The sequence below is a fragment of the Trichocoleus sp. Lan genome (genome assembly GCF_039961855.1).
Taxonomy (GTDB): domain Bacteria; phylum Cyanobacteriota; class Cyanobacteriia; order Cyanobacteriales; family FACHB-T130; genus FACHB-T130.
Map to the genome: position 1 here is coordinate 57,672 of NZ_JAMPKA010000010.1, position 57,671 is coordinate 115,342.

Annotated in this window: 50 protein-coding genes and 2 pseudogenes (2 of these 52 cut by a window edge); 27 read left to right on the forward strand and 25 right to left on the reverse strand. The window is 47.3% G+C overall.

What is annotated here, in order from left to right:
• Positions 1–1,043 carry the end of a CBS domain-containing protein gene (locus NDA03_RS10960; RefSeq protein ID WP_190531556.1) on the forward strand. Its footprint begins 1,246 nt before the window's first position, so 1,043 of the gene's 2,289 nt are visible here — the last part of the coding sequence; its start codon lies beyond the left edge, outside the window; it ends in the stop codon at positions 1,041–1,043.
• A gap of 56 nt (positions 1,044–1,099) precedes the next feature.
• Here NDA03_RS10960 and NDA03_RS10965 read toward each other — a convergent pair whose 3' ends face one another.
• Complete coding sequence (locus NDA03_RS10965; RefSeq protein WP_348238027.1) at positions 1,100–3,721, reverse strand: CHAT domain-containing tetratricopeptide repeat protein; 2,622 nt, start codon at positions 3,719–3,721, stop codon at positions 1,100–1,102.
• Positions 3,722–3,879: 158 nt separating this feature from the next.
• A complete protein-coding gene (locus tag NDA03_RS10970) occupies positions 3,880–5,478 on the reverse strand; it encodes a HAMP domain-containing sensor histidine kinase (protein ID WP_348238028.1) in 1,599 nt (532 codons plus the stop codon).
• Positions 5,479–5,538: 60 nt separating this feature from the next.
• On the opposite strand from NDA03_RS10970, the gene NDA03_RS10975 reads away from it, so the two are divergent.
• The 3 genes from NDA03_RS10975 (at position 5,539) to NDA03_RS10985 (ending at position 7,505) form a co-directional block, all read left to right on the forward strand.
• On the forward strand, positions 5,539–5,682 hold the full coding sequence (locus NDA03_RS10975) for a hypothetical protein (RefSeq protein ID WP_190410387.1): 144 nt from the start codon (positions 5,539–5,541) through the stop codon (positions 5,680–5,682).
• Positions 5,683–5,859: 177 nt separating this feature from the next.
• The gene (locus NDA03_RS10980; RefSeq protein ID WP_190426155.1) at positions 5,860–6,024 is read left to right on the forward strand and encodes a hypothetical protein; all 165 of its coding nucleotides are present in this window, start codon (positions 5,860–5,862) and stop codon (positions 6,022–6,024) included.
• A gap of 62 nt (positions 6,025–6,086) precedes the next feature.
• Entirely contained in the window at positions 6,087–7,505 is a 1,419-nt protein-coding gene (locus NDA03_RS10985; protein ID WP_348238029.1) for a general stress protein, read from the forward strand.
• Between the two features lie 78 nt (positions 7,506–7,583).
• On the opposite strand, the gene bioF is transcribed toward NDA03_RS10985, so the two are convergent.
• The 7 genes from bioF to NDA03_RS11020 form a co-directional block, all read right to left on the reverse strand.
• Positions 7,584–8,750 (reverse strand): 8-amino-7-oxononanoate synthase, encoded by a 1,167-nt coding sequence (gene bioF / locus NDA03_RS10990; protein WP_348238030.1) that lies wholly within the window; start codon positions 8,748–8,750, stop codon positions 7,584–7,586.
• 300 nt (positions 8,751–9,050) lie between these two features.
• Positions 9,051–9,734: a DUF2834 domain-containing protein gene (locus tag NDA03_RS10995; RefSeq protein WP_348238031.1), complete on the reverse strand. Its 684-nt coding sequence runs from the start codon at positions 9,732–9,734 to the stop codon at positions 9,051–9,053.
• 180 nt (positions 9,735–9,914) lie between these two features.
• Positions 9,915–10,598: a hypothetical protein gene (locus tag NDA03_RS11000; protein WP_190531521.1), complete on the reverse strand. Its 684-nt coding sequence runs from the start codon at positions 10,596–10,598 to the stop codon at positions 9,915–9,917.
• A 14-nt stretch (positions 10,599–10,612) separates the two neighbouring features.
• A complete protein-coding gene (locus NDA03_RS11005) occupies positions 10,613–11,299 on the reverse strand; it encodes a DUF2834 domain-containing protein (RefSeq protein ID WP_190525348.1) in 687 nt (228 codons plus the stop codon).
• Positions 11,300–11,418: 119 nt separating this feature from the next.
• Positions 11,419–12,531, reverse strand: a complete 1,113-nt coding sequence (gene hrcA / locus NDA03_RS11010; RefSeq protein WP_348238032.1) for a heat-inducible transcriptional repressor HrcA — start codon at positions 12,529–12,531, stop codon at positions 11,419–11,421.
• A gap of 124 nt (positions 12,532–12,655) precedes the next feature.
• Positions 12,656–12,847 (reverse strand): hypothetical protein, encoded by a 192-nt coding sequence (locus NDA03_RS11015; protein ID WP_190531523.1) that lies wholly within the window; start codon positions 12,845–12,847, stop codon positions 12,656–12,658.
• A gap of 197 nt (positions 12,848–13,044) precedes the next feature.
• Positions 13,045–13,404 (reverse strand): rhodanese-like domain-containing protein, encoded by a 360-nt coding sequence (locus NDA03_RS11020; protein WP_348238033.1) that lies wholly within the window; start codon positions 13,402–13,404, stop codon positions 13,045–13,047.
• Between the two features lie 130 nt (positions 13,405–13,534).
• Between NDA03_RS11020 and NDA03_RS11025 the strand changes: the two genes are divergently transcribed.
• From NDA03_RS11025 to NDA03_RS11040, 4 genes are all read left to right on the forward strand, one after another.
• Positions 13,535–15,322, forward strand: coding sequence for a DUF3352 domain-containing protein (locus NDA03_RS11025; protein ID WP_348238034.1), 1,788 nt, complete (start codon positions 13,535–13,537; stop codon positions 15,320–15,322).
• A 720-nt stretch (positions 15,323–16,042) separates the two neighbouring features.
• The gene (locus tag NDA03_RS11030; protein ID WP_348238035.1) at positions 16,043–17,614 is read left to right on the forward strand and encodes an ATP-binding protein; all 1,572 of its coding nucleotides are present in this window, start codon (positions 16,043–16,045) and stop codon (positions 17,612–17,614) included.
• A gap of 118 nt (positions 17,615–17,732) precedes the next feature.
• The gene (locus NDA03_RS11035) at positions 17,733–18,098 is read left to right on the forward strand and encodes a DUF1823 family protein (RefSeq protein ID WP_190684782.1); all 366 of its coding nucleotides are present in this window, start codon (positions 17,733–17,735) and stop codon (positions 18,096–18,098) included.
• Between the two features lie 132 nt (positions 18,099–18,230).
• Positions 18,231–18,893, forward strand: coding sequence for a GIY-YIG nuclease family protein (locus NDA03_RS11040; protein WP_348238076.1), 663 nt, complete (start codon positions 18,231–18,233; stop codon positions 18,891–18,893).
• Between the two features lie 83 nt (positions 18,894–18,976).
• Here the strand turns inward: NDA03_RS11040 and NDA03_RS11045 are convergent, their stop codons facing one another.
• From NDA03_RS11045 to NDA03_RS11080, 8 genes are all read right to left on the reverse strand, one after another.
• Positions 18,977–19,414, reverse strand: coding sequence for a hypothetical protein (locus NDA03_RS11045; protein WP_190526082.1), 438 nt, complete (start codon positions 19,412–19,414; stop codon positions 18,977–18,979).
• Between the two features lie 160 nt (positions 19,415–19,574).
• Complete coding sequence (locus NDA03_RS11050) at positions 19,575–20,054, reverse strand: hypothetical protein (RefSeq protein WP_190677285.1); 480 nt, start codon at positions 20,052–20,054, stop codon at positions 19,575–19,577.
• Positions 20,055–20,217: 163 nt separating this feature from the next.
• Positions 20,218–20,406 carry a CPXCG motif-containing cysteine-rich protein gene (locus NDA03_RS11055; RefSeq protein ID WP_190410373.1) on the reverse strand — a complete coding sequence of 63 codons (189 nt, stop codon included), beginning with the start codon at positions 20,404–20,406 and terminating at the stop codon, positions 20,218–20,220.
• 23 nt (positions 20,407–20,429) lie between these two features.
• On the reverse strand, positions 20,430–20,885 hold the full coding sequence (locus NDA03_RS11060) for a hypothetical protein (RefSeq protein ID WP_348238036.1): 456 nt from the start codon (positions 20,883–20,885) through the stop codon (positions 20,430–20,432).
• A 94-nt stretch (positions 20,886–20,979) separates the two neighbouring features.
• Entirely contained in the window at positions 20,980–21,447 is a 468-nt protein-coding gene (locus NDA03_RS11065; protein WP_190410371.1) for a hypothetical protein, read from the reverse strand.
• A 140-nt stretch (positions 21,448–21,587) separates the two neighbouring features.
• Positions 21,588–23,222, reverse strand: a complete 1,635-nt coding sequence (locus NDA03_RS11070) for a radical SAM protein (protein ID WP_348238037.1) — start codon at positions 23,220–23,222, stop codon at positions 21,588–21,590.
• Between the two features lie 27 nt (positions 23,223–23,249).
• A complete protein-coding gene (locus NDA03_RS11075) occupies positions 23,250–23,504 on the reverse strand; it encodes a SemiSWEET transporter (protein ID WP_190410369.1) in 255 nt (84 codons plus the stop codon).
• Positions 23,505–23,862: 358 nt separating this feature from the next.
• Entirely contained in the window at positions 23,863–24,552 is a 690-nt protein-coding gene (locus NDA03_RS11080) for a site-2 protease family protein (RefSeq protein ID WP_348238038.1), read from the reverse strand.
• 861 nt (positions 24,553–25,413) lie between these two features.
• On the opposite strand from NDA03_RS11080, the gene NDA03_RS11085 reads away from it, so the two are divergent.
• Both NDA03_RS11085 and NDA03_RS11090 read left to right on the forward strand, forming a co-directional pair.
• The gene (locus tag NDA03_RS11085; protein ID WP_348238077.1) at positions 25,414–27,804 is read left to right on the forward strand and encodes a penicillin-binding protein 1A; all 2,391 of its coding nucleotides are present in this window, start codon (positions 25,414–25,416) and stop codon (positions 27,802–27,804) included.
• Positions 27,805–27,932: 128 nt separating this feature from the next.
• Positions 27,933–28,148 (forward strand): hypothetical protein, encoded by a 216-nt coding sequence (locus NDA03_RS11090; RefSeq protein WP_190410367.1) that lies wholly within the window; start codon positions 27,933–27,935, stop codon positions 28,146–28,148.
• A gap of 205 nt (positions 28,149–28,353) precedes the next feature.
• On the opposite strand, the gene NDA03_RS11095 is transcribed toward NDA03_RS11090, so the two are convergent.
• The 3 genes from NDA03_RS11095 to NDA03_RS11105 all read right to left on the reverse strand — a co-directional run bounded on the left by NDA03_RS11095 (position 28,354) and on the right by NDA03_RS11105 (position 32,571).
• A complete protein-coding gene (locus NDA03_RS11095) occupies positions 28,354–29,013 on the reverse strand; it encodes a hypothetical protein (protein ID WP_348238039.1) in 660 nt (219 codons plus the stop codon).
• A 248-nt stretch (positions 29,014–29,261) separates the two neighbouring features.
• A complete protein-coding gene (locus NDA03_RS11100; protein ID WP_348238040.1) occupies positions 29,262–29,933 on the reverse strand; it encodes a hypothetical protein in 672 nt (223 codons plus the stop codon).
• Between the two features lie 346 nt (positions 29,934–30,279).
• Complete coding sequence (locus NDA03_RS11105) at positions 30,280–32,571, reverse strand: NACHT domain-containing NTPase (RefSeq protein ID WP_348238041.1); 2,292 nt, start codon at positions 32,569–32,571, stop codon at positions 30,280–30,282.
• Between the two features lie 132 nt (positions 32,572–32,703).
• Here NDA03_RS11105 and NDA03_RS11110 point away from each other — a divergent pair, with 132 nt between their 5' ends.
• The 5 genes from NDA03_RS11110 (at position 32,704) to NDA03_RS11130 (ending at position 37,918) form a co-directional block, all read left to right on the forward strand.
• A complete protein-coding gene (locus NDA03_RS11110) occupies positions 32,704–32,994 on the forward strand; it encodes a hypothetical protein (protein WP_348238042.1) in 291 nt (96 codons plus the stop codon).
• 74 nt (positions 32,995–33,068) lie between these two features.
• Positions 33,069–33,353 (forward strand): hypothetical protein, encoded by a 285-nt coding sequence (locus NDA03_RS11115; RefSeq protein ID WP_348238043.1) that lies wholly within the window; start codon positions 33,069–33,071, stop codon positions 33,351–33,353.
• On the forward strand, positions 33,346–33,687 hold the full coding sequence (locus NDA03_RS11120) for a type II toxin-antitoxin system PemK/MazF family toxin (RefSeq protein WP_348238044.1): 342 nt from the start codon (positions 33,346–33,348) through the stop codon (positions 33,685–33,687). Before NDA03_RS11115 ends, NDA03_RS11120 begins: the two co-directional genes overlap by 8 nt.
• A gap of 198 nt (positions 33,688–33,885) precedes the next feature.
• The gene (gene sbcC / locus NDA03_RS11125) at positions 33,886–36,912 is read left to right on the forward strand and encodes an exonuclease subunit SbcC (protein ID WP_348238045.1); all 3,027 of its coding nucleotides are present in this window, start codon (positions 33,886–33,888) and stop codon (positions 36,910–36,912) included.
• Positions 36,913–37,195: 283 nt separating this feature from the next.
• On the forward strand, positions 37,196–37,918 hold the full coding sequence (locus NDA03_RS11130) for an alternative oxidase (RefSeq protein WP_190429305.1): 723 nt from the start codon (positions 37,196–37,198) through the stop codon (positions 37,916–37,918).
• Positions 37,919–38,092: 174 nt separating this feature from the next.
• Here the strand turns inward: NDA03_RS11130 and NDA03_RS11135 are convergent, their stop codons facing one another.
• Positions 38,093–38,254: a hypothetical protein gene (locus NDA03_RS11135; RefSeq protein WP_190429304.1), complete on the reverse strand. Its 162-nt coding sequence runs from the start codon at positions 38,252–38,254 to the stop codon at positions 38,093–38,095.
• A gap of 192 nt (positions 38,255–38,446) precedes the next feature.
• Between NDA03_RS11135 and NDA03_RS11140 the strand changes: the two genes are divergently transcribed.
• The gene (locus NDA03_RS11140; RefSeq protein ID WP_190429303.1) at positions 38,447–38,908 is read left to right on the forward strand and encodes a hypothetical protein; all 462 of its coding nucleotides are present in this window, start codon (positions 38,447–38,449) and stop codon (positions 38,906–38,908) included.
• Between the two features lie 162 nt (positions 38,909–39,070).
• The gene (gene cysE, locus NDA03_RS11145) at positions 39,071–39,832 is read left to right on the forward strand and encodes a serine O-acetyltransferase (RefSeq protein WP_348238046.1); all 762 of its coding nucleotides are present in this window, start codon (positions 39,071–39,073) and stop codon (positions 39,830–39,832) included.
• A gap of 62 nt (positions 39,833–39,894) precedes the next feature.
• On the opposite strand, the gene NDA03_RS11150 is transcribed toward cysE, so the two are convergent.
• Positions 39,895–40,476 (reverse strand): Npun_F5749 family FMN-dependent PPOX-type flavoprotein, encoded by a 582-nt coding sequence (locus tag NDA03_RS11150; protein ID WP_190429301.1) that lies wholly within the window; start codon positions 40,474–40,476, stop codon positions 39,895–39,897.
• Between the two features lie 528 nt (positions 40,477–41,004).
• Between NDA03_RS11150 and nrdJ (NDA03_RS11155) the strand changes: the two are divergent.
• The 4 genes and pseudogenes from nrdJ (NDA03_RS11155) to NDA03_RS11170 all read left to right on the forward strand — a co-directional run.
• Positions 41,005–42,234 (forward strand): annotated as a pseudogene (gene nrdJ, locus NDA03_RS11155) (ribonucleoside-triphosphate reductase, adenosylcobalamin-dependent); the annotation flags it as partial.
• 244 nt (positions 42,235–42,478) lie between these two features.
• Positions 42,479–43,549, forward strand: a pseudogene (gene nrdJ, locus NDA03_RS11160) (ribonucleoside-triphosphate reductase, adenosylcobalamin-dependent); the annotation flags it as partial.
• Positions 43,550–43,671: 122 nt separating this feature from the next.
• Complete coding sequence (locus NDA03_RS11165) at positions 43,672–43,893, forward strand: hypothetical protein (protein WP_190410355.1); 222 nt, start codon at positions 43,672–43,674, stop codon at positions 43,891–43,893.
• 403 nt (positions 43,894–44,296) lie between these two features.
• The gene (locus NDA03_RS11170; RefSeq protein ID WP_190410354.1) at positions 44,297–44,575 is read left to right on the forward strand and encodes an RNA-binding protein; all 279 of its coding nucleotides are present in this window, start codon (positions 44,297–44,299) and stop codon (positions 44,573–44,575) included.
• 274 nt (positions 44,576–44,849) lie between these two features.
• Here NDA03_RS11170 and NDA03_RS11175 read toward each other — a convergent pair whose 3' ends face one another.
• On the reverse strand, positions 44,850–45,932 hold the full coding sequence (locus tag NDA03_RS11175) for an ATP-dependent 6-phosphofructokinase (protein WP_348238047.1): 1,083 nt from the start codon (positions 45,930–45,932) through the stop codon (positions 44,850–44,852).
• Positions 45,933–46,165: 233 nt separating this feature from the next.
• On the opposite strand from NDA03_RS11175, the gene fbp reads away from it, so the two are divergent.
• The 6 genes from fbp to NDA03_RS11205 all read left to right on the forward strand — a co-directional run bounded on the left by fbp (position 46,166) and on the right by NDA03_RS11205 (position 54,892).
• Complete coding sequence (gene fbp, locus NDA03_RS11180) at positions 46,166–47,245, forward strand: class 1 fructose-bisphosphatase (protein WP_190410352.1); 1,080 nt, start codon at positions 46,166–46,168, stop codon at positions 47,243–47,245.
• A 109-nt stretch (positions 47,246–47,354) separates the two neighbouring features.
• A complete protein-coding gene (tal, locus tag NDA03_RS11185) occupies positions 47,355–48,500 on the forward strand; it encodes a transaldolase (protein WP_190410432.1) in 1,146 nt (381 codons plus the stop codon).
• Positions 48,501–48,645: 145 nt separating this feature from the next.
• Complete coding sequence (gene zwf / locus NDA03_RS11190) at positions 48,646–50,175, forward strand: glucose-6-phosphate dehydrogenase (protein WP_190526116.1); 1,530 nt, start codon at positions 48,646–48,648, stop codon at positions 50,173–50,175.
• Positions 50,176–50,364: 189 nt separating this feature from the next.
• Positions 50,365–51,741, forward strand: a complete 1,377-nt coding sequence (opcA, locus tag NDA03_RS11195; protein WP_190536033.1) for a glucose-6-phosphate dehydrogenase assembly protein OpcA — start codon at positions 50,365–50,367, stop codon at positions 51,739–51,741.
• Positions 51,742–51,817: 76 nt separating this feature from the next.
• On the forward strand, positions 51,818–53,263 hold the full coding sequence (locus NDA03_RS11200) for a cobyrinate a,c-diamide synthase (protein ID WP_190536034.1): 1,446 nt from the start codon (positions 51,818–51,820) through the stop codon (positions 53,261–53,263).
• Between the two features lie 213 nt (positions 53,264–53,476).
• Entirely contained in the window at positions 53,477–54,892 is a 1,416-nt protein-coding gene (locus NDA03_RS11205; protein WP_348238048.1) for a dynamin family protein, read from the forward strand.
• 68 nt (positions 54,893–54,960) lie between these two features.
• On the opposite strand, the gene NDA03_RS11210 is transcribed toward NDA03_RS11205, so the two are convergent.
• Both NDA03_RS11210 and NDA03_RS11215 read right to left on the reverse strand, forming a co-directional pair.
• Complete coding sequence (locus NDA03_RS11210) at positions 54,961–55,440, reverse strand: Crp/Fnr family transcriptional regulator (RefSeq protein WP_348238049.1); 480 nt, start codon at positions 55,438–55,440, stop codon at positions 54,961–54,963.
• Positions 55,441–55,568: 128 nt separating this feature from the next.
• Positions 55,569–57,671 carry the 3' portion of a HEAT repeat domain-containing protein gene (locus tag NDA03_RS11215; RefSeq protein ID WP_348238050.1) on the reverse strand. 870 nt of this gene lie beyond the right edge of the window, so only the last 2,103 of its 2,973 coding nucleotides appear in the window; its start codon lies beyond the right edge, outside the window; the stop codon is at positions 55,569–55,571.

A 57,671-nucleotide genomic window follows, 5' to 3' on the forward strand; every position in this document is an offset into this window, starting at 1 on the left:
CAGTAGAGGCGGCTTTGCGGAAATCAGAGGCGCAAAAGACAGGATTAATCGCGTCTCTACAACAACAAGCCGAACATCTGGAACAAACTTTACACCAACTGCAAAAAACCCAAGCCCAGCTGATTCAAACAGAAAAAATGTCCAGTTTGGGGCAACTGGTAGCTGGTATTGCCCACGAAATTAACAATCCGATTAATTTTATTTACGGCAATCTCAGCTATGCCGGTCAATATGTTCAGGATTTGCTGAATCTGCTGCAACTTTATATTAAACATCATCCTCAACCAGAAGCGGAAATTCAAACAGAAATTGAGGCAATTGACCTGGATTTTTTGAAGACAGACCTCCCGAAACTTTTAGGCTCGATGAAGGTGGGAGCCAACCGTATCCGGGACTTGGTACTGTCCCTACGAAATTTCTCCCGATTGGATGAAGCGCAACAGAAATTTGTGAATATCCACGATGGGATAAATAGTACTCTTCTGATATTACAAAATCAACTAGAAGCAAAAGCGGGACGCTCTGGGATTAAAGTTATTAAAGAATATGGCAATCTCCCTGCTGTGGAGTGTTTGGGGGGGCAGATTAACCAGGTATTTATGAATATTCTCAGTAATGCCATTGATGCCCTCGAAGAGGTCTTTGCTAAGGAATCATGGGGGATGGCTCATGGGGAGGACAGTATCGATTCTCAACCCCCGACAATTTGGATACGCACCGAATTAGTCGGTAAAAATCAGGTAGCTATCAGGATTGAAGATAACGGAATAGGGATGACGGAAGCGGTACGGCGGCAAATGTTTGACCCTTTCTTCACAACGAAACCTGTGGGTAAAGGTACCGGCTTAGGATTATCAATTTGCTATCAGATTGTGGAAAAACACGGCGGTCAGCTGAAGTGTATTTCCGCACCCGGTGAGGGAACTGAGTTTGTAATTCAGATTCCAATCCGACAGACAACTCATGCCGATTCTATGTATACATCCCGTCGTCTAAAGCCTGCCATTGAGCGAAATGAAGAGCAACAGCTACACGGAGCTTAGCGAATGGGAGAAGGAATTAAAAACCGAAGAATTTCTATCTTTCTGTTTTAATTTAATTATTGTGCTTCTCCAATAAGAGTAAAAGCCGCCCAGTCTTTCGGATCGGGGTGTTGCTTCATTGTTGTCAGCATCGCCTGACGCATCGCTTGCGCTTTGTCGGGATTCTTTTGAAGGTTTTGATAAAATTCGGTCATTAAGGATGCTGTAGGGGCGTCTGGAACCGACCAGAGGGACACAATTACACTGGGTATACCCGCAGTAATTAAGCTGCGAGATAGTCCGATAACGCCATCGCCGGTAATTTTGCCTCTGCCAGTGTCGCAAGCACTCAGCACGACTAGCTCAGCATTCAGTTTCATGTCTAGAATTTCGCTAGCGGTGAGTAAGCCAGTATCCTGCTCAGATGGAGCGAGAGCGATCGCACCCGGTACACCCAAACCTTGAAAATCATCCAGCAATCCATGTGTCGCCAGATGAATAATCTTTGCTTTGGGCATCTGTTGCGCGATCGCTATTTTGGTCGCTTGCTTGCCAATGAGCGGTTTGGTTTTGAGGAGAAAAGCGATCGCTTTTGCTTCCTGTTCCGCACCCGGTAGCTGAGATAACGGCTCCGATTTCTCCCCAATTTTAGGAGCAACGTTAGGCATTATAGGATTGCCTACCACTAGCACTTCCTTGCCCGATACACGTTGCCGTTGCTTGCGGGTTAGCTCCAGAACCTGAATTGCGGGTGCTGTCACAATAGTGTGTTGTTCGATGAGGTATTTGCCACTGGCATCTTGGAGTGCTGGGAAGGGAACTAGGAACAGTTCACGTTGAGGGATGAAAATAATTCGGTCGTTGGGGTCTTTTGGCAATCGGTCAGCAATCGGTTGAATCAGCAGTTGATGCAGTTGCTGTAATCGTTTATTAGTGCTGGTTTTATCCACGTTAGAGGCAACGGCAAGGCCACGACCTCTAACGCCGATGGAATCACGGCTGCTAGTAACAAGTTCTTCTAGAGAAATATTTTGTTTTTGCCACAGAGGTTTCAGGTCAGCTGTGCGAAACGTTACTTCACCTGTAGGCTTGATGACCCAAATATAGAGTTCTGATTCTTGAGCTTGTTGTTTACCTTGAACTTTGAATGTGTCGTAAATAATCGAATATTGAACAAGAGTGGAGGCTTGCGCTTTAGCAATTTGTTTAATTTGCTCAATGGTAGGAGGTTGAAGGTTAGAAGGTGGAGCTGAACCTTCAACCTGTAACCTGTCATCCTGCAACCTAGCAGCGAGTAATTCCACAAAGGCTCGTGCCCTTCCCCGCTCCGCAATTTCCAGTGCTGGCTCAGTTTTACTCTGGGCAATGAGGACTTTTTGTAATGTCTGGTACGTACCAACTTGCCTTTCAAAGATTGACACTTTATTCGCATCGTTACTGCCTAAGCCCGCTCGAATAGATTCCAGAACCTTAATTCCATCCATTAAAATTGGCTCTGCGGTTACGAAATTGCCTTGTTTATAGAGAGTAAAACCTATATTTTGCAGCGCTATGCCTTCGCTTTCACGGTTTTGAATTTCTTGTGCGATCGCTAACTGTTGCTGAGAGTATTCAAGCGCTTTAGCATAGTCTCCAAGGCGACGGTAAGCCACTCCCAGATTACCTAGTAAAGCTCCTTCATTGCGTCGATCTTTGATTTCTCGTGCGCTCGCCAAACTCTGCTGAGTATAATCAATCGCCTTGGTATAGTCATCTAAATAAAGATAAGCTGTTGCCAGATTGGCTAGTGCCAACCCCTCACTTCGTCGATTTTTAACTTCCTGTGCCATCGCTAACTGCTGCTGAGAGGATTCAATCGCTTTAGCATAGTCTCCAAGGTTACTGTAAGCCACTCCCAGATTGCCCAGTGTCGCCCCTTCGCTTCGTTGGTCTCCTATTTCCCGTGCGTTGGCTAACTGCTGCTGAAGGTAGTCAATCGCCTTGGCATAGTCTCCCAGGGAAACGTAAGCTGCTCCTATATTGGCTACTGCCTTTCCCTCAGCTTGTGGATCTGGAAATCCATCTGCTGCAACGAGCGCCAATACCTGCTGAGAATACTCAATCCCCTTAGGGTAGTTTCCCAGGTTAAGGTAAATCCCTCCCAGATTGGCCAATGCCGCCCTCTCATTAAGTGGGTCTTCTATTTCTCTTGCGATCCCCAACTGCTGCTGAGTGTAATCAATCGCTTTGGCATAGTCACCTAGAGAGTCATGAACCAGTCCTATCCCTCCTAGCGCCAATGCCTCGCCTTTTCGGTTTTTGATGTTCCGGTAGATTAAGAGTGACTGTTCCAAAGACTGTAATGCCGCTGCCCATTGACTGGTAAAATACTGCCCAGCTCCTTGTTTACGTAGGCGATCTGCTTGAGTCTCATAAACCATGTCGATCTTTTCTAGGACCAACTCCTCGCCTCGGCGGTCTTTGAGTTCCTGGTAGATCAAGAGTGCCTGTTGCCAAGACTCTAATGCCGCTTCCTGTTGATTGGCAAGATACTGGTCAAATGCTTGCCCATCCAGTCGCTCTGCTTCCGCTTTCCTTGCATTTGGGGTTTGAGCCAACGCTTGGGGTGCTGTTAAGGGTGCTGGAAGATTGGCAACTGGCGTCACGCCATTGGCAACAAGCATGGCGAATAGCATCAGTCCGATTTTTGGGCATCGCATGGCTGGCTCAACAGGTGTAGATGTGCGGCAGTAGCTACACTGTCATAGCCCAGACACAAAGATACTGTCCAGCGATCGCGGCTGTAACGAAGAGCGGATGCTAGATGTTAAGACTCGCATTGGTGGCGGGATAGCGATCGCTATCCCGCGATTACCAATTAAGCATTCCAAATGCCGGAACCATCCACATCTAACGGTAGGAAAACCGTCATGACCTCACCTTGCTGGGGTCGTTGCCGTACAATCAGTTTTCCTCCTAACGCTTGGAAGAGATTTTTGGTGACGTTGAGATTGAGGCTCAAACATCCGGTTTCTGGCTGAAACATCAATAGCTGACCAATTGACTTGCACGTTGGTGGGTTGTTGTCTGCGGCTAGCGAGTTGCCGCTTTCGTCAGGTTGGTTTTGAGACTGGAGTTGCAATTTTAGCTGGTCTCCGGCGGGTGTCACCTCCACCTGAATATGACCGCCTGCGGGGATGCTGCGAGTGAAGTTTTCAATTAACCCAGTTAGTACCTGATCCAGCATGGCGGGATTACTGACAACAGCGGGGAGCTTTTGCGGTAATACCACCTCTAGGGTTAAGTTGCGACGATTTGCTTGTTTTTGCCAGCGAGGAATGCTGTTTTGGAAGACCTGCGCTACCGACATCGCAGTCAGGTGAACGGGCGAGCGCTTAACGGTTTCTGTTTCTAATTCCACCGCCCGGAAAAACAACTCCATGCGGTCAATTTGCTCGGTACACTCGCGATCGATCGCTTCCAAACGCCTGGTGATGTCCGGTGCTAATTCGTTGCGGCGCTTCAGCAACAGCCGCGTTAAGGTGCGTATGGTACTCAAGGGCGTCCGTACTTCGTGGGCAAACGCTTGAAGTAATTCCACATCATTAGAATTTTGAATTTTAAATTTTGAATTTTCAATTAATTTAGGATTCAAAATTGGCAGTTCGGAATTATCTTCTAGCTCTTTACCTTTTGCTTCTTGCCCACACCCAAGACGGGATAAATCGGCGTCTTTCCGATCGCCTCTGATTTCTTCGGGCAGATGTTTCAATAGCAAGCGGCTAAACTGCATAACGGTTCGATAATCGGGCGCTTGGGGTGCAAAGCGTTCGACTAAAGTTTCTAAATGACTCACTTGATGAAGACTGGTCAGCAACAAGCGCGATCGCAAAGTTTGCCACGCTTGCTCTACCACTTGCGGATCAAAAGAATATTGGAAAGCTGGGGCACCTGTAATATCTTCTCCAACAACCATCACCAAACTAAACCGTGGTGTGAAAATTACGCAAAACTGTTCGCTTGTTAAGGGATCGGCAGGGATTAACGGGAAGTTGGAAGTGGATTGAGGTTCGTTTTCCTTTTGCTGAGTTGTTGCGGGAGGCAGCAGAAATGGCATTAATGCCAGAGGATTAAATCGCTCTGCTGTAAAAATTCCGGTATGTACGCGAGTCATTACCGCTGGGTGGCTCAGAACCGGCACAGGACCCGCTAAAACTAAGCCCAAGGTTTGTGGCGCATCAGGTTTAGCAGGTTCTAGAACTTGCAGCAACAATTGTTCCAAGGCAGCGATCGCTCCACACCACTCCCGCGAGGCACGGGCGTACTCTCGTGCCGTCCGGCTGGCAGGGCGCAATCCATGCGCTTTTTCTGCTGTCTGCTCTACAGAAGGCATAACAGAATTTGCCCCAGTTTGTTCGCTGTGTTCGCTCTGGGCTAATATTTCACTGATGGTTGGTAGTAACCACTTCTTTTGCACAAAGATCCACCCCTTTAACGGCAATCAACTGGCGGTGCGTCTTTTAAACTACTTCTGATTATGAGCGTACCGATAGTTGCCCTCTATCGGTGGTGGTATAACCGAACGAATCAGTGGCAATTCCCGCGCTCTGTTCGGAAAAATTTCTCAGGGTCATCGGGGCACAATCTCCCCATTCATGCTCTAGGAGCCGGTTCTCCCTGATAAATGTCCGTTAATCTCTTGGCAACTCCTCTCCTTATAAAAGTAAGTTCATAAAAGATAAGTTCTTTCCCCTTCCCCGAAACAGAAGCAGCTTCGGGGTTAAGTTTACTGTATAAGACAAAGTATAAGTGTCTTTCCACTCATGCTAAGGGGCAAGGAATAAAGGCATACAAAAAAATGAGCAAAAACCAAAAAGAGTTTTTCGTCAAAAAAACTGATGCAAAAAATGCATTAGGAGCTGATAGAAGAATATCTTTTACCCATCTGTTGATAGAGAAAATTTTACATCTCCAGGCTGATGAAAAGTGTAGAAAAAAACAGAAAGATAAGCAAAGTGCATAAATAAAAAATTGATTCTGTATTTGTGCTGACGGAAGTTATTGAATACTTCTAGGAGGAAAAAAATGACCCTCGACCAAAACAAGCGAGCTGTCGGCGTATTTTCTACACCTGAACAGGCGGAATATGCGCTCAACGAGCTTAGGGACTCTGGTTTTGCCATGAACACAGTTTCTGTGGTGGCACGGGATAGCACTCGGCAAGATGAGGTAGCTGGTGTTGAAGTCAACCCTTACGGAGGTGGCAATGAAGCCGGTGGGGGTGCAGCGGCGGGTGCCTTAGCAGGCGGTGCGGTCGGCGGTTTAGTTGGCGTGCTAGGAGCCTTAAGTGCGTTGGCAGTTCCGGGATTTGGTCCGGTTATCGCAGGAGGTGCGATCGCTTCTATTCTGGGAGATGCTTTAATCGGGGGTGCGGTTGGCGCTGCAACAGGTGGCATTGTCGGCACACTGATAGGTTTAGGAATTCCTGAAGAGCAAGCCAAAGTTTACAACCACCGAGTCTCCCAAGGAGATTATTTAGTAATTGTTGAGGGTACGCAAGACGAAATTAATCGTGCTGAATCGATTTTGAACCGGCAAGGTATTCAGCATTGGGGTGTCTACGATGTGACGGGGGTTTCGGCGGTTCCTGACAATTATGGCGCTTCTTCCTCAACCCCCTTCGATCCGATCAGCAGCACGTATCCTTCCCCATTGGGACTCGATCCCCTGGCGACGGGTTATTCCTCTTCGTTAGGAATGAATCCGCTGGGTGCCGCCTCTCCCGTTGCCTATGTTCCTACAGAAGATAATGTCAATGACAGCGATTTCAGCCGACACAAGCGTGCTGTTGGTGCCTTTGTCAGCCGTCGGGATACGGAAGATGCGCTTCACGAGCTGAGTAATTCTGGCTTTCCGATGAGTAAAGTTTCCGTCGTTGCCAGAGATGCAGACCCCCAGGATCAAATCGCTGGCGTTGAAATGAGCGATCGCGTTGATGACAATAACGTTGATGAAAGCGCAACCACAGGGGCGATTGCAGGGGGTGCTTTAGGCGGTCTGACTGGCTTATTACTCGGTTTGGGTGTATTGGCGATTCCCGGAGTTGGCCCGATTTTGTTGGCTGGTGCTACCGCAACTGCGATCGCAACCACCCTGGCGGGGAGTGGAATCGGCGCAGCCGCAGGTGGCTTGATTGGCGCACTGCTGGGTTTAGGAATTCCTGAAGATCGAGCGCAAGTTTATAACAATCTTGTGGCTCGCGGTGATTATCTGGTTATGGTAGATGGCACCGAAGACGATATCGAACGTGCCGAATCAGTTCTGAGCAATCGCGGCATTCAAGAGTGGGCTATCTACGATGTACCGCCTTCTACAGCTTCGAGAACCAATTCTACCAACCGCATCGTCGAACCTCAGGAGAATCTGACGACTGTGAATGAGATTAAGTCTCAGGATAAAGTAACCCAAGTAAGCGATCGCGTCACGATTGTTGACAATCGGTAGTAACTTTCCCACAATTTCGCGCAAAGGCGCAAAGGCGTTAAGAAAAACTTTGCGTCTTTGCGTCTTGGCACGAAATAATCAAAAGCACTTCTCAATTAAAGTCTCTACCAATCGTTGAAGATGGTCAGTTTCATGCGTTGCCATTACCGAGATCCGAATTCGACTCGTAGGCACCGTGGGAGGACGAATCGCTGGGGCGAAAATGCCGGATGTTTTTAGTTGATGTCCCATTTTTAGCGCTGCTTCTGCACTGTCCAGGGGAAAGCAGAGAATAGGAGATTCAGAAGGCAGCAATTGTAAGGTTAATTGCTGGGCAATCTGCTGTTTGAGAAAATTGACATTATTCCACAAACTAGCGCGGCGTTCCGGTTCTTTTCGGATGATGCGAAGGGCTTCCAATGCCGCAGCGGTATCAGCGGGTGAAAGAGCCGTGGTATAAATCCAACTAGGTGCCCGATTCCGCAAAAAGTCAATCACAGCCGAGTTGCCTGCGACATATCCACCCAAACTGCCTAAAGCTTTGCTGAGAGTGCCGATTTGAATCAACGGGACATTGCTACAGCCAAAATGTTCTACACACCCAGCACCCGTTGCTCCGAGTACCCCTGTGGCATGAGCTTCATCAACGAGCAGCATACAGCTAAATTCCTCCGCCAGCTCTAACAGTCCCGGTAAGGGGCACAAATCGCCATCCATACTGAAGACGCTATCTGTGAGAATCAGGCATCGACGGTATTTTTCCCGGTGTAAATTCAGTTGGGTTTTTAACTCCTCAACATTGCAGTGAGGGTATTCAATAACCATTGCACCGCTAAGAATCGCCCCATTTTTCAGACTGGAGTGATTGTACCCATCAGACACAATCAGATCGCGTTTTCCGACTAAAGCAGCGATCGCACCTAAGTTTGCCAGATATCCAGAACTAAAAACTAAGGCATCTTCAGTTTGTTTGAGGGATGCGATCGCTTTTTCCAATTCCCGATGCAGTTCCCGATGTCCGCTGAGTAACCGAGAACCCGTGCTACCCGTGCCAAATGTCTGAGTAGCTGCTACTGCGGCTTGGATGAGGCGTTCATCCCCCGCGAGTCCCAAGTAGTCATTACTGGCAAAATTGATGACTTCACGCCCCTCCAGCAACACCGTCGCACCCGGACGACTAGCGATCGCTTGCACCGACCGATACCAATCTGCGCGGTGAATGGTGGCGAGGGATTGCTCTACCCAAGCGTAAGGATTCGTTGGCATTTCGATCGGTTATCGCACCTTTAACTTGCCTGTATAGCAGTTCTCACATTGTTGCAACACACTCCTAACCTCACCCCCAACCCCTTCTCTCCACTTTTCGGTGAGGGGACAGTATTGAACCTCTTCCTGCTTGAGGGGAGGGGCAGGGGTGGGGTTAAACCATACTGCGTCCAAACGAGAATTGCTATAAAAGAAAATACAGGAAAAGTGGCAATCATGCTTTCCACCTCCCAGAGACGCTACAGCACCCCTCTATATTTTCATTTTCTCCTTTCACATTCTCCTGGCACAACTCGCAAGCTAAGCTGTCAAATTAGACGCTTGAAAGCTGACGTCAGCACTTGATTCTGGCAAAGGTGGACGCAGGCAAAGATAAGCAAGTGGTCCAAATAAAGGTACTAGCGCCACAGCCCAGAAAATTCGAGCATCCTTTATGCCCCGACGAGCCATATCATCGCCAAACAGTGACGTTAATGGAAACACCAGGCACATGAGACAAAAATCCAAACTGATGAGGTGAACGAATTCCCTGGTTTTAAACTGTTGAATATAATCTCCCCAATCTCCAGCAAATATTGCGTAGGCAAGTAAGCCAATCGTTGTTAACAGTAGGAAAATTCCTGTCCAACGGGAATCTAGAATTTTTAGTAATTTATCCTTCGGTCCAGAAAATTCTTGATTTGATTTTCGGAAAATTAAATAGGGGATCAAACAAATCACACCCGTTCCATTTGCCCCAATGAAATAAGGCCATGAGCGAAACGGTTGCGTTGTGCCATCCGCAAACATCAGACAAGCATAAATCATAGGCCAAACGCCCATGAGCCAGAAGATAGCCACAAGAATTGCATTCACATCTGCCAACTGGAATGTTAACAACTTCCAAACCAGCGAAAACGTCTCTGGTTGAGCAAGTGGATCTAACCATACGGTATAGACAAGAAATGTAATCCATATCAAGAACAAGGCAATTTTTCTGCCCATAATCTTGACCCATAACTTTATACATCAATTATTTAACTTTAAAAGTCCGATAACAGCACTTACCTCCGTCTTAAGTCACACCAACTTGCATTCAAAAGAAAGCCACAGCCTCTCCTTTCTTTCCTCCGCGTCCTCTGCGACCTCCGCGGTTTGTTCTCTCCTAAAAACCTCGAAAATTGTTCACACTCGTGTAGTGTTCGCAACAGACTCTGGTGCTGAACCAGCACCAGAGTCTGGTAAAGGTGGACGAATACAGAGATAGGCAAGGGGTCCCAGTAGAGGAACCAGCGATACTGCCCAAAAAACTGGGGGAATATTGAACCCTCGACGCGCCATATCATCGCCGAGAACGCTCGGAAACAACAGACAGAACAGGCAAAAAGCCAAACTCATGCCATTGACAAAGCGATCGCTTTGGAATTGTTGAATAAACCCTGCCCAATCACCCGCAAGCAAGCCAAATGCTAGCAAGAAAAGCGTGCTGAAATTGAGGATAATACCCGTCCAGCGAGAATCAAAAACTTTCAGCAAGGTATCCTTTTGCCCGGAAAACTCTTGATTCGGTTCCCTCAATGCTAAATAAGGTATTAGGCTAATCACTCCCGTTCCCGCTGAACCCAAAGCAAAAGGCCAGAAACGAATCTTTTGCATCCTCCCATCGACGAACAAAAGACAGCTATAGATGAGTATCCAGATGCCAATCAGGGAAAATATAGAAAGGATAATTGGGTTGACCTGGGTCCACTGACCCGTCAATATATTTTTAATGAGCCTCAGTGTGTCTGGCGTAATTGGCGGTGCCAGCAGCAAAACATAGGAGATAAATCCAGCCCATAATAACCAAAGTGCTGTTTTTCTAGCCATATTTCCATCAAATTTTAATTTCTAGATTGTGCGGGTTGCCGTTCCGTGGAGAAAGCTTCGGCATTAGTTTCTGGTAAGGGAGGACGCAGGCAAAGATAAGCTAAAGCGCCAAACAAAGGAATCAGCACTACTATCCAAAAAAGTGTAGAATTCTTGATTCCCCGACGCGCCATATCATCTCCCAGAAGTGCGGGAAATATTAACCACAGCAGGCAGAAATCCAAACTCATGACATGAACGAAGCGATTTGTCTGGAACTGCTGAATATAATCTGCCCAATTCCCGCCCAATAAGCCATATACAACCAAACTCCCAGCGCCGAATGTTAGTAAAAAACCAAGCCACCGGGAATCGAGTATTTTCAGAAATAAATTCTTTTCTCCGTGAAATTCCTGGTTGGGTTCTCGCAGTGCTAAATAAGGCAACAAAGCAAATGCTCCGACTCCAAAAGAGAACGCCGAAAAAGGCCAAGCTGCTACCTTTTGCTGTTTGCCATCAATGAGCATCAGACAGGCGTAAATCATCGGTACGATGCCCAGAAGATTGAATAGCGTGACGACTAGGGGGTTAATCCCTGTCCATTGACCTGTGGAGAGATTTTTGATAAGTTCAAATGTGCCTGGTTGTTCAGGAGGTGCTAACAGAAAGGCATAGGTAATAAATGCTGCCCAAAGCAACCAAAAGCCAATTTTTCTAGCCATATCAGTGAAGAATGAAAAGCAAAAATTAGAGCTAATCGCAATTAGCCATGTTTATCGTTCGTGGTTCGTGGTGGGCTACCCAATCGCTAATCGCTAATCGCGATTAGCGATTTTCTAAATTAAGCAGGTTGCGTAAGAGCATCCGAGAGATAATCGGCGGCGGCTTCAACGAGTGCGATCGCATTTTCGTACACCATCCGCGTTGGCCCCAAAACACCCACACTTCCCACGGGTACTGAACCCTGCTGGTAAGTTGCAGAAATCAGCGTACAGGTACGCATCGGTTCTAAAGGATTTTCCGAACCAATCCGCACCGTCACCCGCGAACCAGAAGTGACATCTGAGATAGCCGTGACATCTGGTCTAGGCCATTCAAAGATTAAAGGCCACAGCTGGTCTTGTTCCTCTTCCAATAGATGTATAAGCGTCTGCACTTGCTGTAACTCGGAAAATTCTGGCTGACGCAATACTTCAGCGACGCCACGAACCATAATTTGAGTTGTGGCAGGTTGGGAAGTGCGACGGATCAAGTTGGAAAGCAGATTTCGCAAGGAATCGACATATCGTTGAAATTCTCGGTCTAGTTCGCTCCAGTCTAAAGTTGCCAATTCACTGAGCGATCGCCCCCGCAAGTGGCTATTCAGAAAATTCGATAAAATTTGCAACTCCCGATCTACAATTTCTGCGTCCGGTTGCTCATCCTCCGATTCTGAGAGCGGTAACTCCATTAAGACGCTAGTCGTCTCATAAGAATCCGTCACCACAATCAGCATCACCCTTCCCGGATCGAGCTGCACCAGTTGCAAATGCCGCAAACGATTAGTTCGAGTCTGCGGCATCGTGATCAGGGTAATATAACCGCTGAGCGTTGCCAGAATTTGCGCTGCACCCCGCAACACAGTCTCGAAACTCTGATGTTCCAAGTTCAAACGGTTTGTGAATAACTGCTCTACCTGACGCCCCAAGGCTTCAGAAGGCTTAATTAATTGATCGACATAAATTCGATAGCCAGAGTCAGAGGGAACCCGTCCAGCCGAGGTATGGGGTTGATAGAGCAACCCCGCTTTCTCTAAGACGCCCATTGCATTGCGAATCGTCGCTGGACTGACGCACAGATTATACTCGTCTACCAAAGCTTTTGAGCCGACTGGCTCAGCCGTCGCAATATAGTGACGGACAGTTGCCCAGAGAATACGTTGTTGACGGTCAGTCAGACTTACTTGCCTAGCCATTTAAACGAAAGCCGAATTGGATAGGGTTTTAAAAACAATTGGAAATTCCTGGACTTCTGATGATGAATTTCTCAGTAAGTCCGGCGCTCTTGTCAAGCAAGCAGCCGATTAAATATAGGATAGGTTAAAACAGAATAGCAGATGCTGCCTTCTGCCTGCCGGTTCGCCACACCCAGCCAGTAGAAGCATAACAGCCGCCGAACTCCAACCTTAGACATACCATGACGATCGATCGCAGAGTTAGGACATTATCGCTACCCGTAACTCTAGAGTCCACAGTCTCTATCAGGATTGTCTGTAGTCTACTCGACTGCATCGAAGTTTGTCAGCCAAAACCTCTAAATACTTATTTCGCTAGTAAAAATTAAAACAATATCGTGAACCGTATTTAATTAAAAAATCTAGCCCCAGCCTTTTTCCTTAGTAGGGAAGAAAGAGAATTCTTGTCCTCTTGTTGCAGGAAAGGGGTTGGGGAAGAGGTTCCAGCTTCAAGATAGTTTTGTACTGGGATCGTTAGTATTGGGAAATTGTCGGATCGACTCGGATTGAGTAGGCATCGATGCCACCAGCAATATTTTTGACATTGGTGAAGCCTTGCATTTGTAGCCACTGGCACATCTGCGCCGACCGGATGCCATGATGACAGAGAACCAGCGTCTCGGCGTGCGGATCGAACTGGGTATGGATTTGGTCAGCCCAGTCGGCAAATTCCGACAAGGGGAGGTTTTCAAAACCCTCAATGCTGGCGATCGCAACTTCCCGGGGTTCTCGCACATCCACCAATTGCAGACTCTTCGGAGAATCGGCAAGACGGCTGGCAAGTTCTTCTACGCTAATCTGGGGAATATCTTGGCTAAAAGATTGAGCAGACATGAGGTTGTGCAACGCTTGAGATTAACTAAGATTTTAATAGTTAGCAGTCCGATGAGCTGAAATAATAGGTTCTGACATCGGGATTAGTGTTCTTAGCTGAATCGCGCTCACCCAAGGTCTATATTTCACCATGAAGCGACGCTCGTTTTTCTACGTTCTAGCAGCTGGCGTTTTAGTGCTGCTGTTAATTGGTGCCGGTGGCTTTTACTGGTTAAGGGCAAACAGCCCCCTCGCCCTTCTAGGAGGTGGGGAAGTGACGAACCCAACTGCCACCATATTTGTGCCGAAACAGGCACCCGTAATGGTGTCATTGCTTGTGAATCCAGATCGGTTGGAAGGGTTGCGGCAGGCTGTAGCGCGTCCCGCGAACCGCAAGCGATCGCGTGCAGAACTCAACCAATTTAAACAAAGCTTACTCGCGAACACGGATCTGGATTATCGCCGAGATATCCAACCCTGGCTAGGGGATGAAATCACGCTGGCTCTCACCAGCTTAGATTTTGATCGCACCCGTGACAATGGAGAGCAGCGCGGGCTGCTCCTGGCTGTCACGACCAAAAACCCACAACGCAGCCGCGAGTTTGTGGATTTGTTCTGGCAGAAGCAAGCAAATGTCGAGACAGATTTAGTCTTTGAAACTTATAAAGGTGTCAAGCTGATTTATAAGAATCAGGATTCACTCGTCAAAACTCAAGACGCGGTCAATAAAGGCTTTTACAACCGCGATAGATCGGCATTGCCAAAAGACACGATCAACCGCGCCTCAGCTCAAAACTCGGTTGCTACCGCAGTTGTCGGCGATCGCTTTGTGTTGTTTGCCAATAATCCTAGGGTGCTGAAAGAGGCCATTAATAATGTGCAAGCGCCCAATCTCAGCCTTAGCGATTCAACTTCTTATCAGCGGGCAATTGAAAGCATCTCTCAGCCGAAAATTGGTCTGACTTATGTGAATCTTCCGTCACTGGCGAAGTTGCTGGGGAATAATTCACCGATGGAAATTAGCCAGACGTATGAGAGTTTAGCGATCGCTATCTCTCCAAAAACTCAAGGATTGCTGGCAGAAACCGCTTTATTGGCGGCTACCGGGCAGGAAATCTCCCCGACAACTCCTAGCCTATCTCAACCAGTCGGAGCGTTGCAGTATCTACCAGAGAAAATAGCGATCGCCGCTTCTGGTAGTAACTTAGAGCAACTGTGGACTCAACTCACTTCTGGATTAGATAGCGATGATAGCCTTGCTCAACTCATCAATCAACCCATCGCGAATCTCCAAGCGCGTTGGGGCATTGATCTAAAGCAAGATATCTTTAGTTGGGTGCAAGGCGAGTACGCTTTGGGAATGCTACCTCGTCCCGACCGCAAAGATTCAGATTGGATTTTTGTCGCCGAGAAATCAGAAACGACAAAAGCAGAAGCGGCAATCGATCGTCTAGACGCTTCTGCCAAACAGCAAGGGTTGAGCGTTAGCTCATTTACTCTGGAGAATCAACCGATCTCTGCCTGGACAAAACTCACAACCACCGCCGAGAAGAATCAGGGTGACGACCAAGATCCCGTCAAGCTAGAAGCACAGGTGAAAGGAGTTCGCGCCAGTATCGGCAAGTACGAGATTTTCACCACTTCGATTGAAGCAATGAATCAAGCGATTAAGGCTCCGGATAATTCTCTCGTCAAGAGCGATCGCTTCCAGGCAAACATCACCTCTTTACCCCAGCCAAATAACGGCTATTTGTATCTAGATTGGGCATCTAGTCAGGCGTTCTTAGAGCGTCAGCTGCCCATTGTCAGAGTAGTGGAACTGGTGGCGAAACCGTTATTTAACGAACTAAATTCGCTTGCCTTTAGCAGCTACGGCAGCGATGACGGGGTTCGCCGCAGTAAAGTCTTCCTCCGCCTAGGTGCTAAGGCTGAGGAATGATTCGCAAATCGGGGTTAAGGAAAGGGAATTGGTAATCAGTAATCGCTAAAAACTTCCCGCCTCCCCCCTGCTGAGTCATATCCTGTTTGCTAGATTCCCATAAATTCCCGAAACCCCAAGAGAGCTATCTCTTGGGGTTCTCTATTCTTTGGGCTACTGTGTATACACAAGTCTTCTTGAACTGCCAGTCCCGTTTTGCTCCTCAAGCCTTATTTGTAGTCAGTAAAACAGTTACAACGCACCCAAACGCAACTGAATTGAACCCGAAAAAATGTCCAGCCTCTGCTGCCTAGTTGCCGATATCGCCCACGAAATTAACGACTCTGTGAATTTTATTTATGGCAACCTGGTTTAGACCAATAATTATATCCGAGACCTTCTTGAAATCTGACGCCTCTATCAACTAAAAGGCAGATAGAATTCGGCAAATTGTCTTGAATTTGTGAAATTTCTCATGGTTAGATGAAGCTGAGATAAAGCTAGTTGAGATTCACGAAGGCCTTTAAGTGACGCTAATTTTTCCAATCCGTATAAAAATGCACTAAATTTGGTACCGCTTTGGTTCATAGTTTGTCAGTACTAGCCAAGCAATAATTCGGAGGAAGTCAAAGCTGCATCTTTAAATTACAAGTAAACTGGAACTTAGTCATAGATTTACGTGACTATACAGTAGATTCGCGGTTTTTTTGCTTTTCACTTCAAAAAAATCTAACAAGTACCATGACAAAAAAACTGGCTAATGGTATAATCCCGCAATCTTTAATGTTATTTGAATTATTGCCGGTACTTGTCTTGGCTAATTATTTACATTTAAACGAAATTAATACAGTGCGGGAAATTAACGCAGCAGTGGTTAATATCAGTGGTCGTCAGCGGATGTTATCTCAACGCACGGCACTGTTCGCCTTAAGACTAGTCTGTACTAAAGATATTGCCGAGCAAGAGAAATTGCGCTCTACTTTGCAAGCTGATCTGGATTTGATGGAACGGTCGCATAGTGGTTTGATCGAGGGCAATCCGGAGATGAAACTACCGGGTCAACCATCACCCGTTGTTTGGTCAATGTACTTTGAGCCACCGCTAAATTTAGACCAGCACATACGCCAATATATCGCGCAAGCAAGAGCGATCGCCCAAGCAACCCCTGAAGAACTAACCTCAGACAATCCGCATCTACGTTACATTCTTACAGAGTCTTCTACCAACCTGCTTGAGGCTCTAGATGCAGTGGTGAGCCAATATCAACAAGAAAGTGATATTGAACAACTCGCCCTTAATATTCATCAAGCGGAACTCTACGAGCAAAGTTGTGCCACCGCTGCCCAAGCTGTTGCTCAATCAAAGCATTTAGAGCAAGCTTTGCACGACCTGCAACAAATCCAATCCCAACTCGTTGAAAAAGAAAAAATGTCCAATTTGGGATGTTTGGTAGCAGGGGTGGCTCACGAAATCAACAACCCTGTTAGCTTTATCTATGGGAACCTAAATTATGCAGTTGACTATGTGCAAAATTTGCTTGATTTAGTGACGCTTTACGAGCAAGAGTGCCCCAATCCTAGCTGCTTGATGCAAGAAAAAATCGCAGAACTCGACATAGATTTTCTCAGAGAAGACTTGCCTAAAGTGATGTCTTCAATGGAAATAGGGGCAAAGCGTATTCATCAGATTGTGCTATCGTTGCGAAATTTTTCTCGCAATGATGAACAGGTTATGCAGCAGGTGAACCTTCACGAAGGGATTGATAATACCCTGCTGATTTTGCAAAACCGACTAAAAGCACATGGCAACTATGCAGAAATTGAAGTGATTAAAGAGTATGCTGATTTACCTTTGGTGGAATGTTACCCAGGGCAAATGAGCCAGGTATTTATGAATTTGCTCGGCAATGCGATTGATGAGTTAGAGCGTTACAGTAGCGAAATCCTAAATAAAGGTTCTATTTCGGGGGTTCGCAGTTCGGATGAATTACTCAACAAACCCAGTCAAATTTTGATTCGCACAGAACTGACTTCTTCCAATACGATTATTGTGCGGATTGCTGATAACGGGCAGGGCATGAATGAAGATGTTAAAGCCCGATTATTTGAGCCATTTTTTACCACCAAGCCTGTCGGTAAAGGTACTGGGCTAGGGTTATCCATTAGCTATCAGATTGTAGTAGAGAAGCACAAAGGTTCGCTTAATTGCGTATCGGTACCTGGACAAGGATCAGAATTTTGTATTGAGATTCCCGTGTGGCACACTCAGGAAGAATCAACGCTTCACAGAAGAAATCAACTTTTGGCAAGTTAACAGCCGTGAGAGCGCACCATTTTTGTAAAAAGTGCGAATGGAATTCTCCAGAGATATTTAGCCAAGGAAAAAAGTTGTATTTTATTGATACAGCTTTTGTTGTTAATTGTTCATTCTCATGTCTAACTTACCGCCGCTGAATACCGAAACGATTTGGGCTATCCTGAACGATGAAATTGATGATGCCACAGTGAACCAACTGGTGTGGCAATGCTTGGGTTATCGCTACGACACAGGGGCGAATCAATGGGACGCGAGCGAAGTTCCCCCAGAATGGCGAGATGAATATCCACAACCGCCTGATTTTATTGAGAACCGTCCACCAACGGTGAAGCTGACTCGCTCGATTCCGGCAGAGAACAAGCAGCTACTAAAAGAACAACTCGGCTTTAAAGGCTACAAATTGGGTGAATTTGGTCCCAGGCAGACTCGTCGGGCAACAGCGGCGAATTGGCTGTTGAGCTATATGCAAACCACCCGTTGAACTAAGTCATACTAAGCGGGACTCAAATCACCACTGCCCACGCCCTAAACTATAAACAAGTTATCGGGAGTGGATAAATCCCAGGATTGGCTGACTCCCGGCAACAAATTCATTGAATGGAGACTAATTCAGGTGGAGACAAACCAGAATGTGCCCGTTGAACACCAAAATGTACCTGAAGGGCATCGGGGGCTGCACGAATTTTTGTATAGCTCCGACGACGAACACGCTGCCCCTGAGATAGCGACTCCTGTCGATCTCGAAAACGATGGAACTGAAGTGCTACCGCTTCAGGATTGGTGCGATCGCGTTCAGAATGCGAAAATTGCTGGGGTGTACGCTGTGTTAAATACCCAACGTCAGACGCAATATATCGGATACTCGCGGAATGTGCTGCTTTCCCTGAATGGTCATGTCGCTCAAAATGGGAGAGAAACTTGCGCGTTTGTGCGGGTGCAGGCGTTCAAGTTCCCGAAACGCACGGACATGGAAAATTTGCGAGAGGCGTGGATTTCCGGACTCGGCAGCGTTCCGCCTGGTAACGCTGAGGTCAGTGAGATGTGGGCTAGCACGGTGGGCGAAGTTGCAAAAGCAGCCATGTCGCCCGAAGAGCGCAACGCCTATGAGGAGAAAAAGCTCAAACTTCGCAAGGCGATGGCAGATAGCACGCTCACTAAGGATCTTGCAGATGCCGAGGAAAGTGATGCCAAGAGGCAGCAAAAGCTAGAAGCGGCAGTGAATAACGACGACTGGAGTGCTGTCATCGAGGGACAGACGCGGGAAACTCATTCGTAATCGTGAAAAAACACCCAAATGAGGACATTTGGGTGTGAAAAGGCAGGGATTCAATCAAAATTAAAAAGTCATAAGGTAAAAAATTAGGAATCGATAATTTTGACTACCCTTTCGATAGAACGTCTGCCATTAGGCAAGGTAATAATTAACTGATTCGTATTCAAATTTAGAGTATAAGTGTACCGACCGTTTTTGGCGACATAAACATTCCTCTTTGGAGAAGAAACAGGGAGAAGAATGCTACCTTTGCCATTCTTCGCACGACCCACGTAGAAGGTGCCTTTGCGAGTGTAACAAATCCCTACATAATGATTGGTTGTTTCGACAGAGAAACCTTCTGCGATGTCGTTGATGCAATCGTTAGAAGCAGCTACTTGGATTGGGCGATCGCTTACACCGGAAGCACTTTTTGTAAGTTCTGCTGCTTGTACTGTTGGTGCTAAGAATAATAATGCTCCCGCGCTTGCTAAAGCGAGTTTCAATGCTTGTTTGCCATTCAATCCAAGTTTCACAGATGCCATTTCATTTTCTTCCTTTGACAGAGCGTAATCAAGTGAGTAATCGTTTTGTTTAAGGATTAGCTGAAAAAATGAATTTTCGTACTAAAACTAAAAGCTGAACACCCACTATTATGCCTGAAACAAAACTAACAACTAAATAGTGAGAGTTGCTGCTATAGTATTACTCCAAACTATTAATTAACTTTTCAATAGAACGTCTGCCATTTGGGAGCTTAATAACGAGCTGACTCTTACTCATGTCCACCGTGTAAGTGTACGGACCGTTTTTAGCCGTAAATACATTACGGTTGTAAGAAGTAAGAGGAACAGTTATACCACCACGCCCATTCTTGGCATAACCGACATAAGTGTGGGGATTATCTCCGCCGCAAATATACACTAAGTAGTTTTTCGTTTCAGCAGCAACGAAAGTACTTTCATCCCTATGACAACCCACCTCTGTTTGAGCTAGTTCGATAGAGTGGGAAGTCGATAAAGTTTGAGATGCAGGTTGCTGAGAAGTGAAAGCAACCTTCTCGGCACTTTTTTCAGTTAGTTGTACAGCACCTACTGAAGGTGCTAAGAATAATAATGCTCCTGTGCTAGCTAAAGCTAATTTCAAAGCCTGTTTGCAATTGAATTCAGATTTCGTAAATACCATTAATTTGACCTTCTTTGTAAGATAATAACCGTAAGATTACGGTTGTTTTTTGGGGAACTATCTGTTTGTCGATAGTTTTATCTTCAGAAGGGCGCAAGGCATTTCCAGAAATCCCAGAAATCTTTTGCGAGTAAACTAGGCAGGAAGCAATAAATCTTGATTTTTAGCCTTCGTATTCGCTATCGATTTCAATGTCAAGGGTTTCTTCATCAAATCGGATGTAGAGAATATTTGGGCGACAGCAAACTTGGCAATCTTCAATATACGACTGCTGACCCCCAGCACTTAGATCAACAAATGTAACGTTTGGTTCGCCGCAATAGGCACAAAAATACTCAGATGTTGATTGCATTTAATTTATTCCTCTAATCATCGTTATTGAGTCCATCGCAACACTCTTTCATTAACGATGGTTTGATTCCCTTGAATAATGCGTAGCTGGCTTTGGGTAAGAATATAACGGGTATTACCTTGAACAGCAACAAACTGACCACTACTGTTACTGGGAACCGTTGCATTAACAGTGTTTTGGGTTCCATTTTTGGCACCCCCAATATAGACTAAAGTACCTCCCTTAGCCATACAGATATGGGCGAAATAATTTCTAGTTTCAGCAGCACGGTATAAAGATGTATTCGGTGGGCAGCGGGTGTTCAGAAGTTGAGCAAGTTCAATCGAATTGGAAGTTGATAAGGGTTGAACCTGGAGAATTTCTGCTGTGTTTTGCAGGGAAAATTCAAAGCGATCGCTCTCGGCACTCTGTTCTCCAGCGTACACCGAAGAGGTCAGGAATAAAAATGCTCCTACGCCCGCCAAAGCTTGTTTTAACATCTGCTTATCCTTGGTTGCTTGCTCTATTCAATTTATAAAAAAAAATCCCCACCAGTACAGCGTCTGGTGGGGGAAAATCTGATAAATGGAACGATTATTTAATTCCCACTTGCATTCTGTAACTGGCGTTTCCTCTAGTCCCGCCAACAACGATCTTATAGTCCCCGCTTCTAGGCAATGTGCCGCTCCAGCTAGTTGCCTCTTGTGCAATAATTCGCCCATTCGGAGCTACGATATCAAAAACAGCGTTGTCTTCAAGAGAGGTAATGCCGATCGTCATTTTCTGGCGTACCTTGGCACCCAGCAGATAAATATCTCTCGTTCCTCGCACGACCGAGTATTCTACAACTGCTGAGCTTTTCCCTTTTGCAAATCGAACCCGCTGGGTGCGACCTTGCGGTTGAGCTGCCAAAACAGTTGGTTCAACTGCCGCAGCACCTGTGGAAGTTACGGTTTTGGCGATCGCTTCTACAGAGGGAATCAAGCACAAAAGCGCTCCTGCACCTACTAGAGTGAGTTTAAAAGCAAATTTACGATTAAATTGAGGTTTTACGAATACCATCTGTTAGCCTGCCTTGGGAGAATAAAACTCTTCTTAGAGTCTCACTGGACTTTCTAACAACTACATCTGTGCGATCGCTGTTTTCATAAAATGCCAGAATCGGCTTATCCGTGTCCTTACGGTCGTAATCACCCCGTAGGCTAGGTTAAGCAGGGTGAAGCCTCCCGAAAATGAGCCTTAGCGTCGGCTAGATGCTTCTGGAGGGTTGCGACTGGTAATGGCCCTTGCAAGTGGTTCCAAGGCAAAACTTGATCTAACGACCAACTGGCGTGGATGTAGGAATCGAGATCCGGCAGTTGTCCTCGCAGTTCTTTAAAGGCACGGCGGTAGCTGCCTAGAGAGTCGCCGTAGTGTCGTGTCAGTTCTAGAAGATGGGAAAGTCGGCGATCGCCTCTGGATATTAAAGCTTGGATTGCTGACCAATTATAGCTTTCCGGTCGAAACTCAATCCCTTCGCGGCGCAATTGCTTCTCTAAGCTTTTCAGCCGCTTTTCGGCATCCCGATTCACTCCAAACCACTGAAACGGCGTATGAGCTTTAGGGACAAAAGTGCTGCATCCGAGTGTCAAGCGTAACCCAGGCGCGGCTTTTTTCAGCGATCGCATCATCGCCACAGTTGCTTCTAAATCTTCGGGTTCCTCCCCCGGAACTCCCACCATTCCATAGAGTTTGAGGTTGCTTAATCCACCTGCTTTGGCATTGATTGCAGCTTGGATGATTTCCTCATTCGTCAGCTTTTTATTGATAATCTGCCGCAATCGTTCCGAGCCACTTTCTACGGCAATGGTGAGCGATCGCGTGTCTCGTTTTGCTAAAGTTTGAGCTAGCTGTACCGTCACCGTATTCGTCCGCACCGAAGCAATGCTGAGGCGGACATCGTCGTACTTTGGCTGACTCAAATAATCTAGAAGGGTTTCAAACTCTGGGTGTTGCGTAACAGACGCCCCCAATAATCCCAGCCGATTCGTCACCGCCAATCCCCGATCGATGGCTGGAATTAGCGAACTTTCCAAACTAGCTGTCCGAAACGGCAATGTTAGATAACTCGCCAAACAGAAGCGGCACATTTCCGGGCAACTCCGTACCACTTCCACCATATAAATATTTTCCCACGCCGCCTTCTCTGTCACCACAGTGGAAGCGGAAAGCGTATTTCCCCGATAGGTTTGCTTTTCAATGACGGCGGGAATCTCCGCATCTACGGGCAAAATTGACTGGATGGAGCCATCCGGTGAGTGATATTCAACTTGATACAAACTAGGAATATAGATTCCTGGTACTTGCGCCAAACGCCTTAGTTGAGCTTGTCGGGTAGCAGTTCTAACTTCTTTATACGCATCAATAAAATTGCCGAGCAGATTTTCGCCATCTCCCAGCAAAATGACATCAAAAAAGTCAGCAAAAGGTTCTGGATTGGCAGTTAATACGGGTCCTCCCCCAAATACGAGGGGATGATTGTCATCACGCGCCGATGCTCGATTCGGAATCTCTAGCAATTCCAACAAATTGAGGATATTGACATAATCCAATTCCCAAGAAAGGGAAAATCCGACTAATTCAGGCGATCGCAGCAGCGGCTCATGAGTATCTGTAAATAGGCGGCTGACTTCAAGATCGGAGCGCATTGCCAAAGACGCCCACACCACCTGATAGCCTAGGCTAGTGATGCCAACGCTGTACTCATTCGGGAAGGCAAATATAGTCCGGATGGCGTCGGTGTCAGGCGTCGCGGGTGTAAATAAAAGACGTTCTGCGGCAAAAACTCCAGACATCACAGGCAAATAAAACCTTAAAAGATTATCTTATTCATATTTAATTTTAAGCGATAAAATTATCAGATTGAAAATTAAGGTTAGCAAGTTGGCAGCAATAACCGGAAAAGATTGAATGTAAAAACCGTACACTAACCACAAAAACACTCCCGAACAGAAAATAATCAACATTTCCAGGGAAACATCTTTGGCTGATTTTGTTTGCCATACTTTAAACAATTGAGGCAAAAAAGCTACAGTGGTCAAAGTTGCCGCCAAAAATCCCAAACCCGTCACAAAATCCATGCTACTGCCAATTGATTTGCAAAAAGAATTATAGATAAGATTTAACTATAGCAGTCCTATATGATTCGTGAATGCGAGAACCCCGACTTCTTAAAGAAGTCGGGGTTCTGAAGTGATTTGTAATCTCTCTTCTTTCTTTTTCTTCGCGTCCTATAGCGCTAACGCGCATCCGCGCCGCTTCGCGAACGCTAAGGCGTCTAAGCGCTAACGCGCAGGCTCCGCCAACGCAGTTTGTTAATAGAGATTTTGTTCAATTAATCTCAAATCTGGTTAATTCGACCCTAAAACAATAAGCCTGCCTCCGCAGGCTTATTCTGTATAGACGCAGACTAAAGTCTGATGGAAGCAGTGCATCCACCTAAAATACAACTTGGCATCCCTGCATTGAGGGAACAACCGCACAGATGACTGCATTCGCGATAAAACCCAGACCTAAAGAAAAACCACTAACCAAGAGGATTGTTAAAGCTAATAATCCAAAAGGGCTACTTTCTAAAGGTTTTAATGACGGGAAAAATTCACTGAATACATGAAACCCATCCAGAGGAGGAATAGGCAGCATATTAAAGAGAAACAAGCTCAAATTGATAGACGCACCCAGGTAGAGAAATTCAGAACTCAGAATTCTTGTTGAGAACAAGCTGAAATCCAATTTGAGAATCAAAAGAAACAGAATGCCCAAGCCTAGATTTAACAAAGGACCAGCGATAGAAACCAAAATATTGCTAATTTTCTTATGGCGAAACCGTGCGGGATTGATAGGCATTTGTCCCCACGCCATACCAGCAATGCAAAGAAAAATAATTGACTCCCATCCCATGTGAATCACTGGATTCAAGGTCATGTGTCCGCTTTTTTTGGGGGTGTCATCACCTTGACTTAAAGCAGCTATACCATGAGCGAGTTCGTGTAGCGTCACTGAAGCCACAACCAGGATGATAATTCTTAGAAAGAGTATAGGATCGGTCAGAATTGTTTCAATTAACATCGCTTGACCTCGATAAGGCGGTAATACAGCAACCCAAAACGAAATAAAATCAACAATCAATTGACTGACAGAACTTACTGCACCCAGTAGTTTTGATCGCAATCTTCATAACTTATGTATTTATCTGCTTGGTGGCTGAAGATTACGCACAAACGTTAAGCAAATTGTCCATGATGGATTGGCATCAGAAGGGCGATCGCTTATACTGATCCCAGCGGGTGCATCTGTCTTAGGAAGGATATTTTGAGCTACAAACCGAAGTTACTGTTTTCCAGATAAGTTCCCAAAAAGCGATCCCCCTGAGAAATGTTCTTGGCAAACATTTTTCAGGGGGGATCGCCGACTTCAGCGCTAACCCGCTCCTCTCAAAGCTAGATTTTTATCAAATACCACGTCCGCTCCTCTAATAAGCTCAGCCAGAGAGCAAGAAGCTGATAATTAGGAGTTTGATAGAAAATGCCTTGAGATTTGCCCCATTTCTTGAAGTTACTTAAGCTATCAACCAACAAGGTCTAGAACAAAGCTTGGAACTGGATGAGTTTAGGTGTATTCTTTGACGGAATAAAAAAATAACAATTTGACAAAAAGCGAATAAGTTCACATTGTGTAGGCACAGATCCCGGATTCAAGCCATAAAATAGGCAACAATAAGCAGGGAATTTTGCGCCAGAAGTTTTTGGTGATTGAGGAGTTGACGTGACCAAGTTCATCTCAAGACTGAAGGATTTATCAGGCAAGTTCAATGCGGGGGTGTCAAATGAACCAGTCGAGACTCCTGTAGGTAATAAAGAAGAACCAGTCGATACTCCGATTGATGGCAAGGAACAAGACGAAGGACACGCAGACGCATCACGACATCGTCGGGAATTGAAGCGAAATCTCTTGCGGCTGAAGCGCTTCTCCACTCAGGAGCTTCCTAAAATTGTCAAGAAGCCATTCACTGGAGAAAACCCACTCCATCATCAGCGTCGATTTTGGATTGGTTTAGGTGTGGGAGGAGGAGCGATCGCGCTTTTGACTGCTGCGTGGTCGCTGGAGAGTAGCTTACCCGATACCAGCGATGCCTTAACCTTGATGCGACCAGAGACTTTGACAATCAAAGCCTCAAACAACAAGATACTTCAACAAATCGGCCCTGCTACTCGCGAAACCCTCAAAATTGACAAAATTCCCAAGCAGCTAATTCAAGCTTTCATTGCGATAGAAGACAGACGCTTTTACAAACACCAGGGAGTTGATTACCAGGGAGTTTTAAGGGCAGCTTTTTCTAACCTGATAGCAAGAGACGTTGTAGAAGGCGGTAGCACCATCACCCAACAGCTGGCGAGGATGGTTTTTCTCGATCAGGAGCGTAGCGTCTGGCGCAAGCTGAAGGAAGTCCGAACCGCTCAAAAAATCGAAAACGAAAATACCAAAGATCAAATTCTAGAACGCTACTTAAATTTGGTCTATTTGGGAGAAGGTGCTTATGGCGTGGCAGATGCGGCTTGGGTTTACTTTTCTAAGCCGGTGTACGAACTAACCTTATCGGAAATGGCGACACTTGCTGCCATCCCACCAGCACCCAATCAATATTCGCCCATTAAAAATCCGCAAGTAATTAAAGAGCGCCGCAATCTGGTATTACAACAGATGCAGCTGGCGGGGTTCATTACAGCCGCCGAAGCCGAGAAAGCGATCGCTGACACCCTGATAACAAAACCCAGCCGTCCTAAGCGGCTCGAAAGGTTTGCCCCTTATTTCACCGAATACATCCAACAAGAACTGCCCAAACACGTCTCGCCAGCAGCGATTAAGGCTGGAGGATTAACAGTAGAAACCACCCTGAAGCCAGAATGGCAGGAAGCGGCGGAAAAGGCCGTTATCGAAACCGTTGAAAACAGCGGTCGCGGTCAAAACTTCGAGCAAGCCGCCCTTGTGGCGCTCGATCCGCGTACCGGCGAGATTCGGGCAATGGTCGGGGGAAAAGATTTTTATAAGCAACAGTTTAATCGCGTTACTCAGGCACAGCGCCAGCCCGGTTCGACATTTAAAGCGTTTGTATACACGACAGCAATGGCTGCCGGTTTCACGCCCTATCGCGGCTACCTGGACGCTCCCTACAAAGTAGACGGCTATACCCCCAAAAACTACAGCGAAGAGTACCGGGGCTGGATCTCCATGCGTGATGCCCTGATTGGCTCAATCAATACTGTTGCTGTCAAAGTTTTGGTCGATGTGGGATGGGATACGGTGATCGATGTCGCCCACAAAATGGGCATTGAATCAGAACTGAAGCCGACCTATTCCACTGCCTTAGGTGCCTCTGAAGTGAACCTGCTGGAACTCACCAGTGCGTATGGCACCTTTGCGACAAAAGGGATGCATACCAAAAATTACGGCATTCGTCGCGTTCTTGACCGACGCGGGAACGTTATCTACGAAGCGAAGTTTAAGCCCGACCGTGTCCTCCAAGAAGATACGTCTGCGATTATGACCTGGTTGCTGCGGGGTGTCGTGAATGAGGGGACGGGTCGCGCCGCCGCTCTAGACGATCGACCTGTTGCTGGGAAGACGGGCACCTCGGATGAGGCACGCGATCTGTGGTTTATTGGCTACATCCCCCAAATGGTTGCGGGTGTCTGGCTGGGCAACGATGACAACAAACCGACTTGGGGCGCGAGCAGTACAGCCGCCTACACCTGGAATAAATTCATGGCGGAAGTGGTTAAAGATATCCCGGTCGAGAAGTTCCCAGATCGACCCACCGAGCTAGAAGGACGTAAAGCCCAGCTCACGATCAAGCCCATCAAGCCTAAAAGCATCTTCTCTGGAAGCATCATCTCCAAAAACAGCGACGACGATGATACACCCCGGCGTAGCCGGTCTCGTCGGACGAGAGATAGCGATGATAGCTCCAGCGAAGAAACTCCCCGGCGCAGACGCTACCGTACTAGCAGCGTCCAAAGCTCCGAGAGCACGCCTCGACGGAGACGGCGTCGCAGCCAAGAAGTCCAGCCTCAAGAAGAATCTAGACCTCGCTACCGTCGTTCTCGCCGCCAAGTAAGTACAAATTCTCAAAGCCAAGAGAGTTCAAGCAATAGCAGCCGTCGCTACCGCCGTTCTCGTCGCCAAGCAAGCACAAGCTCTCAGGAGTCGGCACCCGTTCAGCGTTCTGTTCGCAGAAGGGCATCATCAGATTCTACTTCTAGCACTGCACAGCCAAGGAGAAGACGAACTTACAATTCTGCGCCAACCGCTCCACGGGCACCGAGGAGAACAGCGGATGCCGCCCCACCTCCTGCTCCGCCAGCAGCGCGAAAGGAAAATTAGGAACGATTAGAACAACTTCCTAACTCTCAAGCGCGATCGCGAAAACAATGGGGATCAAACTCAGGGGTGATAGACGATCCCCTGAGTTTTGGTACGATAACCAAAAATCGATAAGAGGGTTACAAAGAATGCATTTATTGATGGAAGTTGCTACAAATACGCCCCATTTTCCAGTCTCTGCTACTGCTGTGTACGCGGTAGGTTTTATTGCCGCTGTAAGTATCGGTTCCGTTGCGTGGTATAACTCTAAGCGCCCTGTGGGTTGGGAAGATAAGGAGCGCCCGGATATCGTACCTGAAGTCAAGAAAGAGGCAAATCCCGGTGTAGGCAAGCCTAGCGCGTAACTCTCTAACAGGAAAATTTTTAGAAAACCTATAAAGATTGTAGAGACATTGCGTTCAACGTCTTTACCGCTTATACAAACGTAGGGCAGGGGTATACCCTGCCCTACAGCGTTATTTTTGGAGACAACGAGATAAAACACCTTGGCTCGAAAAAAGGCTAGCGCAGCGGCTCGAAAAAAGGCTAGCGCAGCGGCTCGAAAAAAGGCTAGCGCAGTGCTAGAGCCGAGCGCAGGGTGACATTTAAATCGGTGTTGGGGTTAACGACAACAACATCAACTCGTTTTTTGCCCAACAGCAGTCCGCCTAAGGCACCTAAACCAGCACCTCCCAAAATTTCTTCAGTTGCGATCGCTCTGTCTCCAGTCAAAGCACCGATTGCGGCTGCGGCGGCTCCACCAACGGCGGCACCTTTCAAAATGGAACTGGTATTCGTTCCCCGGCTAACTTGTTCGGTGCGAGTAATCACTCTGGAAGAGGCATTGATATACTGCCGTTTCCCGTTGTTGAAAACTAATTCTCTGGCAACAAACTGGGAACCGCCTCTAGTTGCGGGTTGCAGTTGACCAACCACCTGAGTTCCTGCCGGAATTAAGATCGTTCCGCGAGTATTTCTGACATTTGTTGCCACCGTCAGCGTTAACGGCATCGTTTCCTTAGGAGACACAACGATTTTATTCGCCTTGTTATAGCGCAAGGGGAGAGTTGTACCTGAAGGAATGCTGACTTGGGAGACAGGTGGAGGCGGAAATTCGTAATATTGGGCAGCAGCAGGCGCAGGCACGACGAAGGGGGCAGCTGCACCGGCGGTCATTGTCAATGCCATGAGTGCAGCGGTTCCTGATTTCCAGCGATTGAAGCGAGACATAGGGAACACTCTCAGCAATTATACGGATAAGGTTCAAGACGCTTCCCGGCTGAATTTGTTTCTTGACAATTGCACTGATTTAGTGCATTGCGAAGGAAAAATAGAGGGCGATGGGGAAAGAACTCCTCCCCAAAGTAGCTACCGTGGACGTTGGCAGACCTCTCCCCAAACCTCTCTCCGACGCGGAGAGAGGCTTTGAAAGCTGTGGTTAGGTATAGAGAGCGGTTCGAGCAAAATAAGTCTCTTGTTTAGCGTAGAGCGACGGTAACTGGCAGCTGAGAACCCAGGGTGACAGTCCTCAAATCAAGGCTAGGATTCACGGAGATAACATCGACAGATTTGCGTCCCCAGAATAAGCCAGCTAAAGCGCCCAAGCCTGAGCCACCCAAGACTTCTTCAGTCGCGATCGCTTTGTCGCCAACCAGTGCTGCGATCGCGGAGGCAGCGGCTCCACCCAAGGCGGCACCTTTCAAGATTGTGTTGGTTCTAGAACCTTTTTTGATTTGTTCAGTTCTCGTCACAATTTGAGAAGTGGCATTGATTGTCCGAGTTCCATCTAAGGGGAGAACAATTTGTGTAGCAACAAATCGAGAGCCTTGACCAGCGGGTTCCAATTGACCGAGAATCTTTGTTCCTGCTGGAATCAAAGTTGTCCCGTAACTGCTTTTAACAGTGGATGAAACTGTTAAAGTTAAAGGCACTTTTTCGGTTCGAGATAGCAGAATTTTCTCAGCTGTTCCGTCATATCTAACAGGAATAGAAGCTCCAGAAGAAATTACAGTCTTGGTCTGAGATGGGTTGCTGGCACGAGGGACTGTAGGGACGGGAACATTGATAGGTACAGCGCCAACAGAACCGGCGAATGTGCCCAGAGCCATCAATACCAAAACGCCAGACTTTAAGTTATTTAAGCGTGTCATAAATAGGAAACCCACGAACTTTGTGTATTTTCACTGATACCTTCTTAGAAGGTTGTGGGTTAAAAAAAGTTTCTGAGAAATAGAAAATTATTTATTTAAGTATTAAAGCTTAGTTTGCTTTTAACAGTTTAATTAAAGTTGAATATCCCCTATGAGCAATGACGCGGTTTCTCTAAATTAGTTGCTTTAGTAGAAAAAATTAGCGATCGCGTTTTTCACTCGTATCAATATCTGCAACACGTAAAACAATCTATCTTCAACGTGCGATCGCGCTGTTCGGGAAGAATTACAAAAAATGCGATCGCGCTTTGAAGGGAAGTGAAGAAAGAATGAGCTCGCGCTACAATCATCCTCTTGTTCGTTGCTCAATCTCTGCGATGGGTAACAACAAGGTATCCTCTATCTCCTGTCGTACCTCGCGACTCACATAACAATCGCTATTCAGGCACTCCACCAGCAACAAATTAGCATCATAATACTGCTTAAATAATTCCTTTTGTTGGTTGCTGAATTGCCAATCGTGACCCATATTACGGTACTTAATCATCACGGCTCTTAATTGCTCAGCCCAAGCTTTACCGTTAGCTTTCCACCATTGCTTATTTTGTGCCCAGTCTTTGGATTTAGGTAATTTAGGTAATTGCTCTCTAAGTTGTTGCAACGAGTTCTTTAGTTCTGGTTCAAGGTCGAGGTTAAGGCCGCGGTCGAGGTCTAGCTCCAGGGCGAGGGCGTGGTCAAAGTTCAGGTTCAGGGCGCGGTCGAGGTCGCGGTTGAGCGCGAGGTCGATGTCTAAATCCAGGGTGCAGGCGAGGTGGAAGCCTAGGTTCAGGGCGTGGTCGAAATTCAGGGCGCGGTCGAAGTCGCGGGCGGAGTAAAAAGCGCGGACTGCTGCTGACTTATATTTATATGGAATTTGGACTGACAGAGATTTTTTACTTACCCACATTAGCAACTTTTGCAACTTCTCATCAGCAGCTACAATCCCATCAACCTGCTGTTTCATTAACTGTAGTAAACGATCTGCACTTGGCGACATCCCAACCGCTAGAAAGAAAACTTCTCGCCAGCGTTTTTCGGTGATGTGGCTGACTAGATTTTGCAACCTCTCCTCTAATGGCTGGGTTCCAAAAACAATTTCTCTAGCTGTAAAATACTGGTGAAATGTCAAATGGGAAAACGAGTAAATTCTTTTAGCTCGTTCGACTAATAGCCCATGTTGATATTCAATTGAGCGCAAAACTACCTCACTATCCAGTTGCAATGCTTCCGGATCAGCATTGGCATCAGGTAAATTACGGATGTAATCTGTGATGTATTGCTCGGCTATTTTTTGTTTGAAGAAATAGTCACCTTGCTCAAACGTAGTCAGGGCGATTTTACTGAGTAAATCTTCCTTACGCTGAATTGATAGCTTTTTGTAAACTTGGTCACGCTGAATCCCTCGCTTAGCATCCCATTTTTTCAGCAGCGCATCCAGTCCTTCTTTGTATAGCTCAGAACGATTCGCTGGAAAATCCCCTGACTCTTCAAATGCCAAACATAAAAGTGTCAGCAGCAGCGGACTTGTGGCGAGTTCGTTGATCCGCTCATTTTCTTTGAGACGTTTAATAAAAGTATCTGATTTAACAGCTTTATTCTTAAACCAGTTGGTTGCAAAGGTGGCAATTTGTTCACTATTAAAATCAGCAACTTCCACCTCTGTGAATTTCTGGAAGGTATATTCCCATCCTGGAATTCGGCAGGTCATGACAAAGTGATTGTCACGAAACTGGTCAGAAAAATCACGAATCTCCTTTAAGACGCGCTCATTGTCTTCTGCTCTAACTTCATCTAGCCCATCGAGTAAAATCAATGCTCTGCCGTGTTCGGTTACATCTTGTAGAGACGCGATAACCTTTGTCTCTACAACCCCACAGCCCACGAATTGCTGAGTGATGTATTCCAATAAGCTCGGTTTGTTAGCGGCTTCAGCAAAGTCTTTGAGGGTGACACAAATCGGCACGCGATCAGCCTGAAACTTACCCTGATTGCACTGAATCGCTAAATACTTCAAAAACGTGGTTTTACCTGCTCCGGGCTTCCCCAAGATCATCAGTTTGGAATGTTTCTTGACCGCATCCAGTCCTGGCACTCGTTCTTCAGTGATTCTGCCCAGTCCAAAGTGCTCAACATCCTCAAAGTTGCACTCTGGCAATAACTCAGAAATCTCTTTGCGCCTGCGCCCAGTAATTTTCTCCAGAATGTTGACGTTGGTGTAGATGTCATTCAATCCGATGGGTTGAGACATATCTAGCACCCGCATCGTGCCGCAACGCTCTTCAATGCTAGGTTTTATCTTTTCGCGTACCTCTTGCACGAGGGCATCAATATCAGTGCTAGATTTCTGTTGCTGCTCAGCTGGCTTAGATTCAGCATCCTGATGTATATCTGCAATTTCCTCCCAATTCAGACCAAGTGCAGAGCAAATCTTGATAAATATAGACTGCTCCACAGGCTTACCTGTGAGGAATTTCCAAACTGGCTGGCGAGATACATCCGCCTCTGTTGCCAGCCCTTCCTGCGACCATCCCTTGAGGGTAAGCGCCATTTTTGCCTTTGTGATGCCTTGTTGGGATGCTAGCAGTGATTGCCTTGCCATTAGCCAGACCGCGAAACTTGACTGTCATCTATTTTACGTTATACTTTCAAAAAACATACAATTTGTATGCTGCGTACAAATTGTATGCGTACGATATTTATACAAAAAATCAGGAGTAAAGGGAGTAAAGGAATGAGTGATGAGCAGTTATTCGTAAGTCTCAGCAAACCTCTTAAGCAACTCAGCGATGAGCTTCAGACAGTTCGCGCTGTTTTGGAACGCTTCCCCCACAGCGTAGTTGACCAAATTGAATCGCTTCAGACTGAGATTCACGAGATGAAAGACAGAATAACTTACCTGGAGTATGGTCTACATGCTGAGAATGAGCGTTTGCGAGATGAGAATCTTGGGTGGCGGCAAGGGGTAGATTACGATTCTGAAGATTATTGTTCAAATGAGGATTCTTTTGAACGTAAGTATTGAGCATAGGTGTGATGCGATCGCATAACCTAGCCTTAAAAGAGCAATCGCATTCCCCCTAAATACCAAGGAAAGCCATGACAAAAGCAGAAATCTTGGCAGCACTCAAGCAGATGACAACCGAAGAACGCTTAGAAATCATCGAAGCAACTTCTCGGATGATGCGGGAAGAGATAGAAGAGAAGGCTAACCTGAAAGCTGCCAGAAAACAGCGACTCAGAGCCTCAGCTGAAGCTGCAATCCCCTTATATGAGCCAGGAGGTAAGCTACACGATCTATGGTCGTCTGACAGCGAACCCTATTACGATTCTGAGGAAGAACTTCTTCAAGCTCTTAACGCTGAGGTAAAAACTAATGCGTAGAGGTGAAGTCTGGTTAGTCAGGCTTGATCCTACGGTTGGAAATGAAATTGGCAAAACTCGTCCGGCAGTTATTGTCAGTGATGATGAAGTTGGAATATTGCAACTAAAGGTCATTGTTCCGATTACTGGTTGGAACGATGACTTTTCAGAATTAGAGTGGATAGTGCGGCTAGAAGTCAGTGCTGAAAATGGATTAAGCAAGCTTTCAGCCGCAGATGCTTTTCAAGTGCGTTCAGTTTCCCAGAAAAGGCTTATCCGACGACTGGGAACGCTTTCTGATACAGCCATGCAAGAAATTACCGCAGCACTAGCCATTATCCTAAATATCAACTAATTTGCTTTCTTAAACCCGCGCAGGCGGGTTTCGTTTGTATAGCCGCGAATTCCATTCGCCACGAATATTTTGATTCGGCAGAAATTTTTACATCAAATTCGGTCTTAATTGCCAAAAACCTGATTTTTCAACCGTTAAACTAAACAATAGTGCAGATGTACTGCTACTTCTCATAAAAGGTATGGCGCTATAGCCTGAATGATCCCACAGCAACTGGTTCTCAAAAATTTCCTCAGCTACCGCGAGGCTACCTTAGAGTTTAGCGGTCTACATACCGCCTGTATTTGCGGTTCTAATGGTGCGGGTAAATCTTCCCTCTTGGAAGCGATCACCTGGACGATTTGGGGTGAAAGCCGCGCTGCAACTGAAGACGATGTCATCCATGCCGGTGCTAAAGAAGTTCGGGTTGATTTCACCTTCCAATGCGATCGCCAAACCTATCGCATTATTCGCACCCGCATCCGAGGACAAGGTGGATCGCTGGAATTTCAAGTCCAGTCATCTGGGGATTTTCGCTCTTTAACCGGGCGCGGAATCCGGGCGACGCAGGAAGCGATCGTTCATCACCTAAAGCTGGATTACGATACTTTCGTGAATTCGGCTTATCTGCGTCAAGGAAGGGCGGATGAGTTTATGCTCAAGCGTCCCAGCGAACGGAAAGAAATTCTCGCCGATTTGCTGAAACTGTCTCAATATGAAGAATTGGCAGAACAGGCGAAGGATTTATCCCGCCAATTAAAAGGACAGGCGGAGCAATTAGATCAGAACTTGCAGACGATCAAACAACAACTGCAACAAAAAGATGCGATCGCTCAACAACAACCAATTCTGGAAACTCAACTGGCAGAATTACAGCAAGCCCAAGCTGTTGACAATGAAAAAGTCCAAAGTCTGCTCGCAATCCAGCATCAGCGGCAAACTTGGGAACAACAACTAAGCTTTGTTCGCCAGCAATATCAAAATCTCACCAAAGATTGCGATCGCTATCGCCAAGAAATTGCCACAACTCAACTGCAACAACAACAATTAGAAGCTTTACTGAATCAAAAAGAACAAATTACAGCGGGGTATGCTCACTACCAAGATTTGCAAACCCAGGAAGAAACGCTCACCGCTAAGTCACAAGCCTATCAAGATGCCCAACAGCAACGGCAACAACTCCAACGACGGCTTGAGCAGCAAATTAACGAACTTAACCTGCAACTGCGACAAGCGCAAGGACAGCTAGAAGCAGTACGGCAATCTAGGGCAGATATTCAGCAAATCCTCAGCCGCACCGAAGAAGTAGAAGCCGGATTAAAACAACTCCAAGAGGCGCGGGGTTATGTCAGTTATCTCGATCGGTTGCAGTTACAAGTCGCCCCCTTGGTGCAACGTCGCGGACAGGTGCAGATGGAACTCGATCGCTCTCAAGCGCGATTATCTGCCAGATTGGAAGAACTTCGCAAATCTGCCGCCCAGTTGCAAGATAGGCAAAAACGCCTACCCCAGTTACAACAGCAATTACAACAAGTTCAAAGTCAAATTCAGCAACTTGACAAAAAGCGCGTCTATCAGGAACGGGTGCAGGAGAAAGAACTGCAACAGCGGAGTTCTCGCGATCGCCTCCAGGCGGCTCAAAAAGAATGCGAAACTAAACTGGCAGAAATCGACCAAAAGTTGCAACTGATCCAGACACCGAATGCCAGTTGTCCTTTATGCGATCGCCCTCTTGACGAACACCACTGGCAGCTAGTGGTGCAAAAAACCCACGATCAGCAACAGGGAATTCAGGATCAATTCTGGGATGTAGAGGGGCTGCTCGCGGTTTGTGAGTACCAGTTACAGGGGTTGCGGAAGGAAATTACTGAAATTGCCCAAGCATTGGCAAACTACGATTCCTTGCGCGAACAACGGGGACAGTTAGCCGCAGAAAGTTCCGCTATGGCTGAAATCCAGACGCGCCTGCAACAAATTGAGGTAGAAAAGCAACAAATTGAGCGATCGCTTGCCTCTGGTAACTATGCACCCGATCGACAAGAAGAACTGCACCACCTTGAGCAACAGTTGCAACAACTTAACTACAATGAGCAAGACCATGCCCTCGCCAGAGGTGAGGTAGAGCGCTGGCGCTGGGCAGAAATTAAGCAAGCAGAAGTTAAACAAGCGCAGCGGCGTCAGGCTCAGATAGACGCTCAAATGCCAGAATTGGTGGCAAAAATTGCGAATCTGCAATCGCAAATGCAACAACTGCAAGTGAATTCCGACTTATCGCGGCAGATTGAAGCACTCGATCGAGAAATGGCGGAAATTGGTTACGAGCGATCGCAGCACGATGCCCTCAGAACCGCTTTACGCAAGTCTCAATCGTGGCAAGTCCGTTATCAGGAACTCGCTTCCGCTCAGCAGCAATATCCTTCTTTATTAAAGCGATCGCAAGATTTGGAGCAATCGTTGCAAATGCGATCGCAAGATTTGCAACAGATGACGACTCAGATAGACACCAGCGTTCGACAGTTGCAACAAACACCCGATACGAAAGCCGAAATTACAACGATTGAACAGCAGATACAGCGGCGGCGTCTGCAACTCGACGAGAAGCAACGCCAGTTAGGAAGCTTGCAACAACAACAACATTATCTAGAAACGCTTCAAACTCAGCATGACGCACTCACTGCTCAGCACGCCAAGGTGCGACAACAATATCGCGTTTACCAGGAACTAGGGCAAGCTTTTGGCAAGAATGGCATTCAGACTCTGATGATTGAGAATATTCTGCCTCAATTGGAAGCAGAAACGAATACTCTCCTCTCTCGGCTCAGTGGGAACCAGTTACACGTACAGTTTGTTACTCAGAAAGCAGGGCGGAGTGGACGCTCTGCAAAAAAAGCTAGCAAAATGATTGACACTTTAGATATTTTAATTGCCGATGCTCGCGGCACCCGCCCTTACGAAACTTATTCGGGCGGAGAAGCGTTTCGGATTAACTTTGCGATTCGTCTAGCTTTAGCGAAATTGTTGGCGCAGCGTGCGGGAACAGCATTGCAAATGCTGATTATTGATGAGGGATTTGGCACCCAAGACGCGGAAGGATGCGATCGCTTGATTGCCGCAATTAATGCGATCGCGCCTGACTTCGCCTGTATCCTCACCGTCACCCATATGCCGCAATTCAAAGAAGCCTTCCAGACTCGGATTGAAGTGTATAAAACCCCCAGCGGTTCTCACTTGAGCTTGGTGCTGTAGGAAGCTAACCCTCTAATCGCGTTCCCTACGGTGTATACACAAGTTAGCAGACCTCTCCCCCAACCCCTCTCCGAAGCGGAGCGGGGCTTTGAAGATGGCTGGAGGGTTAGGTAAGTGCAACCCGAACCCTAATGTTCGGACTTCTCACCCTAGTTCACCCACTCAGGCGATACCCATCGCTACGGGGAGCGCTACGATCAAAGTAAGAGGAAAGAAAAACCCAACAGCATCTTCCTCCAGGCTGAATTTTCAGCCATTCTTCTCACTCCTAAGGGAGGACTTAATGATTCGATTTCTGGTTAGCGTGCTTGTGTTCGTGATCGACACGCTTTATCGCGATCGCCCTTATCAGCGCTTCTACGTGCTAGAAACAGTGGCTCGCGTCCCCTATTTTTCCTTCCTATCAGTTTTACACCTTTACGAAACCCTCGGTTGGTGGCGAAAAGCTGACTGGCTCAAGGTTCACTTCGCTGAATCTTGGAATGAAATGCACCACCTGCTGATTATGGAATCGTTAGGGGGAAACCAACATTGGAGCGATCGCTTCCTTGCCCAAACCACAGCCCTCTTCTACTACTGGGTAGTTGTAGCACTTTACATCGCGTCGCCCCGCACCGCTTACAACTTTATGGAAATGGTGGAAGAACACGCCCATCATACCTACGACGCCTTCTTGCGCGAGCATGAAGCCGAATTGAAAACCAAACCCGCGCCCCAAGTTGCGATCAACTACTACCGGGACGGCGATCTCTACCTATTTGATGAATTTCAAACCGGCGTAGTCCCCGAATCTCGCCGCCCTGCGGTTGATAACCTCTATGACGTTTTCGTCAACATCCGGGATGACGAAGGCGAACACGTCAAAACCATGATGGCGTGTCAAAAAGCGGATGCTCAGAAAACCTTTAAGAGTCCCCACTCTCTCCCTTATTCGGAACAGCAGGTTGTACTGCCTCTAGTGACAGACGCTGAGGTTGAGCGCGAGTTAGCTGATTCTCCCTTTTAAGTAGTAGTTAATTGGCTATTCTCTTGCTTGCTAGGCGCTGCTAGAGCATTAGTAGCGGAATTTTAAAGAACCCCGCCCCAAACCTTCCCGCTGGGGTGGAGTTCTTTAATTTGCATTTTTTAAAAGGCTGAAGATGCTCTCGATTTTTTGAGCTAACACGCACACAGTTGAGCATTATTCCCCAAAACACCAGGCAAAAAAGATCAAGATCCCTACCATCATCAACCAGTGGGGGATTGATACTAAATTCAAAATGCTCAAAGGAAATAACACTAAAACTTCCGAGAAGAACCAGCTGGTGACAAACAGCAGCATCATCAAGATAACGAGGGGCACACAACCTCCTACAAAATAGGGCAACAAAATACTGCAACAAAAAATTGGTGATTCATGTGGCAGACATACATCTGGCACCTATACTGCCAATAGAGAGAACCGTTTTGATTACAACTATAAGTAGGCTTATCTATATTCCGTACTCATCTACGGAGAGAAAATAAATACCGTAGTTGAGAAGAGGTACTTGCCATGCAATTTAGGCGTTTTGGAATTCTAGCTTTACTGACCATTTTCAGCGCTACAGCCGTTTTAGCAAAAGAAGCAAATTTTGACCGTTTGATTGTTGATGGAAGTGGCAAGGCATCTGTGACTGGTTATACCAGCGGAGCATTCTCCCTGTCAGCGATCGCGAATCGCGATCGCCAGAACAACCCCTGTATTGGTTATGGGGGCGACGAAACTCCCGACCATATCATGGTGGTGAAGAAAGGTTTCCCCAATCTGACAGTAAAAGTAAATACTGGAGGCAAGGACAGCACTCTAGTCATCAAGGGGCCTGATGGTACCATTCGCTGTGGCGATGACACGGGTTCCAACAAAGATGCGAGTATCACAGACTCAGACTGGAAATCAGGCAACTATAGTATTTGGGTAGGTTCCATCAAAGAGCGGCAAAGATGGGATTATACGCTTTCTGTACAACCAGAATAGAACCCTAGATTTTTTAGATGATTTAGAGTTAAGTCTTGAGCTGTCATCATTCTCACACCGCCATCCAAAATTTAAAACTTCGGTGCGGTTCCCCTACCTTAGAAACTCACTCGGAACGATATGATAGTGAGTGGTCTGTAGTGCCAAAATGGATATCCACTCGTGCTATCTACGCTTCTAGCTGACTTTCGCATCATCTTCGAGCGCGATCCAGCAGCCCGTAACTGGCTGGAGGTTTTGTTTTGCTATCCCGGTTTGCAAGCGCTGCTATTTCATCGCCTTGCACACTGGCTAAGACTACTGGGAATCCCCTTCATCCCCCGGTTGATTTCCCACTTAGCTCGCTTTTTTACCGGCATTGAAATCCACCCTGGTGCCGTAATCGGGCGGGGCGTTTTTATTGACCACGGCATGGGTGTGGTAATTGGTGAAACCGCCATTGTGGGAGATTATGCTCTGATCTATCAGGGCGTTACGCTAGGCGGTACTGGGAAAGAAAGTGGCAAGCGTCACCCTACCTTGGGGGAAAATGTCGTAGTCGGTGCTGGTGCCAAAGTTCTCGGCAATCTTCAAATCGGCAATAATGTCCGCATTGGTGCTGGCTCGGTTGTATTGCGCGATGTTCCTTCGGATTGTACGGTAGTAGGCGTTCCGGGTCGGATTCTTTATCGTTCCGGCGTCCGCGTGAATCCCTTAGAACATGGAAGCCTTCCCGATTCTGAGGCTGCGGTAATTCGGGCTTTGGTTGACCGTCTGGAAGCACTAGAACAACAGGTACAAGAGTTACAACAACCGGCTCATGCCTCAATGCCTGTTCCCTTAGGAACCGGACATCATGTATCGGATATCCCAGCCGCAGCAGCGCCCAGTTGTCGTGTGCAAGATGGATTGATCCGGCAATTCTTAGATGGTTCTGGGATTTGAGTAATTAAAAATTAGAAATTAAAAATGGAATTTCTCAATTTTTAATTTTGCGTTTTTAATTCTTACGGATTTACGGCTTGAATAGACCAAGCTTGAGAACTTTCGAGGCGATAAAGACTTCGGTTTTGGGGATCGCCTCGCAACTCCAAATGATCGACCTGTACGGGTTCTAGTAGTAGGAGACAAAAACTCTCTAGCGGCTTTTGGGGGTCGGGTGGCGGCGGAGAAAAAGTGCTGACATCAGCTCTCCTTTCTCTGGGATGGGGCCAACCAAATTGCAGGCGAGCGGCGTCGGAAAGGTCTTGCCAAGACACCTGACGCGCTTGCTGGAGCAGAGAATCAGGATAATTGGCTCCTACCAGCGTCAGCGTCCCAGCGAGGCGAAATTGTTCGCGAGTGGTGGTAAAGTACCAGCAAGCTTCTGCCCAAGGGTGATGCTCGATTTGATCGGCTTTCTGGCTGCGAGAATCGGTGACAAATTTTAATTGGTTGGTATTGTCTAAAAATCCCCGAAAGACGAGCGTGCGGTTAGCAGGACGCCCATCAGCCTGGATGGTGGCTAGCTGTAAGTAGCGAGAATGGGGTTCGCTACGGTTACGGTGTAAGGCACCCGAAAGAAGCGATCGCCAGGGAGCAAGCATCATCGTCAAGAGTTCATCGCCATTACCAATTACCCATTTTCCAAAATATCAGTTTAGTATCTTGAGTTGTTTAATTGCCGTTTCCTAGCGCTCCTTTAACGGATTTGGAAAAATTAACGCGATCGCAATCTGGTAACTTTGCAGCTTGCTACCCTCCGATTTGATGAGCGAAATGACTGCGACAGAGAGTATTTGTAATTGGGAAGATCCTGTCTGTTGCGCTCGTGAAATAAGTTTGCTGGTGAACTTTTGCACCGCCTCTCAAAAAGGTAATTGAAACCCAGACAGTAATCTCAAACGACGGAAAAGGGCGGCTGACAATCGCCCTTAATTTTTGCCTATTGACGAGCTTTTAACTATTACGACTGTGACCAATTAAGCCGCTCAATGGGATATTTTACTGTACCAATTTTACCTAGAAAGCCACACGGATAGCGCAATTTCCTCGATTTTTCAAGCTTTGACCCCATATCTGCGATCGCGTATAGTAAGTGATCTGTGAATTTTCCCAAAACCAATCAGACTTGACCTATGGTTCGAGAGCTTGAGCGAGTAATCCAGACGAGCCGGTTTCCTGAAACGGCACCGGCTGCGAATCCTGTATTTTTTAGGACGTACAGCCGTCGCACCCAATCGGGGCGCGAGACTTGGGATGAAGTGTGCGATCGCACGATTAGGGCGTTGACGAAGCTTGGCAAGCTCACCCCTGAAGAAGCTGACACGATCGATCGCATGCAGCGCCAGATGAAAGCTCTTGCCTCCGGACGTTGGCTGTGGGTGGGCGGCAGCGAGTGGATTGAAAGACCCGAAAACTTCTCAGGAGCCTACAACTGCACCAGTACCAATGTAGTAGACTGGCGTGCCTTCGGTCTGATGATGGACTTGGCAATGATGGGGTGTGGCACTGGAGCCGTTCTCGAACCAAAATACATTAATCAACTGCCACGAATTCGCAATCGCCTTGTGGTGATGGTACAAGGTGAGATTGGCTCTACTCCTGCGTTGCAGCGCCGCGAACTGACAGAAGTGAAAGTAGAGGGCGAAAAAGTCAAAATTTACGTCGGAGACAGTCGCCAAGGCTGGGTTAAGTCTTATCAAACTTTGCTGGAATTATCGAGCGATGAGCGCTTCACAGCAGAAGTACAGGTATCCATCGACCTCAGCGATGTCCGAGCAGCTGGAGAACCCCTCAAAGGCTTTGGTGGCGTTGCCAATCCGGTGAAGTTGTCAGGTCTTTACGAACGTTGCGCGTCAATTTTAAATAAAGCTCTAGGAAGGCGTCTGAATTCGGTTGAGTGCTGTTTATTAATAGATGAAGCCGCCGTTGTCGTGGTTGCTGGCAACGTCAGGCGCTCAGCTGGAATGAGGCAAGGTTCTAGCGATGATGAAAAATTTGCCGACGCGAAAGGCAATCTTTGGCAGCAAGATGAAAACGGCAACTGGCGCATCGATCCAGAACGGGATGCGCTTCGCATGGCAAATCACACTAGAGTTTTCCACCACAAACCCACTCTAGAAGAATGCCTTGCCTCTGTTCGTCAGCAGCATTATTCCGGGGAAGGCGCAATTCAATGGGCAGGAGAAGCAGTAGCAAGAGCCAACTGCGATCTATTAGAAACCCCTGAGCTGAAAACTGATTTTCTGCAAGCTTATAGTCAAGGTAGCGCTGAACAGTGGTTAGGAGAACACTACCCCCACCTATCTCCTGATGAGATAGAGCATCGATTAGCTCGTGTTGGTTTGAATCCTTGCGGTAGCTTAGATTTTGCCGCCTAACCTGGGAACAGGTTAGATAGTCAGAGGGTGAATTGCTGGAAGCCTAAACACCCAAAAAGGTGCAAGGTAATCAGCAGCCAAGCTCCAGATGTAAGGCAGGTAGCCCCAGAGCTGGAGAAGGTTCAGAGACTAGACCTGCGGGAAACCAATAATGGTCAGATAGCGCCCTCCACCTAGACCAGGTGAAGATATAGTCCGAGACCACTAGAAATAGTGGATAACAAAACCGGAAATCATCGGCTCAAACTTCCACTGCAACCTTTCGGAAGTTCATCTCAATCAAATTGACCCGCACAACTATAAAGAACAAGAGGAAGCTTTCACGGCTGGAGCATTATCAGTCGCCTCACTGCTCAATCACGAATTTGCCGAAGAGCGCTATCGAAAGTCACGGGAACTCGATCCAATTGTGGGAGTTTCTTTCACAGGATTATTTGATTTCTTTGTGAATGCCTTTGGTGTGGATTGGTTGCGCTGGTGGGAAGCAGGGAGACCGGAAACAGAGGCAGGACTAAGCTTTAAGAAACAGGAGCAGGAATATCTGACGCGCTGGCGGGAAACAGTGCATCAAGTAGTGTGGGATTATTGCGATCGCCACGGCATCAAACGCCCCAACCGCTGCACCACGGTTCAGCCTTCCGGGACAAAATCCTTGCTGACAGGCGCTTCACCGGGCTGGCATCCGCCAAAAGCTCAACGTTTTCTGCGCCGGATCACCTTCAGAAAGAATGACCCAGTTGCTCTGGCGTGTATTGACTACGGGTACAACGTGATTCCGTCTCAGTCTGATAAAGATGAAAACGGCAATCTCCTGAACGATCCCTTCGATCCCAGATGCTCGGAATGGCTGGTAGAAATCCCCGTTGCTGTCGCTTGGGCGGATTTACCGGGAGCCGATCAAATCGAGATTGGCAAGTTTAACGCGATCGCGCAAATGGATTTTTATATGCAAGTTCAAAAATTCTTTGTGCGTCACAACACCTCCGCGACCATCGAGTTGCGCGAGAGCGAGATCGAAGCGTTAGGCACTCGGATTTACGAAGCAATCCGAGACGATGAGGGTTACATCTCAGCAGCACTTCTAGCTCGCTTCGACGATCATCAGACGTTTCCGCGCTTGCCGTTTGAGCCAATCGCCAAAGAGCAGTATGAGCAGATAGTTCAGGAAGTCGAAAAGCGACGCCAGACCGAAAATTTTCATGCTGCCTTAAGTCGCTACGATTCAGGCTATTTGATGGAAGTCGGTCCCGCTGGGTGCGACTCGGATAAGTGCTTATTCTCCGACCAAAAGTCTGGCTAGAGGCGTAAACCTTGTTTTTGGGAAGAAGCGATCGCTTCTTCCCATACCACTACCCGCAATCGGACACGCTACGATCGACGGATAGACATCAGTTACTATCAGGCAGCAACAGGAGACTCTCAATGTTTCTCGATGAACTAACCCCGCTCTTTAAAGAATTCACTCAGCACCCAGGCGCTTTCTTAGGCGGATTGGTTTCTGGTTTACTCCGCATCAACCTGAATGATGACCCCGTGAAAACCTGGCTTGACGGACAGGCAGGTGTAGCTCCTTCCCCTACAGCTTCTTCCAACGGCAGTGGTAACGGCAAAGGTAGTGGCCCACAGTCAATTTCTATTGACTAACTTGGCATCGAAAGCTGAAGGAGGCTAAAGATAAAGACGGCTGGAAAGCTGGCAGCGGATCGGTCGATTTTTCTGGGAAATTTAGCCTCCCTAATCTTTGAAATTCTCCCTTGGGCAATGCCTTCTGAGCCACTGCTAAAAGTCAGGGAATTTTAATAATTAGAGAACCCCTCAGCGTGTATCCTAGATACTCTCCCACAATGAAATTAGTAGGCTATGATAGGACGAAACCTAAAAGTTCAGTCCTATTAATGGTCGGATTTGGGACTCGTGCAGCCACATTTGTGGGCTGGGTTGATGAAAATTCACCATTGGTAAATAACTCTTGACCTGGCATTATGGGTCACATCTAGCCATCTAGGGGTTCTGAACTTTAGTTCCTCGTTCAGCTTTATCGATCCACATGACCATTTACGTTGGAAACCTGTCTTACCAAGCGACCGAAGAAGATTTGACAGCAGTCTTTGCAGAGTACGGCGCGGTGAAGCGAGTTGTCTTACCGACAGACCGCGAAACGGGACGTATGCGCGGATTTGCTTTTGTTGAAATGACAGATGATGCCCAAGAAGACGCAGCCATCACCGAATTAGATGGGGCTGAATGGATGGGCCGTCAGCTTAGAGTGAATAAAGCACGACCCAAGGAGGACGATCGCGGCGGCGCGAGGCGAAGCAGATTTTAAGGAGAGATAGGGCGAAATCAGCACGGTTGTTTGAAAAACACTCCTGAAAAAGGACAACCGTGCTGGTTTTGTCGCGCATTGCCAGCGGTTCTCAACACCGAGCAGAATTGATGCTGATGGCTCACACAAGAGACGAGTCGTGGCGGTGGAGAATCCGGCGGCTCGTTAAGTTCCTAAGTTAAGTCTCTAAGCTGGTAGAGCGAAACAGAAAGCTTCGCGAGCGCAGATTGCTCTGTTCAATATTTCTACACCGCGATCGCAGAACTTTAGCCGTTTAGTCTCCCAGGCAAATCCCCAAACCTCTAGCAGTTTTGACCAGAGTATCGTTAGTATCTACGGCTCTGTATTGTCCAATCGCTTCAGCAATTGGCACACTGACAATTTCGCGGTTTTGCCAGGTAACAACGCGATCGTACTTTTCCTCAGCAATCAGATCGACAGCCGCCACCCCAAAGGCAGTTGCCAGTAACCGATCCAGAGGCGAAGGCAGTCCCCCTCGCTGAACATGACCTAAAACAGTCACGCGAGTTTCTGCACCACTGGCAATCGAAATCTCCTCCGCCAAGTACTGCCCGATTCCGCCTAATCGACATTCGCCGAATCGATCCATATTCTTAACTGGATTGCCTTCAGCCGTGCAAACCGCCTCTGAGACAATGACGATCGAGAAATTCTTTCCCATCGCTTGACGATTCCGAATTTTGCGACAGACATTTTCAATGGTGTAAGGAATTTCTGGGATCAAGATCACATTGGCTCCCCCGGCGATCCCCGCATTCAGGGCAATATGACCGGCATCGCGCCCCATCACTTCCAGGATCATGACTCGATTGTGGCTAGCCGCAGTAAAGTGCAATCGGTCGAGGGCTTCGGTGGCGATGTTGACGGCGGTATCAAATCCGATAGAACGCTCAGTGCTACCAACATCGTTATCAATGGTTTTAGGAATCCCGACTAAGTTGATCCCGCCTTGTTGCGCGAGTTTTCGGAGAATCGCTAAACTGCCGTCCCCACCAACTCCAATTAAAGCTGACAAGCCTAGTTGATGGTAGCCCTCAATAATATCTTCGGAGCGATCGCGCAAACTTCCATCCGCCATTGGAAACGCAAAGGGATTTCCTTTGTTCGTCGTTCCCAGCACTGTACCGCCCATCGTGAGCAAGTGGTCTACCTTATCAAACTCCAGCTTGATTGCTTCTGGCGGACTGCTCATTAAGCCCAACGTAGACCGGCAAATCCCCCACACTTCCCAGCCGTACTTACCATTTGCACAGCGGACAACTGCCCGAATCACAGCATTTAGCCCCGCACAGTCACCCCCACTGGTCAGGATTCCGATCCGTTTGTATTCTCCCATCTTGTTTTTTTGGATTGCGAGCGGTAATTATCTAATTTCAGCCTTGTTGCCTTTTAGACAATAAAGCGCGTCTAAAGATTTTATTTCTTTAGTTGATATAAAGTTAAACACCATCCTGAGAAATGGCTCCCTAAGATAGAAGGTAGAGCGACCAGGTCTTGATATGTTGGGGCAGTAGCTCAATGAGAGCTGCCCTGTTAACAAAGCATTTATTGAAAGGGAGGACGAAAACTATGTCCAACGTGGAACAGCCTTTCGTCGTTCAGGAACAAGCCCTAGATCGCGACTGCACAACGCTATCTCGTCACGTTTTGCAGCAACTCCACAGCTTTTCGGCAGATGCCCAGGACTTGAGCGCGATTATGAATCGCATTGCCCTCGCGGCAAAGTTGATTGCGCGACGACTCAGCAGGGCAGGATTACTCGAAGGCGTGCTGGGATTTACGGGTGATGTGAATGTGCAAGGGGAATCCGTCAAAAAGATGGATGTCTATGCCAATGACGTATTTATCTCGGTATTTAAGCAAAGCGGTTTAGTCTGCCGTTTGGCATCCGAGGAAATGGAGAAGCCTTACTATATTCCTGAAAATTGCCCAATCGGGCGCTATACCCTGCTCTATGACCCGATTGATGGCTCCTCGAATGTAGATATCAATATCAACGTGGGTTCCATCTTCGCAATTCGCCAACAAGAAGGAACGGATGAAAATCAAACCGGCGGTGATTTATTGCAAAACGGGCGCAAACAAATCGCCGCAGGTTATGTGCTATACGGGCCTAGCACGATGCTGGTTTATTCGATTGGTACGGGGGTTCATGCTTTCACCCTCGATCCCAGCTTAGGCGAGTTTATCCTTTCAAGTGAAAACATTCAGATTCCCAATCACGGCTCTATTTATAGTGTCAATGAGGGAAATTTCTGGCAGTGGGAAGAACCCTTGCGAGACTATATCCGCTATGTTCATCGACAGGAAGGCTATACGGCTCGATACGGCGGGGCGCTGGTGGGCGATATTCACCGGATTCTCTTCCAAGGAGGTGTTTTCCTTTACCCCGGTACTGTGAAAAAACCAGAAGGAAAATTGCGGTTGCTGTATGAATCGGCTCCCTTAGCCTTTTTAATAGAGCAAGCCGGGGGTCGAGCAAGTACGGGTACGCAAGAGATTTTGGACGTAGTGCCAAATGCCCTTCATGCGCGATCGCCATTGCTGATCGGTAGCAAAGAAGATGTCACCTTGGTGGAATCTTTTATTCAGAAACGGGCATGGGATGAGGATAAAAACGCGATCGCGCGATCGCGCGTGCCTCAATAAGGTTTTGCTTTCTTGAAAAATTCCCGCATTGACCTTTCAAGCTGCTCAACGGGAACATTCTCGATCTAGCGTTACAAAGACAATTGTTAGGAGCCAAAAAATGACAGATATGCCAAACAATCATCTATTAGAGATCAAACAATACGGTCAGAGTATCTGGATGGATAACTTGACCCGTGATTTGATTCAAAGCGGCGAACTCAAAGATATGGTTGAGAATAAAGGGATCTGCGGGATCACCTCTAATCCAGCCATCTTTGAAAAAGCGATCGCTGGAAATGCCATCTACGACGCCGATATTGAAGCCGGGATCAAAGCTGGATTGCCCGTTGAGAAAATTTACGAATCCTTGGTGTTTGAGGATATCCGCAATGCCTGCGACATCCTCCGCCCTGTCTATGACTCCTCTGAAGGTCTGGATGGGTACGTCAGTATTGAAGTACCGCCAAACATCGCCCACGACACCCAAGGCACGATTGAGGAAGCTCGGCGTTATTACCAAGAAATCGGTAAAGATAACGTCATGATCAAGATTCCCGGCACTACGGCAGGTTTGCCAGCCGTCGAGCAAGTCATCTCAGAGGGGATCAACGTCAACGTGACGCTGCTATTCTCCGTTGAGAGCTATGTTGAGACCGCTTGGGCTTACATTCGCGGCTTAGAAAAGCGGGCAGCGGAAGGCAAAGACATCAGCAGAATCTCCTCGGTAGCGAGTTTCTTCCTTAGCCGCATCGATATTAATATTGATGCTCGTATTGATGCCATGCTGAAAGCAGGCGTGGATAGAATCGAGAAAAAGGCAGAACTGACGGCAATTAAGGGCAAAATCGCGATCGCTAACGCCAAAATTGCCTACCAGAAGTACAAAGAGATCGTTAAGAGCGATCGCTGGAAAGCCCTATCAGCAAAAGGTGCAAATGTCCAGCGGTTGTTGTGGGCAAGTACCAGCACCAAAGACCCCAGCTACAGCGATGTCATGTATGTGGATGAGCTGGTTGGCCCAGACACAGTAAACACCTTGCCACCGAATACCATCGAAGCCTGCGCCGACCACTGCGACGTTGCTTCTCGCATTGAAACTGGGGTGGAAGAAGCCTATCAGCTGATTGAAAGTCTCAAAGACCCCGACATCGACATCAATCTAGACGAAGTGATGGACGAATTGCTAGTCGAAGGAATTGAGAAATTTGTGAAGCCCTTTGAATCTCTAACCGCATCCTTGGAAGAGAAAATCAAACATCTGCAACCCGTGTAAGAAAGTTTTGAGTTTTGAGTGCTGAGTTTTAAGTTAAGAAAGGGATCTGATAATTCAAAGTTATCAATTCAGCTAGGAATTTAAAACTCAAAGCTCAAAACTCAAAATTCAAAATTCAAGATTCAAAATTCAAAACTATCCTTCTATGGTCACACTGCTAGAAAATCCTTTACGTGTTGGGTTGCGGCAGGAACGGATACCAGAGCCGCAGATATTGGTAATCTTCGGGGCATCCGGAGACTTGACGCAACGGAAGCTCGTGCCAGCTCTCTATCAGATGAAGCTGCAACGACGCCTGCCAGCGGAAATGACCATTGTCGGCGTCGCGCGTCGGGAGTGGAGCCACGACTACTTCCGGGAGCAGATGCGCGAGGGGATCGAAGAATTTAGCGATGGGATTGGCTCAGAAGAACTCTGGCACGACTTCGCCCAAGGTCTATACTACTGCCCTGGTGATATTGACAAGCCCGAAAGTTACCAGAAGCTGAAAGCCTTCTTAGCAGAATTGGATGGTCAGCGCGGAACGCGAGGAAACCGCGTATTTTACCTCTCCGTTTCTCCAAATTTCTTCCCAGAAGCGCTTCGCCAATTGGGTACGGCGGGCATGCTCGATGACCCACTGAAAACCCGTCTGGTGATTGAAAAACCTTTTGGACGGGATCTCAACTCCGCCCAAGCCCTAAACCGCGTAGTGCAGCAGGTTTGCCAAGAAAAACAGGTTTACCGCATCGACCACTATCTGGGTAAAGAAACGGTTCAGAATCTCCTGGTTTTCCGTTTCGCTAATGCAATTTTTGAGCCGATTTGGAACCGACAGTTTGTCGATCACGTTCAAATTACGGTGGCAGAAACCGTAGGCGTCGAAGACCGTGCCGGATACTACGAAAGCTCCGGAGCCTTGCGGGATATGATGCAGAACCACCTGATGCAGACTTTCTGCCTCACGGCAATGGAACCGCCCAATTCCCTAGATGCCGATAGTATCCGCACCGAAAAAATGAAGGTTCTGCAAGCAACTCACCTGGCAGACGTGCATAACCTGGAATTATCAGCGGTTAGGGGTCAATACTCTGCTGGGTGGATGAAGGGTAAGCCGGTGCCTGGATATCGAGAAGAACCGGGGGTCAATCCCAACTCCACAACGCCAACTTATGTAGCGATGAAGCTGCTAATTGATAACTGGCGCTGGCAAGGAGTTCCTTTCTATATGCGAACCGGCAAGCGGCTACCCAAGAAGGTCAGCGAGATTTCCATCCACTTCCGCGAAGTTCCTTTCTTAATCTTTCAATCTGCCGCCCAGCAAGCAAGTCCGAATGTGCTGACGATGCGGATTCAGCCGAATGAAGGAATTTCTCTGCGTTTTGAAGCCAAAATGCCGGGAACAGAACTGCGGACGCGCTCGGTAGATATGGACTTTAGCTATGGTTCCTCGTTTGGGATGGCAACGTCCGATGCTTATGACCGGCTGTTAATCGACTGTATGCTAGGCGACCAAACTTTGTTCACGAGAGCTGATGAAGTGGAAGAAGCGTGGCGTGTTGTAACACCGGCATTAAACGCTTGGGAAGCAAGCACTGACCCAGCATCGGTTCCCCAGTATGAAGCGGGAACCTGGGAGCCAGAGGAAGCAGAATTCTTGATTAATCAAGATGGACGCCGCTGGCGCAGATTGTAGTTGGGTTATGGGTAATCGGTAATGGGTAATCAGAGTTGTAAGTATTGAGTTTGAAGTTAGAAGAAACTCTTCCATTCAAAACTCAGACGCAATAAATCGCGTCTCTACAACTTAAAACTTTTTACCAATTACCTTTTTACCAATTACCAATTACCTTTTTACCAATTACCTTTTCCTCAATCACTGAATATGGCAACACAATCTCTTCCGATTGTTTCAATACAACCGCCCAAAGATGTCTCAATGACAGAAATTGAGGCGGAACTGCATCAAATTTGGCAAAGCTACAATAGCGACAATGATAATGGCGAGTCTCCGATGGCTACGCGGGCAACCACATTTACTTTTGTGGTTTACGAACCGGAGGAAACTCAGCAGCTGTTAGCAGCTTTAGGATTTTACAAAGGCCCGATCGATGGAATTGATGGCCCGCTGACAGAGGCGGCGATCAAGACGGCTCAGAAAGCTTATGGACTGCCAGTAACGGGCAAGACGGATGCCGGAATCCTCGACCGACTGCGAGTAGAGCAAGCAAAGAAGCGCTCCGATGGGAATACAAAAGAGGCAGATGCCAGTAATGGTCAGCAGTCTTCCTCAGATAGCTTTAGAATTGCGGATGCGATCGCTGCCGCTAACCCCTGTCGCATCATTGCTTTATGCCCCGTCTCTGGGGAAGATGAAGGCGTGACTGCCCAAGTCTCAGCCTATTGCCCGATTCAAAAGCAAAGTCATAATACGCTAATCTGCTGCGAATACATTACTCTGCAAGGCACTGCCGAAGCTTTGGAACGCATCGGTGGGATTGTGAGTGGGCTGCTAATCGGCGGTCTACCTAAGTTTCTCTGGTGGAAGGGTACGCCCGATCCCAATGATGCTCTGTTTAAGCGGCTGGCAGCAGTCTGCAATTCTGTGATCGTTGACTCCTGTGTTTTCAACGAACCACAGGATGATTTACTGCGGGTACAAACCCTTCTGGAACAAGGCATTCCGGTTGCCGACCTCAATTGGCGTCGGCTGGCGCCGTGGCAAGAATTAACCGCTGAAGCTTTCGATCCACCAGAGCGCCGCGAGGCTCTTAAGGAAGTGGATAAGGTGACGATTAATTATGAAAAGGGCAATCCTGACCAAGCATTGATGTTTATTGGTTGGCTGGCGAGCCGGTTGCAGTGGCACCCCGTTTCATATACCAAAGAAGGCGGTGATTATGACATCAAGCGGATTGAATTTGTTGCTCCCGATCAGCGGACAATAGAAGCGGAGTTGGCAGGGATTCCTACTGCTGACTGGGGCGATATACCGGGTGACTTGATTGCGCTACGTCTGAGTTCGACGAACCTGGATGCAGACTGTTGTACGGTTTTGTGTTCCGAAACGACGGGTTGTATGCGGATGGAGGCAGGTGGTGGTGCCCAAGCTTGCCGGATTCAACAGGTAACGCCGATGTCTGACCAAAAAGCTGAGTTCTTGTTAAGTCAGCAGTTGCGGCGTTGGAGTCGAGATATGCTTTACGTAGAAAGTATGGCGATCACGGCGGCAATTCTCAAATTAGCGATCGCAAATGGCTAATCGCGAATTGTTCATTGTTCATCGCAACTGTTCATCGCAAGATAGATGAACGATGAACAACAAGCAATGAGTAAATATGGCTTTAGCGATCGCCGGAGAACGCAGCGGGGTGGGCAAAACGACAGTTACGCTCGCCCTGCTGTCGTCTTTATGTCGTCGGAGTTACCAGATTCAATCTTTTAAAGTAGGGCCAGATTACATCGACCCGATGTTTCACACGTACGTGACTGGTCGTGCTTGCCGGAATTTAGACCCGGTACTGACCTCTGAAACTTACGTGCAGCAGTCTTTTCTTGCTCATCGTTACGGAAGCGACTATGCCCTCGTGGAAGGGGTCATGGGGCTATTTGACGGAGTCAAGAGAATTCAGAATGAAAAGTTAAATCTTGAGCGAGAAACGGAAAATTTTGCACTCAGCACTGACTTTGGAAGTACGGCTCATATTGCGCGGCTTTTGGATTTACCCGTGCTGTTGGTGTTAGATTGCAGCCGGTTATCTGGTTCGGTGGCAGCGATCGCTCATGGCTATCGTTCTTTTGACTTTAGAATCAAGATTGCTGGAGTAGTGTTAAATCGGGTGGGAAGCGATCGCCACCTGCAACTTCTCAAAGAAGCTCTAGAACCTTTGCAGTTGCCCATTCTAGGAATTTTGCGGCGGCAAGAGAATATCAGCATTCCCGACCGGCATCTGGGCTTGGTGCCCACCGCAGAGCTGTCTCAGATGGACGCTTTAATCGATCGGCTTGCCGATTTGGGAGACAGTTGCTTTGAGTGGGAACACCTCTTGCCGCTTCTCAAGGTAGAACAAAGGCAACAAATAGAATTAATTCATCCTTCATCCCAGCCTTCACGGGATATCCTCGATCCCTTAAGAATTGCTGTTGCCCGCGATCGCGCTTTTAGCTTCTATTACCAAGACAATCTAGATATACTTGCATCCCTGGGAGCAGAATTGGTGTTTTGGAGTCCGCTGACGGACAAAAGCTTACCAGAAGGCATCCAAGGATTATATTTTGGGGGTGGTTTCCCGGAAGTTTTTGCCCAAAACTTGGCTGAAAATACCGCGACTCGTGATGCAGTGCGGAAGGCTATTTTGGCGGGAATGCCCACTTATGCCGAGTGTGGCGGTTTAATGTATTTGTCTGAAAAAATTGTAGATTTTGAGGAAAATTCTTACCCAATGGTAGGAGTTTTACCAACCATAGCCGCCATGAGTTCGCGCCTGAGTTTAGGGTATCGGCAAGCGATCGCGCTGCAAGAAAGTCCCCTCCTCCCGGCTGGGGGAAGCGTTTGGGGGCATGAGTTTCACCGTTCTCACTTAACTGAGCAACCGGAAGCGCCGCTATTTCAAATTCGGGGGTGCGATCCCAAGAGTCCTGTTACCAGTGAGGGATGGGCAATGCATCACGTTCATGCTTCCTACGTCCATCTTCATTTTGGCGGCTGTCCGGAGATTCCGGCTCGATTTCTAAAGCATTGTCTTCGTTTTTCCCTAGCGGGGAAGGAGTCAAGCGAAACGTAAATTGACGGATGGAACCGACAGGTTGGCGCTAGGCTGACGCCTCACTTCGCTCTTTTCATGCCCAAAGGGCTGTACGCGATCGCGACTTGTGTCTGCAATGCTTGAGCGTGTAGTAGCCTGCGATCGCAACTGTCACTCTTGTTTGTTTCTTCTGCGTTCAGCTGATGTAAGCTTTAGCTAACTTACGCTAGCCCCTTTCGGCGGACGATTGCTATGTCTTCTGAACAGTTTCAAGCAGCACACGACAGCATTTACATCACAGGTAGGCTACTCTTACAGTCCCTTCAAGAAATTCGAGCAACACGCGAAGGGGAGGAAGACGATACCAAGGCGTTACAACGCATCGAAAATGACATTACTAAAGCGCTATATGCTTTAAAAGAGCAGAAGTATCAAGTTGCGGTTATTGCTCCTCTGAATGCAGGCAAAAACACTTTCCTAAATGCCTTAATAGGTGCAGATATTTTGCCAAGTGAAGCTGAAGCGATTACTGCCTGCCGTACCGATATCCGACATATTGATTCTGGACAAGTGCATAGATTTCTGGAGTATCGAGAAGGACATTGGCAACCTGTTGCGATCGCTTCTGGTGATGCGGTCGAAATTGCCCAAAAATTCCTAGAGCATACTCAATCTATTCGGAATCAACATAATCCCGCTCGGACTATCCGCTTTGAAATAGAACATCCGATTGAAGCAATTAGCACGCTTTCATCTCTAGCTGGCTTTACTCTAAGCGATCTGTCTGTTGAAAATGAGCAAGCATCTATAAAATTCACCCCGACAACAGAGCAAGAACAGATAATCTTAGAAACCTTAGAAAATACCGATGTAATCTTATTTATTTTAAATGAGAATAATTTTAAAAATGATTCTGTATCCGGTTTTTTAAAAAAAATAATAGAGAACTATCGCCAAATTTTAGCAGTCAATCAAGGTAAGGTTTTCTTTATTATTAATGAGGTTGAGCCGAAAAACACACATATAGACGTTTCTGAAGTTATTGAAATCTGCAAACAAACGTTAATCGGCTTAGGTTTTCCAAGTCCGATTATCTATTCGGCAAATTCTAGAAAAGGACTTTTAGCAAAACTGATTCAAAACAGCACAGCAACTAGCAATCATACAAAAGAGTTCGTCCAAGTATTTTTAGGAAATTATATAGAAGAAACTGAGGAAGGTGAATTTAGAGTTCCCCAGCCTATAGAAGTTGCGCCAAAAGTTCTAAAAGATAGCGGAATTCCTGTTATTCAAGAAATAGTGCTTCAAACAATTATTGAAAATTCAGGTTGGAATCTCCTGAGTGGAGTTTTGGCAGAACTCAATAAAGCTGCTAAAGCAATAGAAGATTCCCTGAATACCCGTCTTGTAAGCGGGAAAGTAGAAACTGAAAATATTCAAGAAAAGGCAGCTTCCCAAAATACAGAGACGCTAACTGATGAGCCAATTCAAGCATTAGGGAATGACCTGGAGCATTTGGCAACCGAACCCCAAAAAAAGGAAGTAATTCCTCCTCGAATTGTGACAAGTTTAAAGGAACGGAAAGCTCAACTGAATGAATATATGGATGAATTAACTTTGATTCGGAAATCGTTGGATAGTTGGAAGCCAGTACAGATAATTAACTAAGCTATTAAAGAATTTGGCTAATGGATGCGCTCGCGTCTCTTCCTGGCTTTTTCTCCTTGCTTCGCAGTTCATCCCCCCAAATTTCCGGCCTTACTTAAATCTGCTTCCTGACTTTCCGCCTTATAAACGTTGATCTTGTTGTTCAGTTCGCGGATGCGACGGGACAGCAGACGAATGATATTCACTGCAATTCCTGGCGTCTCGTCAATCGCATCATACAGTTGCAACTGCGTCAGCATCAGACACTCGCAGGATTCCAAAGTCGTAATCGAAGCCGAACGCGGCTCAGCATCAAACAACGACATCTCCCCAAAGGTGGCTCCCTGATCCAAGTGAGCCAAATCCCGCCCGCCAAAATGAACCCGTACCCTACCAGAAACGACAATATAGAGCGATCGCCCCTCTTGTCCTTCGGTAAAAATCGTATGATGCGCTGGAAAGGATAGCTCATCCATCACAGAAGCCAGCCGCACCAGAAAATCATCCCGCAGTTCCTGAAAAATCGGGACGCCTCTGACAAATAATAGGCGCTCAACGCTGGTTAACATCGGAATCTAGACTCTAGACTTTGGACTTTTAGACTTTAGACTTTTAGACCTTGGACTTTAGACTTTAGACTTGAGAACAGCCCATCGTCATTAGGGTAATCATCCAGAGTCCAGAGTCTCTAGTCCCTCTATTGTCCCAGTTCTGCCATCATCTGCTGAACTTGGGCGGCGACAAGGCGATCGCGGTCATTTTTCAGGACGGGCAACATTTCCTGCAAAGCGCGGGGTGCAGCGGCTCTCAAATAAGCCAAAACCGCTTCCCGCACAAAGCCGGTGGGATGGCGCAGACACACCAGCGTCTGTTCCGGCGTCAGACTCCATTTCGCCTGACGTGCTGCATGAAAACAACACGCTAAAGGCCAGTCTGACAGAAAATGACGTAAATCCAGCAACCGACGCAGACGATCGCTCTGAATCATCGGTTGATAAGGAAACATCTCTGCCAAGTTTTGCAGTTTTTCTTTCTCCGGTCGCCGGTCAAGAATTCCCACAAGCGATCGCTTCTTAGCAATATCTAGAGTATTATCCAAAATTTCCAACCCCAGCGCGATATTCGACGGCGAATCAGATTGGAGATTAAATGCTGCTGCTTGAATCGAGCTAGCCGGATAAAGAAACTTCATGAGCAAAAAACACCGCTCAATTACATCCGACTGCTCTTCCAGAAGTGCCCGTTGTAGCAATGAAAGCGCTGATTGGTTCGCTTCTCGTGTTGAGGCGAAAAGAGACTCAATTGGCTCATCCGCTGACAAATCTACTAAAGCAGCATACAAGTGTCCGACAAACAGCATTTCCTGCTCAATCAACATTTCAACGCCGCTGCGACCTAAGCGGTCCAGAACCCCATCTATTCCGGTTTCATGGGGCATTTTGAGTAGAATCCGCAGGATGTTGCGTCGCGTAGTCCCCCAGCCGGTTTTTAGATGAGCCACCAACTGATTGAGGGCTTCCGGCGTGCCAATTTGACCCATCGCACTCCAAGCTTGTAGCCTTACCAAATCTGGTTTGTGGATATCTTGTGCTAGCTCGACCAGCATCGGAATCGCTTCATCTCCTAAACGCACAATCGCACCGAGAGCGGCTTCGCGGGTAGATTTGTAGTAAAGCCCTCGCACCAGAGCCGGATAGTATTCGTGTAAGTGGGTTGAAGAAATTACCTCTAGCAAGGCGCAGCGCACGCGCAAAGACTCATCTTGTAACAGACTAGGAATATAAAGTCGCAGTGCCTGCAAATAATCTGCCTCTCCCAGCGCTCGACAACCCATGACTCGTTCCCGTTCCCGTTGATGAGTCAGCATTCGGCGCAAGGTATTGGTCGCTTCGGCTTTCTCCGTCGGGGTACCCCGGCGCAATATTAAAGCGGCGGCGGTTCCCCGCACTACCGGGTCTACGTTTGGGCGGAGGTAGGGCTGTAACTGGCTAATATCAGGGGTTTCCTGAGTTAGCCAGATATAGCGCAGAGCGACAGCAAGAACTTCTGGATTGAGTTTTTGAGCAATCAGCCCCTGAACTTGGTCTAAATAAGTGGGATTCGGCGTCAGCAGCATTGCTTCTAGGCTCTGGCGCTGCAAGGCTGGAGTGAGGTGAGTCAGCAGCGGAGCAAGGATTTCGCCCACATCCTCCAAGTCGATTTGGCACAGGAGTTCGATGCAAGAGCGTTTATCTGCTTCCGTACCTGGTTTCTCCAGTGTTTCGACGACAGCACGCTTGAGGACTCGCAGATCGACATCTGATACGCTTAAGCGTTCTCCTTGAGCGCTCTGAACCAGCAAGCCGACATAGCTCGATCGGAGCAGGAAAACAATTAACAGCCAGAGGAGGGCAAAAATAATAATAACGGCGACAAACACCCAACTTTGGACCGATCGCAGCGAGTTCTCCGACAGGTTGTGAAAGGCAAAGGCTAACAAGCTGATGATGCCTAAAATCCCCGCTCCAGTAAATCCTGTGGAGAGGGATTCGGCAATGCCCCGCACCTGAGCCATGATTGAGCTGCGAATGTTATCGGGGAGCGGTTGGAATAGAACCGGCCCAAGGGCAGCCATGAGGGTATAGCGCAGCAGTTCGTCTATAAATTTGAGGAAGATCAGACCTAGAAAAAAGCCTGTAATCCCAGTGAGAGCAACCAAGCTAAGAATAATAATTGCCACAGGCAACAACATAGCGGCAACAAATACTCCCAGCCGTTCGATGGCACGACTGGAGATAAACCACTGGGTTGCTAGTTCGCA

Excerpts from the sequence above, each read along its gene's own strand:
- sbcC (WP_348238045.1), top strand. The coding sequence starts at position 33,886 with ATGATCCCACAGCAACTGGTTCTCAAAAATTTCCTCAGCTACCGCGAG.
- NDA03_RS11100 (WP_348238040.1), bottom strand. The coding sequence starts at position 29,933 with ATGACACGCTTAAATAACTTAAAGTCTGGCGTTTTGGTATTGATGGCT.
- NDA03_RS11050 (WP_190677285.1), bottom strand. The coding sequence starts at position 20,054 with ATGGTATTTACGAAATCTGAATTCAATTGCAAACAGGCTTTGAAATTA.
- NDA03_RS10995 (WP_348238031.1), bottom strand. The coding sequence starts at position 9,734 with ATGGGCAGAAAAATTGCCTTGTTCTTGATATGGATTACATTTCTTGTC.
- fbp (WP_190410352.1), top strand. The coding sequence starts at position 46,166 with ATGTCCAACGTGGAACAGCCTTTCGTCGTTCAGGAACAAGCCCTAGAT.
- NDA03_RS11090 (WP_190410367.1), top strand. The coding sequence starts at position 27,933 with ATGCATTTATTGATGGAAGTTGCTACAAATACGCCCCATTTTCCAGTC.
- NDA03_RS11095 (WP_348238039.1), bottom strand. The coding sequence starts at position 29,013 with ATGTCTCGCTTCAATCGCTGGAAATCAGGAACCGCTGCACTCATGGCA.
- NDA03_RS11035 (WP_190684782.1), top strand. The coding sequence starts at position 17,733 with ATGTCTAACTTACCGCCGCTGAATACCGAAACGATTTGGGCTATCCTG.
- hrcA (WP_348238032.1), bottom strand. The coding sequence starts at position 12,531 with ATGGCTAGGCAAGTAAGTCTGACTGACCGTCAACAACGTATTCTCTGG.
- NDA03_RS11120 (WP_348238044.1), top strand. The coding sequence starts at position 33,346 with ATGCGTAGAGGTGAAGTCTGGTTAGTCAGGCTTGATCCTACGGTTGGA.
- NDA03_RS11060 (WP_348238036.1), bottom strand. The coding sequence starts at position 20,885 with ATGTTAAAACAAGCTTTGGCGGGCGTAGGAGCATTTTTATTCCTGACC.
- tal (WP_190410432.1), top strand. The coding sequence starts at position 47,355 with ATGCCAAACAATCATCTATTAGAGATCAAACAATACGGTCAGAGTATC.
- NDA03_RS11205 (WP_348238048.1), top strand. The coding sequence starts at position 53,477 with ATGTCTTCTGAACAGTTTCAAGCAGCACACGACAGCATTTACATCACA.
- NDA03_RS11045 (WP_190526082.1), bottom strand. The coding sequence starts at position 19,414 with ATGGCATCTGTGAAACTTGGATTGAATGGCAAACAAGCATTGAAACTC.
- NDA03_RS11105 (WP_348238041.1), bottom strand. The coding sequence starts at position 32,571 with ATGGCAAGGCAATCACTGCTAGCATCCCAACAAGGCATCACAAAGGCA.
- NDA03_RS11020 (WP_348238033.1), bottom strand. The coding sequence starts at position 13,404 with ATGTCTGCTCAATCTTTTAGCCAAGATATTCCCCAGATTAGCGTAGAA.
- NDA03_RS10980 (WP_190426155.1), top strand. The coding sequence starts at position 5,860 with ATGAGCAAAAACCAAAAAGAGTTTTTCGTCAAAAAAACTGATGCAAAA.
- NDA03_RS11075 (WP_190410369.1), bottom strand. The coding sequence starts at position 23,504 with ATGGATTTTGTGACGGGTTTGGGATTTTTGGCGGCAACTTTGACCACT.
- NDA03_RS11200 (WP_190536034.1), top strand. The coding sequence starts at position 51,818 with ATGGCTTTAGCGATCGCCGGAGAACGCAGCGGGGTGGGCAAAACGACA.
- NDA03_RS11005 (WP_190525348.1), bottom strand. The coding sequence starts at position 11,299 with ATGGCTAGAAAAATTGGCTTTTGGTTGCTTTGGGCAGCATTTATTACC.
- NDA03_RS11055 (WP_190410373.1), bottom strand. The coding sequence starts at position 20,406 with ATGCAATCAACATCTGAGTATTTTTGTGCCTATTGCGGCGAACCAAAC.
- NDA03_RS11175 (WP_348238047.1), bottom strand. The coding sequence starts at position 45,932 with ATGGGAGAATACAAACGGATCGGAATCCTGACCAGTGGGGGTGACTGT.
- NDA03_RS11140 (WP_190429303.1), top strand. The coding sequence starts at position 38,447 with ATGCAATTTAGGCGTTTTGGAATTCTAGCTTTACTGACCATTTTCAGC.
- zwf (WP_190526116.1), top strand. The coding sequence starts at position 48,646 with ATGGTCACACTGCTAGAAAATCCTTTACGTGTTGGGTTGCGGCAGGAA.
- NDA03_RS10975 (WP_190410387.1), top strand. The coding sequence starts at position 5,539 with ATGAGCGTACCGATAGTTGCCCTCTATCGGTGGTGGTATAACCGAACG.
- NDA03_RS11115 (WP_348238043.1), top strand. The coding sequence starts at position 33,069 with ATGACAAAAGCAGAAATCTTGGCAGCACTCAAGCAGATGACAACCGAA.
- NDA03_RS11025 (WP_348238034.1), top strand. The coding sequence starts at position 13,535 with ATGAAGCGACGCTCGTTTTTCTACGTTCTAGCAGCTGGCGTTTTAGTG.
- NDA03_RS11210 (WP_348238049.1), bottom strand. The coding sequence starts at position 55,440 with ATGTTAACCAGCGTTGAGCGCCTATTATTTGTCAGAGGCGTCCCGATT.
- NDA03_RS10965 (WP_348238027.1), bottom strand. The coding sequence starts at position 3,721 with ATGCGATGCCCAAAAATCGGACTGATGCTATTCGCCATGCTTGTTGCC.
- NDA03_RS11130 (WP_190429305.1), top strand. The coding sequence starts at position 37,196 with ATGATTCGATTTCTGGTTAGCGTGCTTGTGTTCGTGATCGACACGCTT.
- NDA03_RS11065 (WP_190410371.1), bottom strand. The coding sequence starts at position 21,447 with ATGGTATTCGTAAAACCTCAATTTAATCGTAAATTTGCTTTTAAACTC.
- NDA03_RS11170 (WP_190410354.1), top strand. The coding sequence starts at position 44,297 with ATGACCATTTACGTTGGAAACCTGTCTTACCAAGCGACCGAAGAAGAT.
- bioF (WP_348238030.1), bottom strand. The coding sequence starts at position 8,750 with ATGCCAACGAATCCTTACGCTTGGGTAGAGCAATCCCTCGCCACCATT.
- NDA03_RS11000 (WP_190531521.1), bottom strand. The coding sequence starts at position 10,598 with ATGGCTAGAAAAACAGCACTTTGGTTATTATGGGCTGGATTTATCTCC.
- NDA03_RS11015 (WP_190531523.1), bottom strand. The coding sequence starts at position 12,847 with ATGCAGTCGAGTAGACTACAGACAATCCTGATAGAGACTGTGGACTCT.
- NDA03_RS11110 (WP_348238042.1), top strand. The coding sequence starts at position 32,704 with ATGAGTGATGAGCAGTTATTCGTAAGTCTCAGCAAACCTCTTAAGCAA.
- NDA03_RS10985 (WP_348238029.1), top strand. The coding sequence starts at position 6,087 with ATGACCCTCGACCAAAACAAGCGAGCTGTCGGCGTATTTTCTACACCT.
- NDA03_RS11165 (WP_190410355.1), top strand. The coding sequence starts at position 43,672 with ATGTTTCTCGATGAACTAACCCCGCTCTTTAAAGAATTCACTCAGCAC.
- NDA03_RS11150 (WP_190429301.1), bottom strand. The coding sequence starts at position 40,476 with ATGATGCTTGCTCCCTGGCGATCGCTTCTTTCGGGTGCCTTACACCGT.
- NDA03_RS11030 (WP_348238035.1), top strand. The coding sequence starts at position 16,043 with ATGACAAAAAAACTGGCTAATGGTATAATCCCGCAATCTTTAATGTTA.
- opcA (WP_190536033.1), top strand. The coding sequence starts at position 50,365 with ATGGCAACACAATCTCTTCCGATTGTTTCAATACAACCGCCCAAAGAT.